This is a genomic window from Lysobacter sp. HA35 (assembly GCF_054061195.1).
Window position 1 is genome coordinate 1,123,177 of record NZ_JBSSDY010000001.1, and the last position, 55,509, is coordinate 1,178,685.

Annotated in this window: 54 protein-coding genes, 4 tRNA genes and 1 pseudogene (2 of these 59 cut by a window edge); 25 read left to right on the forward strand and 34 right to left on the reverse strand. The window is 67.0% G+C overall.

Annotated elements, in window-relative coordinates; translation table 11 throughout:
* Both pheA and serC read right to left on the reverse strand, forming a co-directional pair.
* A pseudogene (pheA, locus tag ACVWZN_RS05515) lies at positions 1-915 on the reverse strand (prephenate dehydratase); its annotated part reaches 153 nt to the left of the window's first position; the annotation flags it as partial.
* Between the two features lie 20 nt (positions 916-935).
* Positions 936-2,021 carry a 3-phosphoserine/phosphohydroxythreonine transaminase gene (gene serC / locus ACVWZN_RS05520; protein ID WP_456952947.1) on the reverse strand — a complete coding sequence of 362 codons (1,086 nt, stop codon included), beginning with the start codon at positions 2,019-2,021 and terminating at the stop codon, positions 936-938.
* 121 nt (positions 2,022-2,142) lie between these two features.
* Here serC and msrP point away from each other — a divergent pair, with 121 nt between their 5' ends.
* Together msrP and ACVWZN_RS05530 are read left to right on the forward strand one after the other, a co-directional pair.
* The gene (gene msrP, locus ACVWZN_RS05525) at positions 2,143-3,114 is read left to right on the forward strand and encodes a protein-methionine-sulfoxide reductase catalytic subunit MsrP (protein ID WP_456952948.1); all 972 of its coding nucleotides are present in this window, start codon (positions 2,143-2,145) and stop codon (positions 3,112-3,114) included.
* Positions 3,115-3,134: 20 nt separating this feature from the next.
* Positions 3,135-3,776, forward strand: coding sequence for a protein-methionine-sulfoxide reductase heme-binding subunit MsrQ (locus tag ACVWZN_RS05530; protein WP_456952949.1), 642 nt, complete (start codon positions 3,135-3,137; stop codon positions 3,774-3,776).
* On the opposite strand, the gene ACVWZN_RS05535 is transcribed toward ACVWZN_RS05530, so the two are convergent.
* Positions 3,745-4,515 (reverse strand): FHA domain-containing protein, encoded by a 771-nt coding sequence (locus ACVWZN_RS05535; protein WP_456952950.1) that lies wholly within the window; start codon positions 4,513-4,515, stop codon positions 3,745-3,747. The two genes, ACVWZN_RS05530 and ACVWZN_RS05535, sit on opposite strands and share 32 nt — an antisense overlap.
* Before the next feature lie 80 nt (positions 4,516-4,595).
* On the opposite strand from ACVWZN_RS05535, the gene ACVWZN_RS05540 reads away from it, so the two are divergent.
* On the forward strand, positions 4,596-4,871 hold the full coding sequence (locus ACVWZN_RS05540; RefSeq protein WP_456952951.1) for a polyhydroxyalkanoic acid system family protein: 276 nt from the start codon (positions 4,596-4,598) through the stop codon (positions 4,869-4,871).
* 63 nt (positions 4,872-4,934) lie between these two features.
* Positions 4,935-5,873, forward strand: coding sequence for a restriction endonuclease (locus ACVWZN_RS05545; protein WP_456952952.1), 939 nt, complete (start codon positions 4,935-4,937; stop codon positions 5,871-5,873).
* An 8-nt stretch (positions 5,874-5,881) separates the two neighbouring features.
* Here the strand turns inward: ACVWZN_RS05545 and fabB are convergent, their stop codons facing one another.
* Positions 5,882-7,096: a beta-ketoacyl-ACP synthase I gene (gene fabB / locus ACVWZN_RS05550; RefSeq protein ID WP_456952953.1), complete on the reverse strand. Its 1,215-nt coding sequence runs from the start codon at positions 7,094-7,096 to the stop codon at positions 5,882-5,884.
* The gene (gene fabA / locus ACVWZN_RS05555; RefSeq protein WP_027082119.1) at positions 7,096-7,611 is read right to left on the reverse strand and encodes a 3-hydroxyacyl-[acyl-carrier-protein] dehydratase FabA; all 516 of its coding nucleotides are present in this window, start codon (positions 7,609-7,611) and stop codon (positions 7,096-7,098) included. Before fabA ends, fabB begins: the two co-directional genes overlap by 1 nt.
* A 181-nt stretch (positions 7,612-7,792) precedes the next feature.
* On the opposite strand from fabA, the gene ACVWZN_RS05560 reads away from it, so the two are divergent.
* From ACVWZN_RS05560 to ACVWZN_RS05570, 3 genes are all read left to right on the forward strand, one after another.
* Positions 7,793-7,867, forward strand: a tRNA-Val gene (locus ACVWZN_RS05560).
* Between the two features lie 281 nt (positions 7,868-8,148).
* Complete coding sequence (locus tag ACVWZN_RS05565) at positions 8,149-9,501, forward strand: sigma-54-dependent transcriptional regulator (protein WP_456952954.1); 1,353 nt, start codon at positions 8,149-8,151, stop codon at positions 9,499-9,501.
* Positions 9,494-9,718, forward strand: a complete 225-nt coding sequence (locus ACVWZN_RS05570; protein ID WP_456952955.1) for a hypothetical protein — start codon at positions 9,494-9,496, stop codon at positions 9,716-9,718. The genes ACVWZN_RS05565 and ACVWZN_RS05570 overlap by 8 nt, the downstream gene beginning before the upstream one ends.
* 57 nt (positions 9,719-9,775) lie before the next feature.
* Here ACVWZN_RS05570 and ACVWZN_RS05575 read toward each other — a convergent pair whose 3' ends face one another.
* Positions 9,776-11,566, reverse strand: a complete 1,791-nt coding sequence (locus tag ACVWZN_RS05575) for a BON domain-containing protein (protein WP_456952956.1) — start codon at positions 11,564-11,566, stop codon at positions 9,776-9,778.
* Between the two features lie 433 nt (positions 11,567-11,999).
* Here ACVWZN_RS05575 and ACVWZN_RS05580 point away from each other — a divergent pair, with 433 nt between their 5' ends.
* On the forward strand, positions 12,000-12,377 hold the full coding sequence (locus ACVWZN_RS05580; RefSeq protein WP_456952957.1) for a hypothetical protein: 378 nt from the start codon (positions 12,000-12,002) through the stop codon (positions 12,375-12,377).
* Between the two features lie 131 nt (positions 12,378-12,508).
* Here the strand turns inward: ACVWZN_RS05580 and ligD are convergent, their stop codons facing one another.
* Together ligD and ku are read right to left on the reverse strand one after the other, a co-directional pair.
* Positions 12,509-15,229 carry a DNA ligase D gene (gene ligD / locus ACVWZN_RS05585; protein ID WP_456952958.1) on the reverse strand — a complete coding sequence of 907 codons (2,721 nt, stop codon included), beginning with the start codon at positions 15,227-15,229 and terminating at the stop codon, positions 12,509-12,511.
* Between the two features lie 3 nt (positions 15,230-15,232).
* The gene (ku, locus tag ACVWZN_RS05590; protein WP_456952959.1) at positions 15,233-16,123 is read right to left on the reverse strand and encodes a non-homologous end joining protein Ku; all 891 of its coding nucleotides are present in this window, start codon (positions 16,121-16,123) and stop codon (positions 15,233-15,235) included.
* A gap of 106 nt (positions 16,124-16,229) precedes the next feature.
* Between ku and ACVWZN_RS05595 the strand changes: the two genes are divergently transcribed.
* On the forward strand, positions 16,230-16,592 hold the full coding sequence (locus tag ACVWZN_RS05595) for an ArsC/Spx/MgsR family protein (RefSeq protein WP_456952960.1): 363 nt from the start codon (positions 16,230-16,232) through the stop codon (positions 16,590-16,592).
* 3 nt (positions 16,593-16,595) lie between these two features.
* Here ACVWZN_RS05595 and ACVWZN_RS05600 read toward each other — a convergent pair whose 3' ends face one another.
* From ACVWZN_RS05600 to ACVWZN_RS05610, 3 genes are all read right to left on the reverse strand, one after another.
* Positions 16,596-18,215 (reverse strand): FMN-binding glutamate synthase family protein, encoded by a 1,620-nt coding sequence (locus ACVWZN_RS05600; protein ID WP_456952961.1) that lies wholly within the window; start codon positions 18,213-18,215, stop codon positions 16,596-16,598.
* A 65-nt stretch (positions 18,216-18,280) separates the two neighbouring features.
* Entirely contained in the window at positions 18,281-18,610 is a 330-nt protein-coding gene (locus tag ACVWZN_RS05605; protein WP_456952962.1) for a hypothetical protein, read from the reverse strand.
* 36 nt (positions 18,611-18,646) lie between these two features.
* Positions 18,647-19,342, reverse strand: coding sequence for an alpha/beta fold hydrolase (locus ACVWZN_RS05610; protein ID WP_456952963.1), 696 nt, complete (start codon positions 19,340-19,342; stop codon positions 18,647-18,649).
* A gap of 310 nt (positions 19,343-19,652) precedes the next feature.
* On the opposite strand from ACVWZN_RS05610, the gene ccoN reads away from it, so the two are divergent.
* Genes ccoN through ACVWZN_RS05660 form a run of 10 tightly spaced genes read left to right on the forward strand, consistent with a single transcriptional unit; the run spans position 19,653 to position 28,429 of the window.
* Positions 19,653-21,128, forward strand: a complete 1,476-nt coding sequence (ccoN, locus tag ACVWZN_RS05615) for a cytochrome-c oxidase, cbb3-type subunit I (RefSeq protein WP_456952964.1) — start codon at positions 19,653-19,655, stop codon at positions 21,126-21,128.
* A gap of 8 nt (positions 21,129-21,136) precedes the next feature.
* Positions 21,137-21,754 carry a cytochrome-c oxidase, cbb3-type subunit II gene (gene ccoO, locus ACVWZN_RS05620; protein ID WP_027082111.1) on the forward strand — a complete coding sequence of 206 codons (618 nt, stop codon included), beginning with the start codon at positions 21,137-21,139 and terminating at the stop codon, positions 21,752-21,754.
* Between the two features lie 3 nt (positions 21,755-21,757).
* A complete protein-coding gene (locus ACVWZN_RS05625; RefSeq protein ID WP_081671952.1) occupies positions 21,758-21,898 on the forward strand; it encodes a cbb3-type cytochrome c oxidase subunit 3 in 141 nt (46 codons plus the stop codon).
* Positions 21,895-22,821, forward strand: a complete 927-nt coding sequence (ccoP, locus tag ACVWZN_RS05630; RefSeq protein ID WP_456952965.1) for a cytochrome-c oxidase, cbb3-type subunit III — start codon at positions 21,895-21,897, stop codon at positions 22,819-22,821. The genes ACVWZN_RS05625 and ccoP overlap by 4 nt, the downstream gene beginning before the upstream one ends.
* 5 nt (positions 22,822-22,826) lie before the next feature.
* A complete protein-coding gene (locus ACVWZN_RS05635; RefSeq protein WP_456952966.1) occupies positions 22,827-23,120 on the forward strand; it encodes a hypothetical protein in 294 nt (97 codons plus the stop codon).
* Positions 23,120-24,664: a 4Fe-4S dicluster domain-containing protein gene (locus tag ACVWZN_RS05640; RefSeq protein WP_456952967.1), complete on the forward strand. Its 1,545-nt coding sequence runs from the start codon at positions 23,120-23,122 to the stop codon at positions 24,662-24,664. The genes ACVWZN_RS05635 and ACVWZN_RS05640 overlap by 1 nt, the downstream gene beginning before the upstream one ends.
* Positions 24,664-25,164, forward strand: coding sequence for a FixH family protein (locus ACVWZN_RS05645; RefSeq protein WP_456952968.1), 501 nt, complete (start codon positions 24,664-24,666; stop codon positions 25,162-25,164). The genes ACVWZN_RS05640 and ACVWZN_RS05645 overlap by 1 nt, the downstream gene beginning before the upstream one ends.
* A 7-nt stretch (positions 25,165-25,171) precedes the next feature.
* A complete protein-coding gene (locus ACVWZN_RS05650; RefSeq protein ID WP_456952969.1) occupies positions 25,172-27,553 on the forward strand; it encodes a heavy metal translocating P-type ATPase in 2,382 nt (793 codons plus the stop codon).
* A complete protein-coding gene (gene ccoS / locus ACVWZN_RS05655; protein ID WP_456952970.1) occupies positions 27,550-27,702 on the forward strand; it encodes a cbb3-type cytochrome oxidase assembly protein CcoS in 153 nt (50 codons plus the stop codon). The genes ACVWZN_RS05650 and ccoS overlap by 4 nt, the downstream gene beginning before the upstream one ends.
* Before the next feature lies 1 nt (position 27,703).
* Positions 27,704-28,429 carry a sulfite exporter TauE/SafE family protein gene (locus ACVWZN_RS05660; protein ID WP_456952971.1) on the forward strand — a complete coding sequence of 242 codons (726 nt, stop codon included), beginning with the start codon at positions 27,704-27,706 and terminating at the stop codon, positions 28,427-28,429.
* Here ACVWZN_RS05660 and ACVWZN_RS05665 read toward each other — a convergent pair whose 3' ends face one another.
* Positions 28,430-29,191 carry a helix-turn-helix domain-containing protein gene (locus ACVWZN_RS05665; protein ID WP_456952972.1) on the reverse strand — a complete coding sequence of 254 codons (762 nt, stop codon included), beginning with the start codon at positions 29,189-29,191 and terminating at the stop codon, positions 28,430-28,432. It abuts the gene before it with no gap.
* Positions 29,192-29,343: 152 nt separating this feature from the next.
* Between ACVWZN_RS05665 and hemN the strand changes: the two genes are divergently transcribed.
* From hemN to ACVWZN_RS05690, 5 genes are all read left to right on the forward strand, one after another.
* Positions 29,344-30,744 (forward strand): oxygen-independent coproporphyrinogen III oxidase, encoded by a 1,401-nt coding sequence (gene hemN, locus ACVWZN_RS05670; RefSeq protein ID WP_456952973.1) that lies wholly within the window; start codon positions 29,344-29,346, stop codon positions 30,742-30,744.
* A gap of 145 nt (positions 30,745-30,889) precedes the next feature.
* Positions 30,890-31,270 carry a hypothetical protein gene (locus ACVWZN_RS05675; protein WP_456952974.1) on the forward strand — a complete coding sequence of 127 codons (381 nt, stop codon included), beginning with the start codon at positions 30,890-30,892 and terminating at the stop codon, positions 31,268-31,270.
* 110 nt (positions 31,271-31,380) lie between these two features.
* Positions 31,381-32,181: a dioxygenase family protein gene (locus ACVWZN_RS05680; RefSeq protein ID WP_456952975.1), complete on the forward strand. Its 801-nt coding sequence runs from the start codon at positions 31,381-31,383 to the stop codon at positions 32,179-32,181.
* A gap of 132 nt (positions 32,182-32,313) precedes the next feature.
* Complete coding sequence (locus ACVWZN_RS05685) at positions 32,314-35,130, forward strand: PAS domain-containing hybrid sensor histidine kinase/response regulator (protein WP_456952976.1); 2,817 nt, start codon at positions 32,314-32,316, stop codon at positions 35,128-35,130.
* Between the two features lie 204 nt (positions 35,131-35,334).
* The gene (locus tag ACVWZN_RS05690) at positions 35,335-36,381 is read left to right on the forward strand and encodes an MBL fold metallo-hydrolase (RefSeq protein WP_456952977.1); all 1,047 of its coding nucleotides are present in this window, start codon (positions 35,335-35,337) and stop codon (positions 36,379-36,381) included.
* A gap of 158 nt (positions 36,382-36,539) precedes the next feature.
* Here the strand turns inward: ACVWZN_RS05690 and ACVWZN_RS05695 are convergent.
* The 21 genes from ACVWZN_RS05695 to ACVWZN_RS05795 form a co-directional block, all read right to left on the reverse strand.
* Positions 36,540-36,623: transfer RNA gene (locus ACVWZN_RS05695), tRNA-Leu, on the reverse strand.
* A 72-nt stretch (positions 36,624-36,695) separates the two neighbouring features.
* Positions 36,696-36,769: transfer RNA gene (locus ACVWZN_RS05700), tRNA-Cys, on the reverse strand.
* A gap of 100 nt (positions 36,770-36,869) precedes the next feature.
* A tRNA-Gly gene (locus ACVWZN_RS05705) sits at positions 36,870-36,945 on the reverse strand.
* A gap of 67 nt (positions 36,946-37,012) precedes the next feature.
* Positions 37,013-37,588 (reverse strand): CDP-diacylglycerol--glycerol-3-phosphate 3-phosphatidyltransferase, encoded by a 576-nt coding sequence (gene pgsA / locus ACVWZN_RS05710; RefSeq protein ID WP_027082099.1) that lies wholly within the window; start codon positions 37,586-37,588, stop codon positions 37,013-37,015.
* Positions 37,589-37,591: 3 nt separating this feature from the next.
* A complete protein-coding gene (gene uvrC, locus ACVWZN_RS05715; protein WP_456952978.1) occupies positions 37,592-39,469 on the reverse strand; it encodes an excinuclease ABC subunit UvrC in 1,878 nt (625 codons plus the stop codon).
* A gap of 134 nt (positions 39,470-39,603) precedes the next feature.
* Positions 39,604-40,371: a 3-deoxy-manno-octulosonate cytidylyltransferase gene (gene kdsB, locus ACVWZN_RS05720; RefSeq protein ID WP_456952979.1), complete on the reverse strand. Its 768-nt coding sequence runs from the start codon at positions 40,369-40,371 to the stop codon at positions 39,604-39,606.
* The gene (lpxK, locus tag ACVWZN_RS05725) at positions 40,368-41,366 is read right to left on the reverse strand and encodes a tetraacyldisaccharide 4'-kinase (RefSeq protein WP_456952980.1); all 999 of its coding nucleotides are present in this window, start codon (positions 41,364-41,366) and stop codon (positions 40,368-40,370) included. Before lpxK ends, kdsB begins: the two co-directional genes overlap by 4 nt.
* Positions 41,366-43,042, reverse strand: coding sequence for a lipid A export permease/ATP-binding protein MsbA (gene msbA / locus ACVWZN_RS05730; protein WP_456954720.1), 1,677 nt, complete (start codon positions 43,040-43,042; stop codon positions 41,366-41,368). Before msbA ends, lpxK begins: the two co-directional genes overlap by 1 nt.
* A gap of 68 nt (positions 43,043-43,110) precedes the next feature.
* Positions 43,111-43,545: an ExbD/TolR family protein gene (locus tag ACVWZN_RS05735; protein WP_027082094.1), complete on the reverse strand. Its 435-nt coding sequence runs from the start codon at positions 43,543-43,545 to the stop codon at positions 43,111-43,113.
* A 1-nt stretch (position 43,546) separates the two neighbouring features.
* Positions 43,547-44,176: a MotA/TolQ/ExbB proton channel family protein gene (locus tag ACVWZN_RS05740; RefSeq protein WP_027082093.1), complete on the reverse strand. Its 630-nt coding sequence runs from the start codon at positions 44,174-44,176 to the stop codon at positions 43,547-43,549.
* Between the two features lie 17 nt (positions 44,177-44,193).
* Positions 44,194-46,524 (reverse strand): DNA internalization-related competence protein ComEC/Rec2, encoded by a 2,331-nt coding sequence (locus ACVWZN_RS05745; RefSeq protein ID WP_456952981.1) that lies wholly within the window; start codon positions 46,522-46,524, stop codon positions 44,194-44,196.
* Between the two features lie 6 nt (positions 46,525-46,530).
* Positions 46,531-47,238, reverse strand: coding sequence for a lipoprotein-releasing ABC transporter ATP-binding protein LolD (lolD, locus tag ACVWZN_RS05750; RefSeq protein ID WP_456952982.1), 708 nt, complete (start codon positions 47,236-47,238; stop codon positions 46,531-46,533).
* Positions 47,231-48,475 carry a lipoprotein-releasing ABC transporter permease subunit gene (locus tag ACVWZN_RS05755; RefSeq protein ID WP_456952983.1) on the reverse strand — a complete coding sequence of 415 codons (1,245 nt, stop codon included), beginning with the start codon at positions 48,473-48,475 and terminating at the stop codon, positions 47,231-47,233. Before ACVWZN_RS05755 ends, lolD begins: the two co-directional genes overlap by 8 nt.
* A 23-nt stretch (positions 48,476-48,498) precedes the next feature.
* A complete protein-coding gene (locus ACVWZN_RS05760; RefSeq protein WP_456952984.1) occupies positions 48,499-48,906 on the reverse strand; it encodes a hypothetical protein in 408 nt (135 codons plus the stop codon).
* Positions 48,896-49,144: an FAD assembly factor SdhE gene (locus tag ACVWZN_RS05765; protein WP_456952985.1), complete on the reverse strand. Its 249-nt coding sequence runs from the start codon at positions 49,142-49,144 to the stop codon at positions 48,896-48,898. The genes ACVWZN_RS05760 and ACVWZN_RS05765 overlap by 11 nt, the downstream gene beginning before the upstream one ends.
* Entirely contained in the window at positions 49,141-49,563 is a 423-nt protein-coding gene (locus tag ACVWZN_RS05770; RefSeq protein WP_456952986.1) for an MAPEG family protein, read from the reverse strand. Before ACVWZN_RS05770 ends, ACVWZN_RS05765 begins: the two co-directional genes overlap by 4 nt.
* Positions 49,564-49,583: 20 nt before the next feature.
* Complete coding sequence (locus ACVWZN_RS05775) at positions 49,584-50,366, reverse strand: succinate dehydrogenase iron-sulfur subunit (RefSeq protein WP_456952987.1); 783 nt, start codon at positions 50,364-50,366, stop codon at positions 49,584-49,586.
* A gap of 41 nt (positions 50,367-50,407) precedes the next feature.
* The gene (sdhA, locus tag ACVWZN_RS05780) at positions 50,408-52,201 is read right to left on the reverse strand and encodes a succinate dehydrogenase flavoprotein subunit (RefSeq protein ID WP_456952988.1); all 1,794 of its coding nucleotides are present in this window, start codon (positions 52,199-52,201) and stop codon (positions 50,408-50,410) included.
* 14 nt (positions 52,202-52,215) lie between these two features.
* Entirely contained in the window at positions 52,216-52,623 is a 408-nt protein-coding gene (sdhD, locus tag ACVWZN_RS05785; protein ID WP_051234779.1) for a succinate dehydrogenase, hydrophobic membrane anchor protein, read from the reverse strand.
* Positions 52,620-53,015 (reverse strand): succinate dehydrogenase, cytochrome b556 subunit, encoded by a 396-nt coding sequence (gene sdhC, locus ACVWZN_RS05790; protein ID WP_456952989.1) that lies wholly within the window; start codon positions 53,013-53,015, stop codon positions 52,620-52,622. The genes sdhD and sdhC overlap by 4 nt, the downstream gene beginning before the upstream one ends.
* A 51-nt stretch (positions 53,016-53,066) precedes the next feature.
* Positions 53,067-53,360, reverse strand: coding sequence for a DUF1674 domain-containing protein (locus ACVWZN_RS05795; RefSeq protein ID WP_456952990.1), 294 nt, complete (start codon positions 53,358-53,360; stop codon positions 53,067-53,069).
* Here ACVWZN_RS05795 and ygfZ point away from each other — a divergent pair.
* On the forward strand, positions 53,270-54,127 hold the full coding sequence (gene ygfZ / locus ACVWZN_RS05800) for a CAF17-like 4Fe-4S cluster assembly/insertion protein YgfZ (protein ID WP_456952991.1): 858 nt from the start codon (positions 53,270-53,272) through the stop codon (positions 54,125-54,127). The genes ACVWZN_RS05795 and ygfZ overlap by 91 nt on opposite strands.
* An 18-nt stretch (positions 54,128-54,145) precedes the next feature.
* Here ygfZ and ACVWZN_RS05805 read toward each other — a convergent pair whose 3' ends face one another.
* Positions 54,146-55,509, reverse strand: the 3' portion of a protein-coding gene (locus ACVWZN_RS05805) for a thiamine pyrophosphate-dependent enzyme (RefSeq protein WP_456952992.1). 910 nt of this gene lie beyond the right edge of the window; 1,364 of the gene's 2,274 nt are visible here — the last part of the coding sequence; its start codon lies off the right edge, out of view; it ends in the stop codon at positions 54,146-54,148.

Below are 55,509 nucleotides of genomic sequence, written 5' to 3' on the forward strand. Positions count from 1 at the left end.
CGATTCGATGCGCGTCATGCTCAGCCCGTTGCGCGCGAACGGTTCAAGCACGCTGTAGAGCGCACCCGGCTGATCCTTGATGAAGACCAGAAGCGACGTGCGGTCGTTGCCCGACGGTGTGAACAGCTCGCGTCCGAGTACGAGGAAGCGCGTGGTGTTGTCGGCGCGGTCCTCGATCGGCCCCTGCACCACCTTCAGGCCATACACCGACGCCGCGCTGATCCCTGCGATCGCCGCTGCGTCGTCCGCGTTGCGCGCGCGACGCGCGGCATCCGCATTGCTCGACGCCGGAATCATTTCCACGCCCGGCAGGTGCGAACGCAGCCACGCGCGGCACTGCGCGAACGACTGCGGATGCGAGTAGACGCGCTCGATGTCCTCGATACGCCCGGTGCGCGACAGCAGGTGCTGATGCACGCGCAGTTCGACTTCACCGCAGATGCGCACGTCGGACGACAGGAACATGTCCAGCGTCGACTGGATCGTGCCCTGCGTGGAGTTCTCGACGGGCACAACACCGAAGTCAGCATTGCCAGCCGCGACCTCCTGGAACACTTCCTCGATGCTGCCGAGCGGCAGCGCACGTACGGAATGCCCGAAGTGTTTCAGCGCCGCCTGCTGCGAGTGCGTACCTTCCGGGCCGAGGTACCCGACTTTCAACGGCTCCTGCTGCGCGAGGCAGGCCGACATGATTTCGCGGAACACGCGCACGAGCACCGCGTTATCGAGCGGGCCTTTATTGCGGTCGACGACGCGGCGCAGCACCTGCGACTCGCGTTCGGGACGGTAGTAGTCGACTGCACGCGCGAGCTCGCCTTTCGCGCGACCCACTTGCGCGGCGAACTGCGCACGCTCGCTGATCAGCGACTGGATGTCACGGTCGATTCCGTCGATGCGTTCGCGCAGTCGCGCCAGTTCTTCCGGTGATCCCGCGCTCATCCGTGTCGCCTCCTGAAGTCGTCCATGAACTCGACCAGCGCAGCGACGCCGGTTTCCGGCATCGCGTTGTAGATCGACGCACGCATGCCGCCCAGCGCGCGATGGCCTTTCAGACCGATCAGCCCGGCTTTCACCGATTCAGCGAGGAACGGCTTGTCGAGCGCTTCGTCGTGCAGGAAGAACGGCACGTTCATGCGCGAACGCGCGTCGGCCGCCACTTCGTTTCGATAGAAGCCGCCGGAGCCGTCGATCGCGTCATACAGCGCCTTCGACTTGCGCGCATTGCGACGCGCGAATTCCTCGACGCCGCCCTCGTTGAGCATCCACTTGAACACCAGCCCCGCGAGATACCAGTTCCATGTCGGCGGCGTGTTGAGCATCGACTCGCCCTTGACGTGCGAGCGGTAGTCGAAGATATCGGCACGCGGCTGGCCGGCGCGGTCAAGCAGGTCGCGGCGGATGATCACGACGGTAACGCCCACGGGGCCGAGGTTCTTCTGCGCACCCGCGTAGATCACGCCGAACTTCGAAACGTCGAGCGGCTCGGACGCGATGTTCGAGCTGAAGTCCGCCACCAGCGGCACCCTGCCGACATCCGGAACGTCGCGGAACTCGACGCCGTGGATGGTCTCGTTCGCGGTGATGTGCACGTAGGCCGCATCGGGCGACAGCTGCCACTCGCCCCGCGGCGGGATGTCGCGGAAATCGCCGGCTTCGCTGGTCGCAGCGACCTGCGCATCGACATACGGCTTGGCCTGCTTGATCGCGGTCTTGCCCCAATGGCCGCTCACGACGTAGTCGGCACGCTGTCCCGGCGTCGCGATGTTGAGCGGCACCAGCGCCTGCGCGGTGGTCGCGCCGCCGGCCAGGAACAGGATCGCGTAGTCGTCGGAGATCGACATCAGCTGCCGCAGGTCCGCCTCGGCCTCCGCCGCCACGCCCATGAACTCGGAACCGCGATGGCTGAGCTCGACGATGGACGCGCCTACGCCACGCCAGTCCAGCAACTCGTCGCGCGCCTGTTCGAGCACGGCTTCCGGGAGGGTGGCGGGACCGGCACTGAAGTTGAAGACGCGCGACATGGGGCACCTGCGATCGGGGTGAAGGCCGAGTATGCCGCAGCGCAGCACGGCGGGCGGCCGCCCCTGCATCTTTTTCATCATGACGCTCGTCTAATCGGTTATCGAACCCGGGAGACGCCCCATGTCCCTGCACGACGCCCTGCGGATCCCCGCTCGCGACATCACCGACGAAGCTGTCTACCGCGACCGACGCCGCGTCGTCGCCGCGCTGGCCGCATCGGGTGCGCTCACGTTGTCCGGCTGTGCGAAGGCCGCCCCACCAGCCGCACCCGCCGCGGCGAAGATCGACCCCGCGCGCATGCGTGCCGGCTTCACCACGAATGAAACGCGCACGACGTACCAGGACGTCACGACCTACAACAACTTCTACGAGTTCGGCACCGGAAAGGCCGATCCCGCGAATGCACCCCGCACGCTGCGCACGCGCCCGTGGACCGTCGCGGTCGGCGGCCAGTGCGCGAAGCCGGGACGCATCGGCATCGATGACCTGCTCAAGGGCCTGAAACCCGAGGAACGCGTCTACCGGCATCGCTGCGTCGAAGGCTGGTCAATGGTGATCCCGTGGCTGGGCGTGCCGCTGGGCAGCGTGCTGAAGCGCTTCGAGCCGACATCGAAGGCGAAGTTCGTCGCGTTCACGACGCTGGCCGATGCGAAGCAGATGCCGGGCCTCTCCTACCCTGCGCTCGACTGGCCGTATCGCGAAGGCCTGCGCATCGACGAAGCCATGAACCCGCTGGCGCTGCTCGCCACCGGCATCTATGGCAAGCCGCTGCTGCAGCAGAACGGCGCGCCGCTGCGGCTCGTACTGCCGTGGAAATACGGCTTCAAGTCGATCAAGTCGATCGTTGCGATCACGTTCGTCGAGCACATGCCGTTTACGAGCTGGAACGATCAGGCGTCCGACGAATACGGCTTCTTCTCCAACGTCAATCCGGCGGTCGACCATCCGCGCTGGAGTCAGAAGACGGAACGCCGCATCGCGGGCACCGGCAGCAAGCTGTTCGCCGACCGCATCCCAACCAAACTGTTCAACGGCTACGCCGAACAGGTGGGATCGATGTACGCGGGCCTCGACCTGAGGAAGTGGTTCTGAGCGCGGCGGTCGCGCGCCCGGTGCGTCGACGCACTGAACCGGGCGTCGTCATCGCGAAGGCGGTCGTGCATGTGCTCGCGCTGCTGCCTGCGGCGTGGCTGGCGTGGCAGATCCGCAACGAGGTGCAGCTCGGCACCGGCGCGTTGGGCGCGGACCCGGTCGCGGCGATCGAGCACTTCCTCGGCCTGTGGGCGATCCGCTTCCTGATGATCACGCTCGCGGTGACGCCGCTTCGCCAGCTCACCGGCAAGGCCGTGCTGCTGCGCTTCCGCCGCATGCTGGGGCTGTACACGTTCTTCTACGCGACGCTGCACTTCGCGGCGTGGATGATTCTCGACCTGCGGCTCGACGCATCGCAGATCGGTGCCGCGATCGCGAAGAAGCCTTTCATCACCGTCGGCTTCGCGGCGTGGCTGCTTCTGGTGCCGCTTGCCGCGACGTCGTTCCAGCGCGCGATGCGTTCGCTAGGTCGACGCTGGGGGCAGCTGCATCGCGCGATCTATGTGATCGCGATTCTCGCAGTGCTGCATTTCTGGTGGCTCGTGAAGTCCGACATCCGCGAGCCGGCGCTGTATGCGGGCATCGCCGCGGTGCTGCTGGGCTGGCGCCTGTGGAAGCGCCTGAAACCGGCTAGCCCGCGCCGTACAGCAGCAACAGGCTGAGCGCGCCGGCGAGAAGCACGGCCGCGACGATCAACCACGGCATGCGTCGCGCGGCACGTCGCAATTGCGGCGGCGCGGGTGCGCGACCGCTCGGGCGACGCTCGCGTTCCGGCTCGACATCCGGCGGACGCGCGGCTTCGACGACGAAGCGATGCTGCCCCGCGATCACGAGCTGATCGCCCGGCAGCAACAGCGCGCTCGACAGCGAATGACCATTGACCCAGACGGGCGCGGCGGTCGTTGACGTCGTTGCACGCACGCCCTTTGCGGTGGCCCGCAAGGTGAGTTCACGCGGGCCGACGGCTTCGTCGTCGACCGGGATATCGCTATCCGCCGCGCGTCCGAGCACGCAGTCGCGATCCAGCGGAAAGCAGCGCCCGTGATGTCGACCGGCGATCGCGCGCAGAACCGCACGCCCTTCCGTGCGCGCCGATGCTGCGACGTCGGCGGACTCCGGGCGTCGTCCGACGAGTACGCATTCGACGCCGGCGAGGAAGATCGAATCACCCGCACGCAGCATCGCCATGCGACGGATCGGTCGACCGTTGACGTAGACGCCGCGCACGCCGTCGCGTACCTGCAGCCAGACGCCGCGCGAATCGACGTAGATATGCGCGACGGGTTCGGTGTCGCCCGCATGCCGTCCGTCGAGCATCGACGACACGATCGGATGCACGCCCGGCTCGAGATCGAGCAGGTCGCGGCCGGGATCGGTCTGTCGAAGTCGGAGGGCTGTCACGCGGCCGGAATCTAGCATGCCGACGCGGCGTTGCCGGCCCCTGCGCCACAATGCCTGCCACCGCACGCACCGGAGGCCGCATGCCCACCATCGATATCCGCCATACGCACAGCCTCGATCCCGCGCAGGCGCGCCAGGCCGTGCAGCACATCGCCGACACGCTCGCGCAGCGCTTCGGCGTCGCCCAGAGCTGGCAGGGCGATTCGCTGATGTTCAAGCGCAGCGGCGTGGACGGCCGCGTGCACCTCGAGCCCGGCGCAGTACGCGTCACCGCCGAGCTGGGCTTCCTGCTGGGTGCGATGAAAGGCACGATCGAAGACGAAATCCGGCGCGTGCTCGCTGAACGCTTCCGCTGATTTCCGCTGCCGGGCGTGTAGCCCGACGGTTATAGTCGCAGCCCCGGAACCGCACCCTCGCCCATGTCTGCAGCCATTGCCCTGATCACCGGAGTCGTGCTCGCCCTGATCGTCGCGGCGGGCTGGATCGGCTGGATCTGGAAGGTCGGGCTGGCCCGCTTCGACGCCGCCGAAGGGCTGGCGATCCTGTCGGGCATGCGCTGGCGCGAGCTGTCGAACCTGGTGGTCGATGCGCTGGGCGGCTCGGGCTTCGAGCGCGAGACCACCGAACAGCAGGCCGCACGCGGCTCGCAGGGCGAAGTGCACATCTATCGCGATGGCCGCCCCTGGATCCTGATCTGCCGACAGGGCGTCAACCATGTCGTGACGCGCGCCGCCGCCGAGGAATTCGCGCGTTCGGTGCGCAACGTCAATGCCGCGGGTGGCGTGATCGTGACGCCGGGTCGCGTCGAGCCGGACGCACGCCTCGTCGCACCGAACATCGAACTCGTCGACGGTACGGAGCTGTGGAGGCTCGTCGGCCCGTTGCTTCCGGGCAGCGTGCATAGCGAGGTGGCGTCGCGTGCCCGTGCACGTGCGTTGCGCTCGACGGGCACCGCGCTCGCGATCTCTGTCGTCGTCGGTTTCGCGCTGGGTTTCGGCCTGAGCCGCGTGGTCGGTGACGACGAAGAGTCGTCGGTCCCTTCCATCGCAACGACGACTGCTCGCACCGCGCCGCACGCGGCGCTCAGCACCGTCCCGACGCCTGTTGCGCCGATGACCGAGGACGAGGAACGCGAAGCCATCGTCGACGAGATCCGGAAGCTACCCGGCGTCGACAAGACACTGTGGTCGACGCGCTCGACGCTGCAGGTCTTCCTCAACGATCCGTCCGTTGCAACGGACGACGTGATCTGCGGCGTCATGAAGCGCCACGAGCTTCTGCGCTCGTCGCGACTGCAGATCCAGAGCCCGGCGGGCAGCGCCCGACCGGTGCGTTTCATGCAGTGCGCGGTCTACTGACTACGCCATCAGCCTTCGAAGCGCGAGAACACCAGGCACGCGTTGGTGCCGCCGAAGCCGAAGCTGTTCGACATCACCGTGCGCAGCTGCGCCGATCGGGTTTCACGCAGGATCGGATAGCCCGCGGCGCGCTCGTCGAGGTTCTCGATGTTGAAAGACGCGGCCATGAAGCCGTCGCGCATCATCAGCAGCGAATAGATCGCCTCGTGCACGCTGGCCGCACCGAGCGAGTGACCGCTCAGCGCCTTCGTCGACGACAGCGGCGGAATCGCATCGCCGAACACTTCGCGCACGGCCTGCAACTCGGTGATGTCGCCGACCGGCGTCGAGGTGCCGTGCGTATTGAGGTAATCGATCGGGCGATCGACGCCCGCCATCGCCATGCGCATGCAGCGCACCGCGCCCTCGCCCGACGGCGCGACCATGTCCACGCCATCCGACGTCACGCCATAACCGATCAGCTCGGCAACGATCGGAGCGCCGCGCGCCTGCGCATGCTCGAGCGACTCGAGCACGAACATGCCGCCGCCGCCCGCAATGACGAAGCCATCGCGATCGGCGTCGTACGGACGCGACGCCCTTTCCGGCGTGTCGTTGAACGAGGTCGACAGCGCACCCATCGCGTCGAATTGTGAGGTCATGCCCCAGTGCAGTTCTTCGCCACCGCCCGCGAGCATGATGTCCTGCATGCCGTGGCGGATCATGTCGGCCGCGACGCCGATGCAGTGCGCGGACGTCGCGCAGGCGGCGGAAATCGAATAGCTCACGCCCTGGATGCCGAAGCCCGTTGCGAGCGCGGCCGACACCGTCGAGCACATCGTGCGCGGCACCATGTAGGGACCGATGCGACGCACGCCCTTGGCCTTGAGCAGGTCGCCGGTTTCGATCTGCCACTGCGCGGAACCGCCACCCGAGCCCGCGATCGCACCCGCACGCGGCGTGCGCAGCGCATCGGGGCCGAGACCCGCGTGCGCGAGCGCGTCCATCGATGCGACGTACGCGTGGCCCGCGGCGTCGCCCATGAAGCGGCGCAGCTTGCGGTCGATGATCGCGTCGAGATCGATCGCGGGGTCGCCTGCGACGCGGGCGCGCATGCCGAGCGTTTCGTATTCGGGGATGTAACGGATGCCGGCGCGTCCTTCGCGCAGCGACTCGGACACCGTGTCGAGCTCGCGCCCGAGGCACGACGTCAGGCCCATGCCGGTAACGACGACGCGATGCATCAGAAGCCCTCCGTCGATCCGAACAGGCCGACGCGCAGATCCTTCGCGACGTAGATCTCGCGGCCGTCGACATACGTGCGGCCGTCGGCGATCACCAGCGCGAGCTTGCCGCGCATCACGCGTCGGATGTCGATCTCGTACGACACGACCTTCGCGTCCGGCAGCACCTGCCCACTGAACTTGACCTCGCCCACGCCGAGTGCGCGACCACGGCCGGGTTCGCCCAGCCACGGCAGGTAGAACCCCGCGAGCTGCCACATGGCGTCGACGCCGAGGCAGCCCGGCATCACCGGGTCGCCGAGGAAATGGCAGCCGAAGAACCAGAGGTCGGGATTGATGTCGAGCTCGGCGCGGATCACGCCCTTGCCGTTGCGACCGCCGGTCTCCGAAATTTCGGTGATGCGGTCGAACATGAGCATCGGTGGCGCGGGCAGCTTGGCGTTGCCGGGGCCGAACATTTCGCCGCGCGCACAGGCCAGCAGCTGGTCGCGATCGAAGGAAGAAGGACGGGTCATCGGTATGGCGCGGGGGAAAGCGGGCGAGTCTAGCGGCTGGCGCGTGATCTTCTCAGTGCGCCGCCGTAGGGTGGGAGGCGGAACGCGATCCGCGCAGCCTGCACGCGACGGCCGCGCGGCAACGTGAAACCGGCGCGAAGGCTTGGCGAGTCCGCGGGCGGCCCTTATACTGCGCGGCCCCGGGCGGTTAGCTCAGCGGTAGAGCATTGCCTTCACACGGCAAGGGTCGCAGGTTCGAACCCTGCACCGCCCACCAGATCGATCACGAAGCCGCCTCCGGGCGGCTTCGTCGTTTGCGGCGTCCGCGTTGGCACGGATGCTGCGAACCGGGCGCGGCGCGAAGCGGCCGTCGTCTGCTTGCACGCGCTGTAACGCTGCTGCAACGCGCTTTCGTCGGTTGGCCGCGTTAGCGCTGCGTTACAGCAGCCGTAACACCGCGAAGAACCTTCTGCACGAACGCGAAATCGTTGCAGCCTCACACGTGACGTTAACCGTTTCGCGTCTAGCCTCCCGCGGACTGGATTCACGGGACCTGTCATGGCCGACGCGCAGCAGCTGCAGCCCTCCGTACTCATCGTCGATGACGATGCCACGTTCGCTTCCGCTGCCGCCGATTTCGCGCGTGCGCATGGCTTCCAGACCTCCATCGCGCATTCGCTCGAGGAATCGCGCCGCGCCATGGGCCGCGGCATGAGCGACCTCACCATGCTCGACGTGACCCTGCCGGACGGGACCGCGTTCGACCTGCTCGCCGAGCTCGACGCTCGCCAGCACAGCCGCATCGCGCTGATGACCGGCGAAACGTCGCTCGAGACCGCCCGCCGCGCCGTTGGGCTGCCGGTGCTCGACTATCTGATCAAGCCACTTTGCCCGCAGCAGTTCGAGTCGCTGCTGAGCCAGGCGTCGGCGCGTGCGCTCGCGCAGATCGCCGGCGCGCGGCCCGACGGCATCATCGGCGAGTGCGAGGCGATCCGTCAGCTCGCAGCCGACCTCGAGCGCGTAGCGCAGACGCGCGTGTCCGTGCTGATCACCGGCGAGAGTGGCACCGGCAAGGAGCTCGTCGCGCGCGCGGTGCACGAGCGCAGCCATCGACGCGGCGCATTCGTCGCGGTCAACTGCGGCGCGATCGCACCCGATCTTCTCGCGAGCCATCTGTTCGGCCACGAGCGCGGCAGCTTCACCGGTGCGCAGCAGCGCCACGTCGGCTACTTCGAGCAGGCGAATCGCGGCACGTTGTTCCTCGACGAAATCACCGAAATGCCGCCCGCGTTGCAGGTCTACCTGCTGCGCGTGCTCGAAACCGGTGAGATCACACGCGTTGGTGGCAGCGAAACGATTCCCGTCGACGTGCGCATCGTCGCGGCGACCAATCGCGACCCGATCCAGAGCATCGAGCAGGGCGTGCTGCGCGAGGATCTCTATTACCGCCTCGCCGACTTCGTGATGGCGCTTCCGCCGTTGCGTGCGCGTGGCGACGACGTGGTGTTGCTCGCGAATGTGTTCGTCGAGCGGCTCAACGCCGAACACGGCCAGGTCAAGCAACTCGCACACGACGCCGAACGCATGCTCATGCGCCATGGTTGGCCGGGCAACATCCGCGAGCTTCGCAGCGTCGTGCAACGCGCCTACCTGCTGAGCGATGGCCCGCTGGTGCGCATTCCGACGCTCGGACGTCGCGCGATTCCACTGCACCAGGACGACAACAGCATCGTCTTCCACGTCGGAATGAGCTATGCGGATGTCGAGCGCGAGATGCTCACCAAGACGCTGGCGAAGGTCGACGGCGACAAGACCGAAGCGGCGCGCATTCTCGGCGTCAGCGTGCGCACCATCCACAACCAGCTTGCGCGACTCGCCGTGTCGGGCGAGACCGCCATGCCGCATGTCTGAGCCGTTTCCGCCGTATCCACCGCCAGCGCCCCATCCCGCCGTGCGCTGGCGACACGACATCTCGAACGAAGTGAATGCACTGACGATGGCGACCGCCGCGGCGCGTCGCATGATCGAGATCGGCGACCTGCACGCGGCGATGCTCAACATGGCGCGCGCCGAGGAATCGGGGCAACGCTGCATCGAACTACTGCAACAGATGCCGTTCCCGGGTTGAGCCGACGCAAAGAAAAAGGCCCGCGAAAGCGGGCCTTTTTCGTCATGCATTACGCACTCAGTGCGGCGAGGAACGCGACGCGCCGCCGTCCTTCTTCTGACCTGACGACGTCGACGCGGTGGAGCCGGACGAACCCGCCGCTCCGGAACCGCCCGTCGCGCTCGAACCACCGGCGTCGCCTTCGGACGAAGATGACTGCGAGCCACTTGCCGACGAACCACTACCGGACTGACCACTCGCCGACTTCGACTGGTCGCTGCTGGATTGCGACGACTGCGAGCCGGACAGCGATGACGAGCCCGAGCTACCGGACAGCGACGACTGCGAGCTGCTCTGCCCACCCTGGATCGCGGCGGACTGGCCGGACGACTGCGAACGACCCTGCGACTGCGACTGCGACTGGGAGCCCGACGTCACGCGAATGCGGTTGTCGATGTCACGCACGCCGGCGCACGACTCGGCGATGTCCTCGATGCGGTGCTTCATCCAGCGCTGGTCGACGTTGCCTTCCAGTACCACTTTGCCGCCTTCCGAACGCACTTCAACGTCCGACACATCGATGTCGTGCGCGTTCGACAGGCGCTCGTTGAGGTCGTCGATGATGCGTTCGTCCGAACGCACGTAGTTCTTCGGGCCGCGGCCGCGCTGCGACTGCTGCTGTCCGCCCTGCGACTGCTGGCCGTAGCCGTACATGCCGCCCTGGCTGCCCTGCGCGAACTGCGACGAGCCCGAGCCCTGGTTGTACTGCGACTGGCTGTCGCCCGAGAACGTGGACTGCGAACGGTTCGAGTAACCACCGTCGCCGTAACCGCGGCTGCCCGAGAACTGCGACTGGCCGGTGCCGTACTGCGACGAACCGAAGCCATTGCCCTGCTGGCCGTAGCCCTGCGAACCCTGTCCGTACTGCTGCGACGAGCCATAGCCCTGCTGCGAACCCTGCGAGCCGTGCTGCGACTGCTGCGAGCCGCCGTAACCGCTGTGCCCGTACTGCTGCGACGAGCCTTGTCCGTACTGCTGCGATCCGCTCGAACCGCCCTGGCCGTACTGCTGCGACGAACCCTGGCCCGACATCTGCGCTGAACCGTAGTCGCCCTGCCCGCGCCAGCTGTTGAAGCTCGACTCGTGCTGCATGTACGGGCTGCTGTAACCGCCGTGGACGCCCGTCTGCGATGCGCCGTAGCCGCCGACGAGATAGTCGCGGTCGCGATTGGCATCGCCACCACCGAAGCCGCCGCCCTGCTGGCCGTAGCTGCTGTTCTGCCCACCGTACTGCTGCGCGTAGCTGCCCTGCGAGCCGTATTCCGAACCCGAGCCGGACCCGTAGCCCTGTCCATACGAACGGCCGCCCGAACCCTGGCTTTCGCCGCCGTACGCGCCGTAGCCCGGCGTGCGGCCGTGCTGCTCACCGAAGCCCTGCGACTGGCGCTGCTGCGACGAACCCTGTGAGCCGTACTGCGACGAGCCGTAGCCCTGCGAGCCCTGCGAACCCTGTCCGTACTGCGACTGCTGCGAGCCGCCGTAACCGCCCTGCCCGTACTGCTGCGACGAGCCGTAGCCCTGCCCCATCGAACCGTGTTGCTGTCCGTACTGCTGGCCCTGTCCGAACTGCTGCGAGCCCTGGCCCTGCGAGCTCTGCTGGCCGTAATCCGATGTGCCGTAATTGCTCTGCCCGTACTGGTTGCCGCGCCCGAACATCTCGCCCTGATTCATCTGGTTCGAGTACGCCGGTTCCCACTGCCCGCTCTCGCGGCCCGCGCCCTGGCGCGACGCCTGCGAGTTCTCGGACTGATAGCCCTGCTGGCTGCCCTGGCGGCCGCTGGACTGTTGACCGTGTTCGTTGTTCTGCATGTCCTGTTTCCTCTCGTTGATCCAGTTTCGACTTGCGCTAAACGCCTCCGCACCGAGTCGCATCACATCGTTCGCGACTTCGCGTATCTGGCGCCCCAACTGTTGATCACGCACTGAGCTGTCCTCCGTGTTCGGATCTCGATCGCGTGGAATTCGCCGCCCGACAGCGACGCACCCAAGAGCGCAAGGTCCATGCCAATTGCAGAGCCTGTAGACGCGTCTTTTTTCACGCGATGTTTCTGCGCATGTTTCGACCGAGGGAATATTTTTCCGCACTCGCTCGCACTGCGCGTTCTGAATCATGCGCGTGCGCTTGCATGCGACGTGCGACGAAAAACATCGCGATCACGCGCGTTTGACGCGGCGCTGTCATACGGTTTGCGAGAGTTCAACGGGGCCGCGAGGCCCTCCCCCTCACGAGCGAGAAACGACCATGAAGAAGACTCTGGCCATCGCCGCCGTCATGCTGATGCTGACGGCTTGCCACAAGGACGCTGACGACCAGTCCGCCAACACGACGGCGGCAGGTTCCGATACGACGGCCACCGCGCCGGCGACCGACACCACCGGCGGCACCATGAGCGGTACCGACACCACGGGCACCGCGACCGGTACGACGGGTACGTCGTCCGATATGTCCGGTACGGGTACCGGTACGGGCACTGGAACCGGCACCGGCATGACCGGCACGGGCACCGACACCACCGGCGCTGGTACGGGCACCGGCACGGGTACGGGCACCGGCACGACAGGTACCGACGCGAACCAGCAGAACAACGGCAGCTCGTCGACCACGCCGCCGACCCCGTAACAGCCACGCAGCAGTCGACCTCGACGGCGGCCCTCGGCCGCCGTTTTTTATTGGGTGTCGTTATTGCGATGTTTGCTTCGAGACGACGATGCAACCGCGCCCGTGACGGAGCGCGATCGCATCGCCTCCGATCACACCGGCAAAGGCTTCGCCCGAGCGATCACATCCCGCGCTTCGTCAGGCAGCTCACGCTTCGCAGCATCGGCCAGCGTGTAGCGCGCCGGACTCTTCGCACGCGACAACTCCGCCCATGTCACCGGCACCGCAACGGGTGCGCCGTCGCGTGCACGCAACGACCAGGCCGCGACACTCGTCGCACCGCGCCCGTTGCGCAACCAGTCGATGAAGATGCGGCCCTTGCGCTTGGCCTTGCTCATGGTCGCGACGTATCGATCGGGCGACTGGCGCTCCATCGCATCGGCGAACGCTTCGCAGAAGCGACGCGCGTCCTCCCAATCCGCCTGCGGCTGCAGCGGCACGACCACATGCACGCCCTTGCCGCCGGACAACTTCGGGTACGACTCGAGCCCGGCGTCAAGAAGGCGATCGCGCACTTCCTTCGCAGCCGCGCGTATCTGCGGCCATTCGATCGACGGATCGGGATCGAGGTCGAACACGATTCGATCCGGCTGTTCGATCGAATCGATGCGCGAACCCCATGGATGCAGCTCGATCGCATTCATCTGCACCAGCGACATCAGGCCTTCGACGCTGTCGACGTAGAAGTAGTCGGCCTTGTCGCCATCGTTTTCGGTGATCGTGAAGGACTTCACCGCGTCGCTGAAACCGTGCTTCACGTGCTTCTGGAAAAAGTGCTGGCCCTTGATGCCATCCGGGCAGCGCACGATCGACAGCAGCCGACCGCCGATGTCCTCGAGCAGCTGCGGCGCCGCGGCGAGGTAGTAGTCCCACACGTCCTGCTTGGTGTAGCCCTGCGCGGGATACACCTCGCGATCGGGACTGCTGAGGTTCGGCAGGTTCGATTTGTCGAGATCGATCTTCGTCGTCGCGCGCTTCGCCGTCTTCCGCGCTGCGGCTTTCTTCGCGACCGTCTTCCTGGCCGCGGGCGTCGCAGCAACCTTCTTCGCCGCGGTCTTCTTCGCCGTAGCGGCCGACCTCGACGTCGCGGGTTTGGTCGTTGGCATGGTCTCGGGCTGCTCCAATGCTTCCGGCGTCGCCGGCTTGTCGTCGCGCAGGCGGTGGAACGATGCCTGTCGCACCAGGCCTTCCTTGCCCCAGCCGCGGAAGAACACTTCGACCACCGTCTTCGGCTTCACCCAGTGGATGCGGCCCTTCGGCAGCGGCACGTGTTTCGGGATCTCGACCACCGGCTCGGCGATCTCGAGCGCCTTCAGGCGCTTGATCAGGTCGAGCAGGAAATCGTTGTTCATGCCCGAACCGACGCGGCCGGCGTACACCAGCGTGCGATCGCGGTACTGGCCGAGCATCAGCGCACCGAGGCCCTGCCGCGAGCCCTTGGGCGGCGTGTAACCCACGACGACGAAGTCCTTGGTCTCCGACGTCTTGACCTTCAGCCACTCGGCCGATCGTGCGTCGACATACGTCGAATTGATGCGCTTGCTGATGATGCCTTCCATGCCGCGTTCGCGCGCCGCCTCGAACACTTCAGGGCCGCGGCCGACGATGTGCGAGCTGTAGAACAGTCGTGGGTCGGCGCCCTTCAACAGTTCCTCAAGCAACGCCTTGCGTTCGATCAGCGGTGCGTCGCGCAGATCCTGTCCGTCGACCGCCAGCAGGTCGAAGATCACGTACCGCATGTTGTTCGCGTCTTTGTCGGACAGCGCCTTCTGCAGCGCGTTGAAGTCGCTGTAACCGTTCTTGTCCACGGCGATAAGTTCGCCGTCGAACACCGCAGTCGTGCCGAACTCTCGTAGCAGTTTCAATAGCTCGGGCGCGCGTTCGTTCCACGGAATCCCGTTGCGCGACCACAACATAGGCGAGCGGCCGCTCTGCCCAATCAACCGGTAGCCGTCCCACTTCCATTCGTGCAACCACTCGTCGCCGGCGGGTGCGTTTTCCGACGACACCGTCAGCATGGGCTGGACGAATTCGCCGAGCGGGAACTTGTTGCCGTCTGCGAGCTTCTTCGCGACGCGCTTGATGCCCGCGAGATCGCGCGTTGCGCTCGCACGCTTGGCAGGTGCTGCGACACTGCGAGCGGCCGTCTTCTTCGCGACGGCGCGCTTCGCCGTGGCACCGCGTGTCGACGCCGACTTCTTCGTAGGCATGGCGCGCTCCGTGTCGAAGCCCTTGCGGGCGCGGATTTCGAGGCCTTCGCGCGTGGACGCGCCGGGCGCATCGGGCGGCGGCGGCGGAAGCTCGCCGATGAGGTCGTCCGCCTCCATGTCGGCGGCGTATTCGTCGGTGCGCTTGAGCAGCATCCACTGCGCGCGCTTGCCCTTCTGGTGCGTGCGGATCAACGTCCAGCGGCCTTTGAGCCGCGTGCCATCCATCGCGAAATCGATGCGCCCCTTGCGCAGCGCCTCATGCAGGTCGCCGTCCGGGGTCCATGTGCCGTGGTCGAAGATGGCCATATGGCCGGCGCCGTATTCGCCTTCGGGGATCAGGCCCTGGAAGTACGAATAGGTCAGCGGATGATCTTCGGTCTCGACGGCGAGGCGCTTCTCGCCGGGGCGGAACGACGGCCCCCGTGGCACCGCCCAGCTGCGCAGGACGCCGTCGATCTCCAACCGGAAATCGTAGTGGCGTGCCCGTGCGTGGTGCAGTTGCACGACGAACGACAGCGGGCCACCACGACGCCGCGGCGCATCGCCCTTGGGCTCCGGCGTACGCGAGAACTCGCGCTTGCGGTTGTATTCCTGCAGGCCCATGCGTCAGGCCCGCTTCTTCGTCGCCCGCTTCTTGGGCTTTGCGGGTGTCTTGGTCGCAGCGCGCGAGATCTTCTTGGTGGCCTTGGTCGCCGAGCTGCCCTTCTTGTCCAAGCTCTTCTTCAGCAGCGACATGAAGTCGACGACGTTGGTCGCCGTCTCCGCATCGTCGTCGTCCTTGTCGTCCTCGATCTCGGTCGTGTGCTTCTGCTTGATGCGTTCCTTGATGACCTGCGACAACTTCTCGCGGAATTCGTCCTTGTAATCAGCCGGCGCGAACTCGTCGGTCATGGACTCCATCAGCATCTCGGCCATTTCCATCTCGCGCGGCGTGACGTGCCAGGCGCGCGCACTGCCGGACGGCAGCTCGTACTCCGACACGTCGACCAGCTCCTGCGGGAAGCGCATCAACATCAGCATCAACGCATCACCCTGGGGCACCAGCATGCAGAGGTATTCGCGCGTGCGGATCACCACGCGCCCGATGCCGACGCGGCCGTTCTTCTTCAGCACTTCGCGCAGCAGCACGTAGCCCTTCTCCGCCTTCTTACCCGGCACGAGGATGTAGGGCTTCTCGATGTAGGACATCGAGATGGACTTGGCATCGACGAACGACTCGATCGCGATCGTTTCGTGGTTCTCGGTCGCCGCGCGTTCGATATCCTCGGGCTTGAGGATGACGTAGTTGTCCTTGGAGAACTCATACGCCTTGACGATCTCCTTCCACGGCACTTCTTCGCCCGTTTCGGCGTTGACGCGCTCGTAGCGGATCGGCGCGTTGTTGCGCGAATCGAGCATGCGGAAGTGGATGTCGGTGCGGCGCTCGCCCGACATCAACTGGATGGGAATGTTGAGCAGGCCGAACGAAATCGAGCCGGTCCAGATGGGCCTCGCCATGGGACGTGTCTCCAGCGGTTTACGGAAACGTCGCGCAGCGGGCGTCCGCATCGAGTGAAGCGGCCGCGCGATAATGGCGTCGGCCGTTAATCGAAGGAAAACGCGAATGTCCGACCGACCCGTGCTGTTCCACAACAAGTCGAGCTGCTCGAAATGCGCGGGCGCGCTGGAACTGCTGCGTGCACGCGGCATCGAGCCGGACGTCGTCGACCTGACGCTACAGCCGCTGGACGCAGCGCAGCTTCGCGAGATTGTCCGCCTGACCGGCGGTGACGTTCGCGCGCTCGTGCGTAGCACCGAAGCGGCCTATGCGGCGGCCGGCCTCGACGAAGGCAGCAGCGACCACGCGCTCATCGCGGCGATGGCCGCGCGTCCCGAACTCATCGAACGGCCGATCCTCCTACGCGGCGACCGCGCAGTCGTCGGCCGTCCGCCCGAGCGCGTACTCGAGCTGTTCGACGAAGGCTGACGGTCAGATCAGCTTGCTGGTCCGCAGCGCGGCCACGCGCGAGGGCGGCGCGAACGAATCGCTGCGCGCGTCCTCCCAGTACTGCTGGAAGACGGCATGCGGCGGCACGCCCTGCAGCAGCGCGCCGGGCTCGAGGAAGTTGTAGATCGCCGCGAGCGAACGCACTTCGGTCGGCGAGATGCGTCGAAGAATGTGCTCGGGACCCAACTCGCCCGGGTGACGCAGACCCGCCGCGCAGATCAGGTCGCGCAGCGCCTTGAGCGTGTTGTCGTGGAAGTGCGCGACGCGCACGGACTTGTCCGCCACGTCCAGCCCTTTCCAGCGCTTCGGGTCCTGCGTGGCCACGCCGGTCGGGCAACGGTCGGTGTGGCAGCTCTGCGACTGGATGCAGCCGATCGCGAACATGTAGCCGCGCGCGGCATTGCACCAGTCGGCGCCCATCGCCATCGTCTTCGCGATGTCGAAGCCGCTGATGACGCGACCGGCTGCACCAATGCGGATGCGGTCGCGCAGGCCCAGGCCGACCAGCGTGTTGTGCACGAGGATCAAGGCCTCGTGCATCGGCACGCCGACGTGGTCGATGAACTCCGCCGGTGCCGCGCCAGTGCCGCCTTCCGCACCGTCGACGACGATGAAATCCGGCACCAGCCCGGTCTCGTGCATGGCCTTGGCGATGCCGAACCACTCCCAGGGGTGGCCGATCGCCAGCTTGAAGCCCGACGGCTTGCCGCCCGACAACGTGCGCAGGCGGTCGACGAATTCGAGCAACCCTTTCGGCGAGTCGAACGTGGAATGGCGCGCCGGCGACACGCAGTCGATGCCCACCGGCACGCCGCGCGTCACCGCGATCTCCGGCGTGACCTTCGCGCCGGGCAGCACGCCGCCGTGGCCGGGCTTGGCACCCTGCGACAGCTTGACCTCGATCATGCGCACCTGCGGGTCGGCCGCGGCGGCGGAGAACTTCTCCTCGCTGAAAGTGCCGTCGTCATTGCGGCAACCGAAGTAGCCGGACGCGACTTCCCAGACGAGATCACCGCCGAACTCGCGGTGATACGGCGAGATCGAGCCTTCGCCGGTGTCGTGATAGAAGCCGCCGAGCTTCGCGCCTTTGTTGAGCGCGCGGATCGCGTTAGCGGATAAGGAGCCGAAACTCATCGCCGAGATGTTGAACACGCTCGCCGAATAGGGCTGCGCACGCCCTTCGCCGATGATGATGCGGAAGTCGTGCTCCATGTATTCCGACGGTTGCAGCGAATGGTTGATCCATTCGTACTGCGTGCCGTAGATGTCCTGCAGCGTGCCGAACGGGCGCGTGTCGAGCACCGACTTGGATCGCTGGTAGGCCAGCGCGCGCTCCTGGCGCGAGAACGGCACCTCGGCGGTATCGGCCTCGATGAAGTACTGGCGCATCTCCGGACCGATCGCTTCCAGCCCGTAGCGGAAGTGCGCCAACAGCGGATAGTTGTGACGCAACGCGCTGCGCGTCTGCAGGATGTCGACCGTGCCGAGTACCGCCAGCGGCAGCAGGATGGCGACGGCGATGACGCCCTCGTGCACGACCGCGAACCAACCGATGGCGAACAACGTCGCCGCCATGACGGCGATGTAGAGCGAGTAGCGCATGCGGCCTCCTGGTTGCGCGGAGCATACCGGGTGGCGGGTGGGCGGCCGTGTTGGCCGGCTCCAGGCTATTCCAGCGACGAGTACCAGCCGGCGTACGGCGTGTTTCGCGCAAGGCGGCGATTGAAGTCCGGGCTGCCGTCGTCCCACCAGACGTCGTCACGCTCACCCAGCGCCACTTTCGCCGCATGCACCTGTTGCCGCGCGAGCTTTTCGGCCGCCCCGTCCCCACTGGCGAGCGCACGCCGCACGTCGCGACGCGCGTCCATCAGCGCATGCGTGAGGCGTTCGCGCTCGTCATCCGTCAGGTTCGGATCGGGACGACGCCACAGCCGTCCCCTCACAACGATGTAGCGGCCGTCCGGCGTGACCGGAACGGGCGAAGCAGGCTGGACCATGGCGACAGCCTGCATGGCCGCGGGTCGTCGGCGCGTTTACTGGATCAGGTCGACCTGCTTGGCCGCGGTGTACCAGAGCAGTCCGTAGTGACCGTAGGTGTAGGTGTAGCTCGCGTTCTCGTTCCAGATCGACGATGAGTGCACGCCATTGACCGTGCAGATGCCGCCATAGCACACGACCTCATCGGCATATGACTTGATCGAGTACATGCGCACACCGAAGCGCTTGCCGTAAAGGCCGTTGAGCATCGGGCTGGACACCGACAGCCCGTAGTAGCCGCACGTCGCAGTGGCGACGTTGTACGGATACGTGCCACACGACCACAGCCCGCGGAATGCGCCCGCGATACCGATGAATGCATCGACGCGCGACGCCAGCCCGTTGCGATAGATCTCGCGCGCCGCGAGCGTCGCGCCCATCGAATGGCCGATCACGTCGATCTTGCCGGTGCACGACGCGGCGGCGGCGTCGACCAGCGCATTGACCACCGGCGTCTCCTCGCTGCCGTCGTGATCGTTGCAGGCCGCGCAGGTCTTGCTGCCCCAGCTCGGGCGGAAGATCTGCGACGACGTATAGCCGCGCGCGATCAGTTCGCTGTACGTCGCGTTGAAGTCCGAGGGCGAACCGGTGTTGCCGTGCACGAGCACGACGGAGTCGCGACACGCGGCCTGCGTGCCGCTGGCGAAGAGAAGCGCGAACGCAACGACGAGCATTCTTCCGGCAAGACGCATGTCCACTCCCGAGGAGCTGCCGGCACCGCGCCGGTTATCCGCTCCGAACTCGACCGTAGCGACGCGCGGCGATGGCGCCTGCTGTACGAAAGGGAATGACGCGGCGCGTCATGACGGGCGGTGCGCCGCCGCCGCGTCCACTTCCAACTCGGACCCAACCCGTCAGGGACTCAGCGGACTCATCCGACCCACGTCCGCTCTACGTCCGTCACACGTCACCCACCGGACTTGATCCCGATCAAGTCCGGCCAGCGGCCGATGCCGAGAATTCGCGCCATGAGTCGCGATTCCCTTCCCGGAAGGCCCCGCCATGGCTGATCCCGCTGCCCTGTCCGCGTCGGCTGCGACGCGCGCAACCCGCCCACCTTCGGCGTCGGGCTACAACGACCGTGTGGTCGTCCAGTTTTCGCTGGCCACCGTGCTGTGGGGCATCGTCGGCATGGCCGTCGGTGCGTTCATCGCCGCGCAGCTGTACTGGCCCGATATCGGCCACGGCATTCCGTGGCTCAGCTACGGTCGCCTGCGTCCGCTGCATACGAACGCGGTGATCTTCGCGTTCGGCGGCTCGGCGCTCATGGCGACCAGCCTGCACGTGGTGCAGCGCACCTGCGGCGTCCGGCTGATTTCCGACAGGCTCGCCGCCTTCGTGTTCTGGGGCTGGCAGATCGTCATCGTGTCGGCGGCAATCACGCTGCCGATGGGACTGACGCAGGGCAAGGAATACGCCGAGCTGGAGTGGCCGATCGACATCCTGATCGCCATTGTGTGGATCGCGTACGGCGTGCTGTTCTTCGGCACGATCACCAAGCGCAAGACGCCTCACATCTACGTCGCGAACTGGTTCTACGGCAGCTTCATCATTGCCGTCGCGCTGCTGCACATCGTCAACAACATCGCGATTCCGGCCGGCGCGTTCAAGTCGTACAGCGTGTACAGCGGCACTGTCGATGCGATGGTGCAGTGGTGGTACGGCCACAACGCGGTGGGCTTCTTCCTGACTGCCGGCTTCCTCGGGATGATGTACTACTTCGTTCCGAAGCAGGCACAGCGCCCGATCTATTCGTATCGACTGTCGATCGTGCACTTCTGGGCGCTGATCGCGGTGTACATGTGGGCCGGCCCGCACCATCTGCAGTACACCGCGCTGCCGGACTGGGCGCAGAGCCTCGGCATGGTGTTCTCGCTGATCCTGCTCGCGCCGTCATGGGGCGGCGCCATCAACGGCATCATGACGTTGTCGGGTGTGTGGCATAAGTTGCGCACGGACCCGATCCTCAAGTTCCTCATCGTCTCGCTCAGTTTCTACATGATGAGCACGTTCGAAGGGCCGATGATGTCGATCAAGACGGTCAACTCGCTCTCGCATTACACCGACTGGACGATCGGCCACGTGCATGCCGGCGCACTCGGCTGGGTGGCGATGATCAGCGTCGGCTCCATCTACGCGATGCTGCCGAAGCTGGTCGGCGCCGAGAAGATGTATTCGACGCGCGCGATCGACACGCACTTCTGGCTGCACACCGTCGGTGTCGTGTTCTACATCGTCGCCATGTGGATCGCCGGCCTGACGCAGGGCCTGATGTGGCGCGCGACCAATCCCGACGGAACGCTCACCTACAGCTTCGTCGAAGCGCTCAACGCGACCTATCCCTACTACCTGATCCGCCTCGGCGGCGGCTTGCTGGTGCTCAGCGGCATGTTCCTGATGGCCTGGAACGTGCTGAAGACGCTGGCGGTCGGCCGTGAGGCTGCCGCCCTGCCACTGCTGCAGCCGGCGAGCGCCTGAGGATTCCCATGAGCAACCATGCACACGAGAAGGTCGAGAAGAACGTCGGCCTGATGGCGATGCTGATCGCGGTGGTCGTGTCGTTCGGCGGACTCGCCGAGATCGTCCCGCTGATGCACCAGGCCGAGGCGATCAAGCCGCTGCCCGGCGTCAAACCCTACCCCGCATTGCAGCTCGCCGGCCGCGACGTCTACATCCGCGAGGGTTGCTACAACTGCCATTCGCAGATGGTGCGTACGCTGCGCTTCGAGACCGAGCGCTACGGCCATTACTCGCTCGCCGGTGAGTCCGTCTACGACCACCCGTTCCAGTGGGGTTCGAAGCGGACGGGTCCGGATCTTGCGCGCGTCGGTGGTCGTTATTCCGACGACTGGCATCGCGTGCACCTCAACAATCCGCGCGACGTCGTCCCCGAATCGAACATGCCGGCGTTCCCGTGGCTCGAGGCGAACAATGTCGACGGCGACGACATCACCGCGCACATGAAAGCGCTGCGCTCGATCGGTGATCCGTACACCGATGCCGACATCGCGAGCGCTGCACAGGCGGTGTCCGGTAAGACCGAAATGGACGCCGTGGTCGCATACCTGCAGGGGTTGGGCAAGAACGCACCGAGGGGAGGCTGAGCCATGGTTGCAGGCATCGTTACCGCCATCCTGCTGGTGCTGTTCATCGGCGGCTGGATATGGGCGTGGCGGCCCGCACGCAAGCGTGAGTTCGACGCTGCCGCGCGTCTGCCGCTGATCGATTTCGAGGAGACTCCGCGATGAGCGCCAGCTGGTCGTGGTACGTGATCGCACTCGTCGCGCTGAACATCGTCGGCTGCGTGTGGCTGCTGTGGTGGACGTCGCGTCGTCGCCCCGGCGACCCCAAGCCGACCGATACCAGCCACATCTGGGATGACGATCTCACCGAGTACAACAAGCCGCTGCCGCGGTGGTGGATCAACCTCTTCTACATCACGATCGTGTTCTCGATCGGCTACGTCTTCTGGTACGGCGGACTTGGCGCGCTGAAGGGTTACAGCGGCTGGTCGTCGCAGCGGGAGCACGAACTGCAGAAGTCATCCGAGGACGCCAAGCTCAACGAGGCGTTCGCGGGCTTTGCCGGCAAGCCGATCGACGTGATCGCACGTGATCCGCACGCGGTGTCGATCGGCCATTCGATCTTCGCCAACACGTGCTCGGGTTGCCACGGCTCGTCCGCGCGCGGCGCGATCGGCTACCCGAATCTCACCGACGACATCTGGCACTGGGGCGGCACGCCCGATCGCGTACTCGAAACCGTCCTCAACGGCCGCGACGGCGTGATGCCGCCTTGGGGCAAGGTGCTGACCGGCATGGGCGGGCCGAACGCGGTCGATTACGTCGCGAGCTACGTGCAGTCGCTGTCGGATCCGAACGGCCTGCAGAACAACTACATGGCCGCGCAAGGCAAGACGCTGTACGACGGCGTCTGCGTTGCCTGCCACGGCCCGAATGGCAAGGGCAACAAGGAGATGGGCGCGCCCGACCTCACCGACGACTACTGGCTCTACGGTGGCGAGCCCGCGCAGATCGTCGCGACGATCACCAACGGCCGCCACGGCGTGATGCCCGCGCATCGCGAGCTGCTGGGTGACACGCGTGCGCGGCTGGTCGCGGCGTACGTGTGGTCGCTCTCGCACCCGCCGGTGCAGGTCGCGGCGAAGTAACGCGCATGAGCATCTCGCCCGCATTCGACCACCCGCCCCGTCCGATGGCGCAGCGCATCGGCGCCATCCTGTGGCCGAGCTTCTTTGCTGCCGGCGTCGCGACGATGGTGTTCTTCGCCTACGTCGACCCGCTCGCGCTACACGACATGACGTTTCCGCAGATGCCGATGACGCGCGAGTTCGGCTACACGCTCGGCTTCTTCACCTTCTGGCTGGCGACGTCCGCGTCGAGCCTGTTCACCTGGATCCTGCTGAGGCCGGCGAGCCGCTTCAACCGCCCGCTGCCCGACGACGTGTGATGAGCCGTTCGATTCCGCTTGAAATGCTCGACGAGCCGTCAGGCCTCTACGTCACCGAACGCAAGGTATATCCGCGCTCGGTGTCCGGGCCGCTGGCGAGACTGCGCGTCATCGCCGTCGCATGGCTGCTCGGCATGTTCTACGTGTTTCCGTGGCTGCGGTGGGATGGCCGGCAGGCAGTGCTGTTCGACCTGCCCGCGCGCAAGTTCCATGTGTTCGCGCTGACCTTCTGGCCGCAGGACTTCCTGTTCCTGGCGCTGCTGCTGATCGTCGCTGCGCTCGCGATGTTCTTCTTCACCGCCCTCGCCGGCCGCCTCTGGTGCGGCTACGCGTGCCCGCAGACGGTGTGGACCGAAACGTTCCTGTGGATGGAGCGCTGGACCGAAGGCGATCGCGCCAAGCGCATGAAGCTCGACGCCGGCCCGTGGACGCGCGAGAAGATCCTGCGCAAGTCCGCCAAGCACATCCTGTGGGCGACGTTCGCGCTGTGGACCGGCTTCACCTTCGTCGGCTTCTTCACCCCGATCACCGATCTCACGGCGCGCCTGCATCCGTTCGCATGGGGCGGCTGGGAAACGTTCTGGGTGCTGTTCTATGCCGTCGCGACATGGGGCAACGCGGGCTTCCTGCGCGAGCAGGTTTGCAAGTACATGTGCCCGTATGCGCGCTTCCAGAGCGCGATGTTCGACCGCAATACGCTGCTGATCGCGTACGACCCGATGCGCGGCGAGCCACGCGGCCCGCGCAGGCGTGGCCTGCCGAGCGCGCTGGAACGCGCACGCGGGCTGCTCGAAAAGGCGCTCGCCTACGACTACGTCTTTCGCGCCGCACAGCATCCGACCGCGGCAGCCGCGGCGACCGGCGCGGGCGGCACGATCACCTTTGCTGGCGCCGGCGTCGTCGCCGAACCTCTGCCAAAGTTCGCGCCTGACGACCTCGGCGATTGCATCGATTGCACGATCTGCGTGCAGGTCTGCCCCACCGGCATCGACATCCGCAACGGCCTGCAATACGAATGCATCGCCTGCGGCGCATGCATCGACGCCTGCAACGACGTGATGGCGAAGGTCGGCTATCCGAAGGGGCTGATCCGCTACACCACGCAGAACGCGATCGACGGGCGCCGCAGCCGCGTCCTGCGCCCACGCGTGTTCGTCTACGGCGCATTGCTGCTCACGCTGAGCCTTGGCTGGGCCTGGGGTGTCACGCATCGCGCGCCGCTCACCGTCGAAGCCATGCGCGATCGCAATGCGCTGTATCGCCCGGTCGCCGACGGCATCGACAACGGCTACACGCTCAAGCTCGCGAACAAGACCGATGCCGCGCAGCTTTATCGCGTTCGCCTCGATGGTGCGCCGACGGGTTTGGAAATCCGCGGTATTCCGGCTGCGATCGCGGTGCCCGCGCAAACCGTCGTACCGGTCGAAGTGATCGTACACGGGCCGCGCGACGCCAAAGGCCGCCGCGGCCTGCGCTTCATCGTCGAGTCGACCGACGGCAGCGTTCGCGACACCGTCGACAGTAGCTTCTTCGGACCCATGTGATGGACGAGCACGAACCCTCGAAGTGGACGAACCCGGTGATGTGGCTGGTGATCGGCCTGCCGCTGGTGTCGATGGTGTTCGGCATCGGGCTGGTGGTCATCGCCAACCGCGATTCGGACGACGCGATCGTCGACAAGGTCGACCGCACCGCGCAGATGCAGGTCGCCGATCTAGGGCCGGATGCGTACGCGCAGCAGCATCGATTGAGCGCCGTGGTGCGCGTCGGCGCCGGTGCCGTGCAGGTCATCCCGGTCAACGGTGATTTCGATCGACGTGCGCCGCTCACGCTGCGCCTGTTGCATCCCGCGCATTCGTCCGGCGACGAAACGATGACGCTGGCGCCGTCGCCCGACGGCTGGCAATTGCCGCACGACGTCGATGCATCGCGCGAATGGAACGTGCGACTCGAGCCGCTCGATGGTCGCTGGCGTATCGGCGGACGCCTGCCGAAGGGCCAAAAGGCCGTGCTGCTCGCTCCCGCACTGACGGGCAACGACTGACGTGGACATGCGCGTCGCCCCGGTCGAACCGACCGCGGCCACCGGCTGCTGGCATTGCGGTGAGCCGCTGCCGGACACGCCCGCCTACGTTCGGCTGGACGACGCCACGCGCGCCTTCTGTTGCGACGGCTGCGCGGCCGCTGCGCAATGGATCCGCGACGCCAACCTCGACGACTACTACCGGCTGCGCAGCGAACGTGCATCGCGCGTCGGCACCGAACCCGCGGACTTCACTGTGTGGGATCGCGACGACGTCGTGGCCGGCCATGTGCGCGAGGTCGACTGCCTGCGCGAAATCACGGTGCTCACCGACGGCATGCGCTGCGCCGCATGCGCATGGCTGATCGATCGCGCGCTGTCGAACGAACCCGGCGTTCGCGACGTTGGCGCCAACGCGGTCACCGGACGTATCCGCCTGACGTGGGACCCGGCGCTTACGGCGCTGTCCGCGCCGCTGCGTCGCCTCGCGCTACTCGGCTATCGGCCCTACCTCGCCGGTGGCATCGTCGACGAAGACGCACGCCGGCGCGCGCGCAACCGCTCGCTGCTGCGCATCGGCCTGGCGGGCCTCGGCGCGATGCAGGCGATGATGTTCGGCGAGGCGCTGTACCTCGACACGTCCGGCACCATGCCGATCGCGACGCGCGACTTCCTGCGCTGGATCACCTTCCTCGTGTCGACGCCGGTCGTGTTCTACGCGGGCTGGCCGTTCCTCGAAGGCGCATGGCGCGAGATCCGTCATCGTCGGCTCGGCATGGACGTGCTGGTCGCGACGTCGACGCTGCTGGCGTACATCGCGAGCGTGGTCGAAACCCTGCGCGGTGGCCCGCACGTCTGGTACGACGCCGCGGTGATGTTCGTCTTCCTGCTGCTCGTCGCACGTACGCTGGAAGAGCGCGCGCGCGCCGCGGCGAACGCACAGGTGGATGCGCTCGCACGCGCATGCCCGGTGCTCGCGACGCGGGAGCTGGCCGACGGCACGCGCGAGACGATTCCGGTGAGCGCGCTGCAGGTCGGCAACGTCGCCTGCATCGCCGCTGGCGAACCCACGCCCGCCGACGGCACGTTGATCGACGCCGACGCGCGCTTCGAGGAAGCGCTGCTCACGGGCGAACCGCACCCGGTCGCACATCGGTCCGGTGACGTGATCTACGCCGGCACGCTGTGTCGCGATCGACCGGCGCGTGTGCTCGTGACGCGCGTCGGCGCGGACACGCGGCTATCCGAACTCACGCGACTGGTGGAACAGGCGCAGGCGCATCGCCCTCGGCTCGCGCACGTGGCCGATCGCATCGCGGGCGTGTTCGTCGTGGCGATGCTCGTCGTCGCGGCTGGGACGTTCGTCGCGTGGCGCATGCACGACCCGTCGCGGGCGCTCGAGGTGACGCTCGCGGTGCTGGCGATCTCCTGCCCGTGCGCGTTGTCGCTGTCGATTCCAGCGGCGCTCGCCGCGGCACATGGCGGCCTCGCGCGCATCGGGCTGCTGGCGACTCGACCCGACGCGCTCGATCGCCTCGCGCGCGCCAACGACATCGTGTTCGACAAGACCGGCACGCTCACCGACGGCGGCGCGCAACGCGTTCGCGTCGAGGCATTCAACGTCGACGAATCGACCGCGCTTCGCATCGCTGCCGCGCTGGAAAGCGGCTCGACGCATCCGCTCGCCGCCGCGTTCGCCGATATCGATACACCCGGCGCGACCGACGTGCGCGTGGTCGCCGCCAATGGCCTTGAAGGCATGGTCGACGGCCGCGCATGGCGCATCGGTCGTGCGGACTTCGCCGCAGGTCGCGCGGACGACGGCGCGCTGTGGCTCGGCGACGGGCATATCGCGATCGCGCGCTTCGAGGTCGACGAATCGCTACGCGACGATGCGTCTTCCGCCATCAACGCATTGCGCGACCAGGGCCTGCGCGTACACCTCGCCAGCGGCGACGCGCGCGAACGCGTGGACGCCGTCGCAGCGCGCCTGTCGATCGACAGTGCACGCGCACGCCAAACGCCGGAAGCCAAGCTCGCCTTCGCACGTGACCTGCAACGCGAAGGCCGCGTCGTCGCGATGGTCGGCGACGGCCTGAACGATGCCCCAGTGCTCGCGGGTGCGGATGTCTCGATCGCGATCGGCACCGGCGCTGCACTCGCGCAGCGTGCCGCGGATTTCGTGCTGACCGGCCGCTCACTGTCGCGCCTCGCGCAGGCCGTCGCACTCGCGCGCCGCACGCGCAGCGTGGTGCGGCAGAACCTCGGCTGGGCGCTCGCCTACAACGTGCTCGCGCTGCCCGCCGCGGTGACCGGGCACGTGGCGCCGTGGCTCGCCGCGCTCGGCATGAGCCTGTCGTCGCTCGCGGTCACGCTCAACGCATTGCGACTCGCCCGGAGGCGCGCATGACCATCCTGCTGCTGCTCATTCCGCTGAGCCTGATGCTGCTGGGCGTCGCGGTCGCTGCGTTCTGCTGGGCGGTGAAGCGCGGCCAGTTCGACGACCTCGACACGCCCGCGATCGACATCCTGCGCGACGAGCCCCCCAAGCCCGACTGACATGGACATCGCCTGGCTCACGCTCGCATCCGCACTGCTGACGGGACTCGTCGGCAGCGGGCATTGCGCAGTGATGTGCGGCGGCATCGCAACAGGATTCCCGGCGATGGCGCCGCGCGCAGGCTGGCGCTACGTCGTCGAACCGAACCTCGGCCGCGTACTCGGCTATGCAATGGCGGGCGCGATCGCCGGCGGGCTCGGCCATGCGATCGTCGGCGTCGCGTCGATGCCGACGCTACGCATCGCACTGCGCGTCGGCACCGGTTTGGTGCTGCTGATCGTTGGCCTGCGCCTGTGGCGCGGCAGCGGATCGACGTCGCCCTATTCCACGCTCGGCAGCGGCGTGTGGCGCCTGCTCAAGCCGCTGCAACGACGACTGCTCCCAGCCACGACGACCGGCCGACGCCTCGCGCTCGGCGCGCTCTGGGGCTGGTTGCCCTGCGGACTCAGCACGCCATTGCTGGCGGCGGCGTGGCTGCAGGCGAGCGCCGTCGGCGGCGCGGCGACAATGGCCGCGTTCGGCCTCGGCACGCTGCCGGTGATGTTGCCGCTGACGTGGTCCGGTCAGCAGCTGGGTCGACGCCTGCTTCGCAGCCGGCTGCGGGAAGTCGCGGGTCTACTCGTTGCAACGGCCGGCGTACTGACGATCACGGCGCCCTGGCTGGTCGCGTCGATGCCGCGACTGCACGGCCCACTCGCTGCGCTGGGCTGCGTTTCCGGCGCCTGATCAGGCGCGCTGGCGTGCGCGCGGATCGACGGGCGCACCTTCGCCGTGCGCGAGGCGTTCGAGTTCCGCGGCGTCGAGGATCTCGACCTTGCGGCCATGCACGGCGATCACGCCGTCCTCCTGCAAACGCGTGAACCCGCGACTCACCGTCTCCAACGCGAGGCCGAGGAAGCGCGCGATGTCCTCGCGGCTCATGGGCAGGCGCACCCGTTCCGTGGGCTCGCCGATCGTGCGCAGGCGCTCGATCAGCCCGTGCAGGAACAGCGCGATGCGTTCGTTCGCCTGGCGCCGCGACAGGATTTCGAGATGGTCCTGATCGCGCCCGACGCTCTGGCCGATGATGCGCATCAACTGGCGATGCAGCGCGGGCACGTGCGATGCGACGTCGCCCAGTTCTTCGAACGGCACTTCGCAGACGTTCGCGAGCGTCAGCGCCACCGCTTCGCAGCGATGGTGGCCGGTACCCAACGCATCCAGCCCGATCAACTCGCCGGGAAGATGGAAGCCCAGAACGCGCTCCTCGCCGTCCTCGCTCACCACCACCGTCTTGAATGCGCCGTCGCGCGCGACGAAGACGGCGCCCATGCGATCACCCTGTCGGAACAGGCGTTCGCCGGCCTCGACCGGGCGCTTGCGACGCACGATCTGTTCGAGTTCTTCCAGACCCTCGCGCCCGATGCCGGCCGGCAGGCACAACTGCTGCAGCGAGCAGTGCGCGCAATCGTGGCGAAGGGTGACGACGTCGATGGCCGGTGCTGCCATGTCGCGGCGATCCGCAATCCAAACAAGTGACAGCTTAGCGGGTGGCCACGACGTCGGGCGTTGCCCTTTGGGGAAACTTCGCATACCCGCTTAGCCGTTCACGGTTGATCCGGATCAAGTCGCCGCGAGCGCGCGTCCCTATCGTCTCCCGCATGGCGATGAACGATGCCCCGATCGACCGCGGCCTGCTCGAGCGCTACAACCGCCCGGGCCCGCGCTACACCTCGTACCCGACCGCACCGCATTTCCGCGAGCATTTCGGTGACGCCGACCTGCGCGCCGCCATCGCCGCCAGCAACGGCGACCCGATTCCGCGGCGGCTGTCGGTCTACGTCCACGTGCCGTTCTGCAGCAACCCGTGCTTCTACTGCGGCTGCAATCGCGTGGTGACGCGCGACAAGGCGCGTGGCGACGCGTACCTCGCGCATCTATACCGCGAGATATCGATGATCGCGCCACAGTTCGACGCCGACCGCGAGCTGATCCAGCTGCACTTCGGCGGCGGCACGCCGAACTTCCTGTCGCCGTCGCAACTGCGCGACTGCGTCGACGCGATCCGTCGCGCCTTCCGTTTCTCGAACTCCGCCGATCGCGACATCTCGATCGAACTCGACCCGCGCTTCGTCACGCCCGACGACATCCGCGAACTCGCACACATCGGCTTCAATCGAGCGAGCCTCGGCGTGCAGGATTTCGACCCCGACGTGCAGCTGGCCGTGAATCGCGCGCAAGGTGTCGACGAGACGCGTGCGGTGGTCGACGCCTGCCGTGCGCACGGCTTCCGCTCGGTCAACATCGACCTGATCTACGGGCTGCCCAAGCAGACGCCCGAGGGTTTCTCGCAGACGCTCGACGATGTGCTCGCGATACGCCCCGATCGGCTCGCGGTCTACAGCTACGCGCACCTGCCGGAGCTGTTCCGCGCACAGCGGCGCATCCACGAATCCGACCTGCCATCGGCCGACGCCAAGCTCTCGCTGCTGATGATGGCGATCCAGCGCCTCACGCTGGGCGGCTACCTCTACATCGGCATGGACCACTTCGCGCTGCCCGACGACGACCTCGCGCGTGCGCAGGCGCGCGGCGGCCTACACCGCAATTTCATGGGCTACACGACGCATGCCGACAGTGATCTGGTCGGCGTCGGCGTGAGTGCGATCAGCCATATCGGCGACGTGTTCAGCCAGAACCCGCGCGACCTGCCGAGCTGGGAAGCCGCGCTCGACGAAGGCCGCCTGCCCGTGTTCCGCGGCCTGCACCTGTCGGAAGACGACCACCTACGCGCCGACCTCATCCAGGCGCTGATGTGCAGCGGCGAAATCCCGACGGATGCGCTTGAGCGTCGCTACGGCATCGACTTCGACGATTACTTCGGCCCTTGCCTCGAACGCCTCGCGCCGCTGGAGTCGGACGGCTTGGTGCGGCGCGACGGCGAGCGCATCGTCGCCACCCAGCGCGGCCGACTCCTGCTGCGCAATATCGCCATGTGCTTCGACGCCTACCTCGACACCAAGGCCGACGTCGTACGACCGAGTTTTTCGCGGTCGATCTGACGTGTCACGACGGCGGCGCAGCTGTCGCACTGCGTCCTGCCATTCGCCGTGGCGTCGAGCGCCGCGTCGGTCGTGCAGCGGCCTTTGACAGCCGCCACTCCACCCCTACTATCTCAACGGCTCGCGACTCGCGCGGAGGAAACACGTGGCGCATGAAATCAGTCGCAGGCCCGGATATCTCGAAATCCGGTACCTCGGGCGCGTCGGCTACCGCGACCGTCTGGATGGCCTGGCCGCGATGTCCGACGCTTACAGCAGGGCGTTGCCGGCCGCGCCCGTGCTCATCAACTTTCTCGATACGAACATCGCCGCGGACGTCGAAAACGAACATCGCGCCGACTACATGGCGACGATGATCACGCACCCGTTCTTCGTTGGCCGGCGGATCGCGATGGTCGGCATCACTTCGGCACAGGCCGAGCCCGCGACGCTCGCGGCCACCGTCGCGAAGCTGGAATTTGCGCGCTTCGAAGATCGCGATGCGGCGGTCGCCTGGTTGACCGGGACAGTCGCGAACGTTCCGTAAACGGAGGTGGCGTAGCCTCCGACTGCCATCGCCGTGTCGACGCGGGCCGAGTCGGCACGAATCGTCCAACGATCAGGCCGATTGCAGGATTTACGCCTACTGGAGCCGCCATGTCCCGCGCCCCTTCCCTGTTTGTTTCCCACGGCTCGCCGATGTTCGCCGTCGAGCCCGGCCTGCTCGGCCCCAATTTGCAACGCATCGGCGCGGGCCTGCCCTCGCTGAGCGCGATCGTCGTCGTGTCTCCGCACTGGCAGACACGTGGCGTGCGCGTCACCGGTGCGCCTGCGCTGGAAACCATCCACGATTTCGGCGGCTTCCCGCCTCAGCTGTACGCGCTGCAGTACCCGGCACATGGCACGCCTGAACTCGCATCGCGCGTCGTACAGATGCTGCAGGCCGCAGGCTTCGACGCCGCGATCGACGCGCGACGCGGGCTCGACCACGGTGCGTGGGTGCCGCTGCGTTACCTCAAGCCGACGGCGGACGTGCCGGTGCTGCAGGTATCGCTGCCGCAGGACATCGACGCGGCCGGGGCATTGAAGCTCGGTGCGGCGCTCGCGCCATTGCGCAACGACGGCGTGCTGGTCGTCGGCTCCGGCAGCCTCACGCACAACCTCTACGAGTTCCGCCAGCACATCGACGACCCGGAATACGCCCAGCAGTTCGCCGACTGGGTGGCGGATGCGGTCACGCGTGGCGATGCCGACGCGCTCGTGCACTACCGCGAACGCGCACCGCATGCCGCCCGTGCGCACCCGACCGAGGAGCACTACCTGCCGCTGCTGGTCGCGATCGGTGCAAGCGACGCCAGCGACCGCCGCGACCTCGTCGAAGGCGGCATGACCTACGGAACGCTGTCCATGGATTCGTTCGGGTTCGGGCTGCCGTCCGAGACCGACGCGCACGCCTGAAAACACCCGACGAGTCACGCGCATCCCACGCGTGACAACAGCCGGCGCCACCCTCGCGTACACGCCGTCGTGACATTCGGCATCACGACCGCTCGGCATAATCCGGCGGGGCTCCACCCGCACGGCCATTCCATGCATCCAGGCTCGAACCTGCGCTTTCTCGACGCGCCCGGCGAAGTCGCGGCATTACTGCGCGCGCACGACTGGAGTCAGTCGCCGCTCGGGCCACCGGAGCAGTGGCCACAGTCGCTGCGCAGCGTCGTCAGCCTGATGCTGCATTCGAAGTTTCCGATGTTCGTCGCGTGGGGGCCGTCGCTGGGCTTCCTCTACAACGATCCGTACGCGGAGATCCTCGGCACCAAGCATCCGGACGCGATCGGCCGCCCGTTCCAGGACATCTGGTCCGAGATCTGGCAGGACATCGGCCCGCTCGCTGAGCGCGCGATGGGCGGCGAAGCCGTCTACATGGAGAACCTGCCGCTGCTCATGCGGCGGCGCGGCTACGACGAGCTGACCTGGTTCACCTTCTCGTATTCGCCGGTTGTCGACGAACAGGGCGACGTCGCCGGCATGTACTGCGCGTGCACGGAGACTACGGCCAGCGTCACCGCCGAGAAGACGCGCGACGCGCAGATGCAGCGCCTTCGTTCGATGTTCCAGCAGGCGCCCGGCCTGTTCGCGGTGACACGTGGCCGGCAGCACGTCTACGAGATCGCGAACCCCGCGTATTTCGAGTTCGTCGGGCGCGACAACATCATTGGCCTGCCCCTGCGCCAAGCGTTGCCGGAACTCGACCAGAAGTTTGTCGATCAGCTCACCGAAGTCTTCGATACCGGCGTGCCCTACATCGGCCGCCGCATTCCGGTCGGGCTGATCCGGCGCGCGAACGGCGAGCTCGAAGAACGCATCGTCGACTTCGTGTTCCAGCCCATCGTCGACGACGTCGGCCGCATCGATGGCATCTTCATCCAGGGCAGCGACATCACCGAACAGGCCGCAGCCGAGCGCGATGCGCAGACCGAGCGCCGTCGTCTGGACGCGGTCATCGAATCGCTGCCGTCCGGCGTAGTCCTTGCCGATCCCAATGGCGCGTTGATGCGCGTCAACGCCGCGAACCGCGAGATCTGGGGTATGCACCCGATGTCATCCGGCATCGAGGAGTACGGCGTGTGGCAAGGCTGGTGGGCGGATGGCTCGGAGCGGCAAGGCCAACCGTTGCAGCCCGAGGACTGGGCGCTCGCCCGCGCACTGCGCGGCGAAGTGGTGCGTGGCGACGTCGTCGAAATCCAGCCGTTCGGCGGCCTGCCACGTCGCACCCTGCTGCTGCAAGCCATGCCGATCCATCTCGAGAACGGCGAACTCAACGGCGCGGTCGTCGCGCAGACCGACATCAGCGACCGCGTGCGCGCCGAGACGGAACTGCGCGCCAGCGAAGCGCGCTTCCGCACCATCACCAACGCGATGCCGCAGATGGTGTGGTCGGCGCTTCCGGACGGCAGCAACGACTACTTCAATCGCCAGTGGTACGAGTACACCGGCACGAACGAGGGCGACACCGACGGCGACAAGTGGACGCGCGTCTTCCATCCCGACGACCAACCGCTTGCGTGGACGCGCTGGAAACACAGCCTCGCCACCGGCGAGGATTTCGAGATCCAGTACCGGCTGCGCCATCACTCGGGCGAATACCGCTGGGTGCTCGGGCGCGCGGTGCCGGTGCGCGACGAGAGCGGCACGATCATCCGCTGGCTCGGCACGTGCACCGACATCCACGAACAACGCCTCGCGCAGAACGCGCTGGAACGCAGCGAGCGTGCGCTGCGCGAAGCCGACCGCCGCAAGGACGAGTTCCTCGCGATGCTTGCGCATGAACTGCGCAACCCGCTCGCGCCGATCAGCACGGCGTCGCAACTGCTGATGCTCACCTCCGACCCGTCGCGCGTGCGCGCCGCCGGCGAAGTGATCACGCGCCAGGTGCGTCACATGACCGAGCTGGTCGACGACCTGCTCGACGTCTCGCGCGTAACGCGCGGCCTCGTCCATCTCGAAATGGAAACGGTGAACCTGAAGGACGTCATCGGCAGCGCGATCGAGCAGGTTCGGCCGCTGATCGACGCGCGACGCCATGCCTTGCGCACGCGGCTTCCGGTCGGCGCGTTGTGGGTACACGGCGACCGTACGCGGCTGACGCAGATCCTCACCAACCTGCTTAATAACGCCGCTAAGTACACGCCCGAAGGCGGCGAACTCAATCTCGATGCGGAAGTTGCCGGCACCGGCGTCACGGTACGCGTGCGCGACAGCGGCCAAGGCATCGACCCCGACCTTCTGCCGCAGATCTTCGAGTTGTTCACGCAGGCCGAGCGCTCGCCGGATCGCACCCAGGGCGGCTTGGGCATCGGGCTCGCGCTCGTGCGAAGCCTGGTATCGCTGCATGGCGGTGTGATCACGGCGGAAAGCGCGGGCCGCAACCAGGGCGCGACCTTCGCTGTCAGCCTGCCGCTGGTCGATGCGCCCGCGTCGGGCCACGTGCAGGACGTCGAACCCACGCATGACTACACGCCGGTGCTCGATGTCGTGGTGGTCGACGACAACGTGGATGCGGCGCAGACGCTGCAGACGCTGCTGCAGGCGCTCGGCCACCGCGTGCGCGTCTTCCACCGTGCGCTCGATGCGCTCGGCGGCATCGTCGACGAACCGCCGGACGTGGCGTTCCTCGACATCGGTCTGCCCGATATCACCGGCTACGACCTCGCGCGACAAATCCGTGCGCGCCTTGGCGATGAAACGGGCGTGCTGGCGGCGCTGTCGGGTTACGGGCAGCCGCAGGATTACGACGCGTCGCGCAACGCCGGTCTCAATTACCACCTTGTGAAGCCGCTGGACAACGTGCGGCTGCTCGAGGTGTTGTCGCAGGTGGGTGCGGAGTCGGCGAGGCGGCGGGTCTAGCGGCGACGTTTCGGTCTTCGATCAGCGGATCGCGTCGGAAGCATCCGCTGCGCCCTGCCCGGTTCCCCGTCGCTGACTCGATTCCGTCTGCAAACGAACGGGCCATTGCGTTCGATCCGTGCGTCCCCACGTCGAAAAGGTCGAGCTTGCCGCGCCGCGCATGAGCGCGACCGCTAAAGCCGCTTACTCGGACGGATGTCCCGTATGTCGAACACCAATCGCATCCCGCCCGCCGCGCAACGCACGGACGGTCGCTTCCGCAATCACGATCCCGAACGACACGCGCCCGCGACCGATCGCAACGTCATGTGGGACTTCTTCTTCAACAAGCCGAAGAACACCGTCCCCGCAGCCCCGATTCCAGTGCAAACGCTGTCCCGCGCCGAGCTCGACGCCACGCCTGATCGAAGCCTGTATCGGCTCGGCCATTCCACGCTGCTGATCAAGCTTCGCGGACGCTGGTGGCTGACCGACCCGGTCTTCGCTAAGCGCGCCTCCCCTGTGCAATGGGCCGGCCCGCGACGCTTCCACGAGCCCCCGATCGCGATCTCCGACCTGCCGCCAATCCACGGCGTGCTGCTGTCGCACGATCACTACGATCATCTCGATCGCGCCGCGGTTCGCAAGCTCGCGAAAGCCGGTGCGCGCTTCTACATGCCGCTCGGCGTCGGTGATCGACTCGCGCGCTGGGGCGTGCCCGCCGCGCAGATCCAGCAGTTCGACTGGTGGCAAGGTGCTGACATCGACGACCTGCGGATCACTGCGACGCCGGCGCAGCACTTCTCCGGGCGCTCGCTGAGCGATCGCAACACCACGCTGTGGTGTTCGTGGGTGATCGAGGACGGCGACTTCCGCCTGTTCTTCAGCGGCGACAGCGGCTACTTCAGCGGCTTCCGCACCATCGGCGAACGCTTCGGCCCGTTCGACGTCACCTGCATGGAGATTGGCGCATACAACGAGAACTGGCCGGGCGTGCACATGCAACCGGAGGAAACCGTGCAGGCACACGAGGATCTGCGCGGCGCGTGGCTGCTGCCCATCCACAACGGCACGTTCGACCTGTCGATGCACGCCTGGTACGAGCCCTTCGAACGCGTCACCGCGCTCGCGCACGCGCGCGGCATCCCACTGACGACGCCTGCTTTCGGCGAGCGCATTCAACTCGACGCCCCGCATCCTGGTGCGCCGTGGTGGCGCACGGTGTCGGACGTGGCTGGAGCGGAACTGCATCCGCTGGAGTCGACGCGCTGATCAGACGCTCATCTGGCGTCGTGCGTTTGCGCCTTCAGTTCGTTCGCGTCGCGTGCCGTCGTTGCGACGTCGGATAACGACGAAAGCACGTCGAAGTGATTGCGCGCCGAAACGACTGCCGATCAACCTCGACGACGATCCGCACACAGCGCGATATCTGGTGCCCGGAGCGGGACTCGAACCCGCACGACATGGTCGGGGGATTTTAAGTCCCCTGCGTCTACCGGTTTCGCCATCCGGGCACGTGCATAGCTTACGACCGTCGCGAGCCTCGCCGGAAAAACAAAACCCCGCATCGCTGCGGGGTTCTGATCTGGAGGCCGAGGTCGGAATTGAACCGGCGTACGCGGATTTGCAGTCCGCTGCATAACCACTCTGCCACCCGGCCGGGAGGCGTCAGGCGCACTATCGAAGCGTGCCCCTGAAAAGACAAGACCCCGCGAGCGGGGTCTGGTCAAACGGTTCCGATGCTCTGGCTCCGATGAATCTGGAGCGGGAAAAGGGACTCGAACCCTCGACCCCGACCTTGGCAAGGTCGTGCTCTACCAACTGAGCTATTCCCGCGGAACAGGCTGCGCATTTTACGGGTGCAGCCGGCCGTGTCAACACCTGAAGCACGACATGAACGCGGTTATGCCGCGCGCGTATGCACGTCCTTGGTCAGCACGGGCCACGCCGCGCGCAGGTACGCCCAACCTGACCACAGTGTGAGAAGCGCCGCAGCGGCGAGCAGCCATTCGCCGATCGAGAAGATCGGCAGGCCGAGGAATTTCGCCTGATACAGGAGGCACTCGAGCGCGACCATCTGCACGATCGTCTTCAGCTTGCCGATCGCCGCGACCTTCACCTTCGCGCGCTGGCCAAGCTCGGCCATCCACTCGCGCAGCGCGGACACCGCAATCTCGCGGCCGATGATCACCGCGGCCCACAGCGCCATCCATTTCGTCGGATGCACCTGCACGATCAGCAGCAACGCGACGGCGACCATCAGCTTGTCCGCCACCGGATCGAGGAACGCGCCGAACGCGGAATACTGGTTGTATGCGCGCGCGATCCAGCCGTCGAGCCAGTCGGTGATCGACGCAATCGCGAACACCGCGGCCGCGGCGAAATTCGTCCACGGATACGGCAGGTAGAACACGACCACGAGCACCGGGATCAGCACGATCCGGATGAGGGTAAGGATGGTCGGAACGGTGATGCGCATGCCCTACTCCGCGCCGTCCGACGGCGCCAGCCCGTGCAGGGTGTCATAGATCCGCTGCGCGAGGGCCTCGTTCACGCCCTCGACGCGCGCGATTTCCTCGACGCCCGCCGCCTTCAGTCCACCCAACCCGCCGAAGTGCTTGAGAAGCGCGGCGCGGCGGCGTGGACCGATACCCGGAATATCCTCCAGACGGCTGGTCGTGCGTGCTTTCTGCCGCTTTCCGCGGTGCCCCGTGATCGCAAAACGGTGCGCTTCGTCACGCACCTGCTGAACGAGTTGCAACGCCGGCGACTGTGCGCCCGGATGAACAGCACGGCCGTCGGGCAGCAGCAGGTCTTCGTCGCCGGGCCGACGCTCCGGACCCTTTGCGACGCCGACGATCTGAACACCGGTGACGCCAAGTTCGTCGAGCACTGCTTTCGCCTGCGCGACCTGCCCCGCGCCACCGTCGATCAGCAAGACGTCCGGCAGTACGGCAGCTGCGGCCTGCGCAGTCGTCTGGATTTCGACGTCGCGCGCTTCCATCGAGCGACGGAAGCGACGATGGATCGCCTGGTGCATCGCGGCGTAGTCATCGCCCGGCGTAATACCAGTGATGTTGTAGCGCCGGTACTGCGAACGCACCGCGCCTTCCGCATCGAATACGACGCAGGACGCGACGGTCGCCTCGCCCATCGTGTGCGAGATGTCGAAGCATTCGATGCGGTGCGGCACGTCGGCCATGCCGAGCAGGTCGCGCAGCGATTCGACACGTGCACGCTGCGCTGCGGCGCTGGTCATCTCCGATGCGAGCGCCATCTGCGCATTGCGACGCGCGATATCGACATAACCGGCGCGTTCGCCGCGTACGCTGCAGCGAATCTGCACCTTGCGTTCGCCGGCCATCGACAGCGCCTGTTCCAGCAGTTCGCGATCGGGGATGTCGCGGTCGATCACGATCTCGCGCGGCGGCGTCTTGTCGACGTAGTGCTGCGACACGAACGCACCGAGCACTTCGTCGCACTGGTCGCTGCCGTTCGTCTTCGGGAAGAACGCGCGCGTGCCGAGGTTGCGACCATCGCGAAATGCCATCAGCACGACGCAGGCGTTGGCGCCCTGCATCGAAATGGCGAGCACGTCGAGATCGGCCGCACGGCCGTCGACGTACTGGCGCGCCTGCAGCGTGCGGATCGACGACACGAGATCTCGCAGGCGCGCAGCTTCCTCGAAATCGAGGTTCGCGCTCGCCTGTTCCATGCCGCGCGCGAGCTCGTTGGTGAGCTCGTCGCTGCGACCTTCCAGCATCATCGACGCACGACGCACGCTCTGCGCGTAGTCGTCATTAGAAATCAGTTGCACGCAGGGCGCGCTGCAACGCCCGATCTGGAACTGCAGGCAGGGCCGCGAGCGATTGCGGAAGACGGTGTCCTCGCAGCTGCGCAGCTTGAACAGCTTGTGCATCAGGTTGAGCGTTTCGCGTACCGCACCGACACTCGCGTACGGCCCAAAGTACTTGCCCTGCAGCGCGCGCGGCCCGCGATGCACGGCGATACGCGGATATTCCTCGCCCGTCAGCAGCACGTACGGATAGCTCTTGTCGTCGCGCAGCAGCACGTTGTATCGCGGCTTCAGCGACTTGATCAGCTCGTTCTCGAGGATCAGCGCTTCCGCTTCGGTTCGCGTCGCGGTCACTTCGATGCGCGCGATCTGCGACACCATCGACGCGATGCGCGGCGACTTCGGCGTGTTGTTGAAGTAGCTCGAGACGCGATTCTTCAGCGCGCTCGCCTTGCCGACATAGAGCACGGCATCGTCCGCCGCGATCATCCGGTACACGCCCGGCGCGGTGCTCAGATGGCGGACGAAGTCCTTGGCGTCGAAGGCGGGAGCGGACGGCTTCATCGTCCTGCGGCCCCTACCCTGCGCGCATTGCGTCGGGTCATGCGGGAAATCGGCATCAGCGCGAGATGGGGCTGATTATCCGGCAGGCAAGCGCAGCGGGTGAGAACGCGGGCCCGCACAGCGAGGTAACGCGTTCAGCCCGCGCGTGACGCAAGGTGGCGTTCCGCGCGCTCGAGGTCGTCCGGCGTGTCGACGCCCGGCGGGAACGGCTCCGGTGTGACCGCGACGGCGATGCGATGCCCGGCCTCCATCACGCGCAGCTGTTCCAGCGATTCGATGGCCTCGAGGCGGCCCGGCGGCATCGATGCGAATGTCTGCAGGAAGCCCGCGCGGTAGGCGTAGATGCCGATATGGCGCAGCCACGGGCCGACCGCGGGCAGTGCGTCGCGGGAGCGTGCGAATGCGTCGCGCGGCCACGGGATTGGCGCACGACTGAAGTAGAGCGCATGGCCGGTGGCGGCGGCGACGACCTTCACCGCGTTCGGATCGAGCAACTGGTCCACGTCGTCCATCACGGCAGCGAGCGTCGCCATCGGTGCGGACGAAGTTTCGAGCAAGCCGGCTACCGATCGAATGCCGGCGACGGGTGCGAAGGGCTCATCGCCCTGCAGGTTCACCACGATCGTGTCGTCGCTCCAGCCGGCGATGCGCGCGCATTCCGCCAGACGATCGGTGCCCGACGCGTGGTCGGCCGATGTCATCGCGACCGAGACGCCCGTCGATGCCAGTGCCTGCGCGATGCGGTCGTCGTCGGTCGCCACCCACACGCCGCGTGCGCCGGCGTCCAACGCGCGACGCGCGACATGCAGCACGAGCGGGTCACCACCGAGCAGACGGAGCGGTTTGCCGGGTAGACGCGAGGCGGCGTAACGCGCGGGAATGGCGACGACGAAATCAGTCATGCGGATGTCCTTCGAAGTCGGTCGACGCGGTCGAGCAGCGCGGTCCAGAACGCTTCGGGAAGCTCGGCCGCGATCGGCACGGCGTAGCTGTCCTCGGGCGCGAACGCTGCGCACTTCACTGCGTCCTTTTCGGTCATCAGCACCGGCAGCGGGCTGTTGAACGCGAGGTCGGCGGCGCGGTACGCGTGATGGTCGGGAAACGCATGCGGGACGACAGCGATGCCGCGGCCCTTGAGCATGTTGAAGAAGCGCGAGGGATCGCCGACGCCCGCGACCGCATGCACGCGCTGGCCGGCGAATGTCGCGAGCGGACGCGCGCGACGTCCGTGCATCGGCGCGGCGTCGTGGATCGCGAGGCGCATTGGCCACTCACCGAATCCGCTGTCGAGCTGTCCGGCGTCGCCGAGGTTGACGACACGGAAGTCGCAGCGGTGCGCGCGCAGCGCGGGCTCACGCAGCGGACCGGCAGGGAGCAAACGTTCATTGCCGTAGCGCCGCGAGCCGTCGATCACTTCGACCTCGATGTCGCGCGCGAGGCGGTAATGCTGCAGACCATCGTCGCAGACCACGATGTCGCAACCGGCTTCCGCAAGCGCTTTTGCAGCGCGAGCGCGATCGCGGTCGACGCGCACCTGTGCGCCCGTGCGTTGTGCGATCAGCAGCGGCTCATCGCCTGACTGATGCGCCGGCGTCGTGTTTTCGATCCATAGCGGCGTCGAGCCCTCGCGCCCGTAACCGCGCGTGGCGACGCCCGGCGTCCAACCGGCATCACGCAGCCTTTCGACCAGTGCGATGGTGAGCGGCGTCTTGCCCGTGCCGCCCGCCGTAATGTTGCCGACGACGATCACCGGAACTCCGGGATGTCGCGATCGCAGGATGCGGCGTGCGTATAGCGACGTGCGCATGCGGGTCACGAAGGCATACAGCGGCTCGATGAAACGCGCCACGAGCGGCACCCGCGTACCGCCGTACCAGTGCCGCGGCGTGGCCGCCATCAGCCGGCCTCGCGGAACTGCATCCGGTGCAGGTGCGCGTACAGGCCGCCATGCGCGAGCAGTTCGGCATGCGTGCCGCGCTCGACGATGCGGCCCTGGTCGAGCACCAGCACCTGGTCGGCGTGTTCGATGGTCGACAGGCGATGCGCGATGACCAGCGTGGTGCGGTCGGGCATCAGGCGTTCGAGCGCGTCCTGCACCAGGCGCTCGGACTCGGTGTCGAGCGCTGCCGTCGCTTCGTCAAGGATGAGGATGGGTGCGTCCTTCAGCATGGCGCGCGCAATCGCGAGGCGCTGGCGCTGGCCGCCGGAGAGACGCCCACCGCGCACGCCAATCGACGTGTCCGCGTTCTGCGGCATGCGATCGATGAACTCCGCCGCGTTCGCGCCTTCGATTGCGGCGCGCAACCGGTCAGGCGTCGTCTCGCCGAGTTCGCCGTACGCGACGTTCGCGGCGACGGAACCGTCGAACAGCATCACCTGCTGCCCGACCAGCGCGATCTGTCGACGCAGGTCGGCGAGGCGGTAGTCACTGACCGGGCGACCGTCGAGCAGGATTTCGCCCGATTCCACGTCGTAGAAGCGCGGGATGAGCTTGATCAGCGTGGACTTGCCGCTGCCGGAACGCCCCACGATCGCGGTGACCGTGCCGGGACGCGCGACGAAGCTGACATCGGACAGCGCGGGCTCCGCCTGTTCGGGATACCGGGCGACGACGCTACGGAACTCGAGTTCGCCACGCGCGCGTTCGATCGGAACCGTGCCGCTGTCGACTTCGTCCGGCATGTCGAGCACGTCGAACAGACGATCGGCGGATGCGACGCCGCGCTGGAGCATGCCCTGCACGTTGGTGAGCTGTTTGATAGCCGGAATGATCGCCATCATCGACATCATCAGCGCGACGAAACCGCCCGCCGTGAGATGACCGGCCGCCGCTTCATGGCCGGCGAGCACGAGCAGCGCGGCCAGACCAATTGCCCCCATCAGCTGCACCATCGCCGACGAGATGCTGCGCGTGGACTCGACCTTCAGCGACAGCTTGAGGTAGCTGTCGGCCTGCGACTGATAACGCGCGGTTTCGACGCCTTGTGCGCCGTAGACCTTCACTTCCTGATGGTTACCCAGCGACTGGTCCGCGAGCTGCAACAGCTGCGCGCCGCTTTCCTGGATGCGGTGGCCGATGCGCCGGTAGCGACGACCGACCTTGTCCATCACCCAGCCCAGCGGTGGCGCGAGCACGAGCACCGCGAGCGTCACCTTCCAGCTCGCCCACAGCATCACCGCAAGCATCGCGATGACCTGGAACGACTGCTGCAGCATCACCTTCATCGCGTCGACGGCCGCGAGCGCGACCTGGTCGCTGTCGGAACCGAGGCGCGTGAGCATCGAAGGCACCGGTTCGCTGTCGAAACGCAGCCCCGGCAGACGCAGGTACTTGGAGAGAACTCGAACGCGCAGGTCGCGCGCGATGCTGCGGCCGGCGCGCGCCATCGCCATGTCGGTGATGTAGCCGGCGATGCCGCGCCCCACGAACAGGCCGACGATGAGCAACGGCAGCGTCCAGTCGAAACTCGCGGCGCGATGGACGAAGTTGCGGTCGATGATCGGCTGCATCAGGCGCGTGAACTGGCCGCCCGCCGCGGCCTCGAGCGCCATTGCGATGAAGCCGACCACCATCAGCGAGCGATACGGCTTGCCGAACTGCTGCAGCCGTTTGTAGGTCGGCCACGCCGACGTGTGTTCGCTCACTTCGACGCCGCCTTCTTCTCGGTCGGGGTCGCGACCGCAAGCAGGATGTGGCGGTAACCGAGCTGGCCGAGTGCTTCCTGCGCGGTGATCACGGCCTGGTACGGGGTGCGCGCGTCGGCGCGAAGCATCACCGGCCGCTCGCGATCGCTGCCGCCGAGTTCGCTGATCGACGCCTTGAGCGATGCGGCGTCGTCGCGAAGCACTTCACGATCGGCGACGAAATAGCGGCCCTGCGCGTTTACCAGCACGACCAGCGGGTCGCGTGCCTGTGCACTTTCGCCGCTCGCCTTCGGCAGCTCGAGCTTCAGCGCGGAGCGGCCTTCGAAGGTCGCGGTGACGACGAAGAAGATGACCAGCGTCAGGATGACGTCGATCAGCGGAACCAGGTTGATCTCCGGTTCGTCGACCGGACGATGACCGCCGATGCGCACGTCAGGCCGCCTGCGGTGCCGGCTGGCTCGTGCGCGACTCGACGACGTCCATCAGCGCAATGGCCTCGTGCTCCATGTCGATGATGTATTCGGCAATGCGGCCACGGAACCAGCGGTGCGCGATCAGCGCCGGGATCGCCACGATCATGCCGGTCGCGGTGCACACCAGCGCCTTGCCGATGCCGCCGGCGAGCTGGTTCACGTCGCCGATGCCGTAGTCGAGGATGCCGAGGAACATCTGGATCATGCCGACGACGGTGCCGAACAGGCCCATCAGCGGGCCGGCCGCGGCGATCGTGCCGAGCGTGTTCAGGTAGCGCTCCATGCGATGCACGAGATGGCGGCCGACGTCCTCGACGCGTTCGCGCATCACTTCGCGCGAGCGGTTGCGCATGTCGAGCACTGCGGCGAGCAGTGCACCCAGCGGCGAGGTCTGCCGCAATGATTCGATATGCGCGGGGTCGAGATTGCCGCGGGCGGCCCAGACGCGCACCTCGTCGCCGAGCTTGGCCGGCATGACCCGGCTGCGACGGAGCGTCCATCCACGTTCGACGATGAGCGCCAGCGCCAGCGCCGACAGCAGCAGCAACGGGATCATCGGCCAGCCGCCGGACTTCACGAGTTCGAGCACGTCGCCTCCGCAGGCGTTCAATCGCGCCGATAGGATAGCCCAGCGTCCGTTCTGCCCCGCCTCGCCGCGTCCCACAAACGGCGATGGAGGTCGCGCTGGCCGGTCGTGACGATCCCTTCCGGTTCAAGACGGAACGTCACCGCGCCGTCTTCGGCCGTGTTCCATGTCCGTGCGCCGGCCGCCTGCCAGCGGTCGACGACGTCGGGTGCGGGATGGTGGAAACGGTTCGCGTGGCCGGTCGAGAACACCGCGTCGCGGGCGCCGGTCGCGCGGATGAAGCCTTCGGCCGACGAGTTGCGGCTGCCGTGATGGGCGACGAACACGACGTCTGCCTGCACCGCAGCGGGGTCTTCGGCCGCCAGACGCGTCTCGACGAGGCTGCTGATGTCCCCGGTAAGCAGCACGCCGCCGCTGCGGCTTTCGATGCGCAACACGCAGCTGGAATCGTTGGCCACGTAAGGCGAGTGCGGCGGCGGGTTGAGGAAGACGAAGCGGACGCCATCCCACGTCCACTCCTGGCCGGCGCTGCAGGGCCGCGAGCCCTCGACGCCGGAGCCGAACGGCGCCAGCAGGTCGGACGCAGGCATCTCGCGACGCACCGCCGCGAGGCCGCCGACATGGTCGAGATCGGCATGGCTGACGACCATCCGGTCCAGCCGCGATACGCCGCGCGCATGCAGTACCGGGATGACAGCGCGCTCGCCGGCGTCGAAACCATCCGGCACTGCGGGGCCCATGTCGTACAGCAGCACGTGCGAATGCGTGCGAACGAGGACCGACAGCCCCTGCCCGACGTCGATCGCGGCGGCTTCGACATCACCGTCGGCTGGTACGTGCCGACCCGGCCACAGCAGCGGCAACCACAGCAGGATCGCCAGCGCCTTGCCCGGCGTGCCGCGTGGCATCAGCCACCAGGCCGCCGCGATCAGCGCGGGGATGATCGCGAACGGCGACGGTTCGGGCACGTACCAGAGCGAGAGCGGCGTCTGCGCGAGGCGGTCGAACAGCGGCCAAGCGAGATCGAACACCCACGCGGCGAGACGCCATGCCAGCGCACCGGCCGCGGGATGCACCGCGTCGAGCGCAACGCCGGCGACCGACAGGGGCGCGACGACCAGGCTCCACAGCGGGACGGCGAGCAGGTTCGCGATCGGCCCGGCCAGCGACGCCTGCCCGAACAGAACGACGGTCAGCGGAAGTAGCCCGATCGTCGCCACCGCCTGAGCCTTCGCTAGTTCGCGAACGGCGGACGCACCGCTGCGCGGCATGCACCACAGCAGCCACGCGACGCCAGCGAAGCTGAGCCAGAATCCGGCCGACAGCACCGAAAGCGGATCGACGAGCAGCATCGCGATAGCCGCGACCGCGAGTACCTGCGTCATGCCGACCGCGCGGCGCGACAGCTGTGCAACGGCCACCACCGCAATCATCAGCAACGTGCGCACGGTCGGCAGCGAGAAGCCTGAGGCTGCGACGTAGCCGACCGCGCCGACAAGACCGGCGATCGCAGCGGCGTGACGCGCGGGCATCCGGCGCCCGAGAGCGGGCATCAACCACCAGAGCAGGCGCATCAACAGCGCGCAGACGCTGCCCACCATGCCGACGTGGAAGCCGCTGATCGCGATGAGGTGCGTCAGGCCGTCCGCACGCAGGGCCGTCCAGTCCGCGTCGGTGAGATCGCGTGTATCACCGAGCGCGAGTGCGCGGACGAAGCGCGAGGAAGGTCGCGCCACTTCTCTCGCGATGCGGTTCGACGTGGCGTCGCGCCATCCCTGCAGGCCGGATGCGGCGCTTAGGCGCCCGCCCGCACGAACGTAGCCCGTCGCCGCAATGCGATCGGCGAATGCATGCATCTCGCCATCCGCGCCACCCGGGTTCCGCAGCCCACGCGGTGCGCGCAGCCGCACCGTGAATCGCCAGCGTTCGCCCGCACGTAGCAGCGGCGCATCACCGTTACGGTCGCCATACCACGACAGGCGCAACGTGCGTCCTGCAACTGCCGGCAATGTCGAGGACTCGACGTCGAACACGAAGGCTTCGCGGCGAGGTTCACGGCGCGGAAGGTCGCTGATTCGACCAGTGATCGATGCTTCCTGCTGAGCGGGTTCCGCTGGCAATTGCACGGCTAGCGCGTGCGCGGCATGTAGGCCTGCGACCGCGAAGCCCAGCACGAACGCGCCGACCCACCGGCGACGCGAGTAGAACCACGTCAGCCCAATCCCAGCCAGCGCGAACACGATCGACAGCACGACGTGCGGGACCGCCGGCAACGACAGGCACGCGCAGACACCCGCAAGGAGTGCGACTGCAGTGATCGGAGTGAGGAGCGGCGTCCTTGCCGCGTTCATGCCGGACTAGACCTCGTCCGGCGCGAGTTCTCGCAATCGACCTTCGTGCAGTTCGAGCACGCGATCGAGTCGGCGCGCCAGGCTGCGGTCGTGCGTCACCAGCACCAGGCTCGTGCGTTGCTCACGATTGAGCGCGAGCATGAGGTCGAACACCGTTGCTGCGGTTTTCTCGTCGAGATTGCCGGTCGGCTCGTCACCGAGCACGCAGCCCGGGCGATTCACCAGCGCGCGCGCGACCGCTGCACGCTGGCGTTCGCCGCCCGATAGCTCGCCCGGCTTGTGAGCCAGTCGATGACCGAGTCCGACCGATTCGAGCAACGCGGTCGCACGCTGTCGTGCATCGGCAGTCGCCGTGCCGCCGAGCATCACCGGCAGCATCACGTTCTCGAGCGCGGTGAATTCGGGCAGCAGGTGGTGGAACTGGTAGATGAAGCCGAGGGCGCCATTGCGCAGGCGCCCGCGTTCGGCATCCGACAACGCGCTCATCTTCTTGCCGTCGACGAAGACCTCGCCCGCCGTCGGCGTATCGAGCCCGCCCAACAGGTGCAGAAGCGTGCTCTTGCCTGCGCCGGATGCGCCGAGGATTGCGACGGTTTCGCCGCGACTCACTTCCAGGTCGAGCCCATCGAACACCGGCGTACGCAACTTGCCTTCGGCGTAGGTCTTGCCGAGCCCCTGCGCGCGGATCACCACATCGGAGCGCACGTCATTCATAGCGCAGCGCCTCCGCCGGCGGCGTGCGCGATGCACGCCAGGCCGGGTAAACCGTCGCAAGAAAGGCCATGACCAGCGCGACGGACGCGATCGTGATCACGTCGCTGGGCTGCATGTCGGTCGGCAGTCCGGTGATGTAGTAGACGTCTTCCGGCAGCAACTGGACGCCGAGCAGGCGTTCGATGCCGTGGAGGATGTGCTCGAGATTGAGCGTCAACGTCACGCCGAAGATGACGCCGGCCAGCGTGCCGATCACGCCGATCAGCGTGCCTTGCACCATGAATACCTGCATGACGCCGCGCGGTGTCAGGCCGAGCGTGCGCATGATCGCGATGTCCGCCTGTTTGTCGGTGACGAGCATCACCTGCGACGACACCAGGTTAAACGCGCCCATCGCGATGATCAGCGACAGCAGGATCGCCATGATGGTCTTCTCCATCTTCAGCGCGCGGAACATGTTCGCGTTCTCGTCGGCCCAGTTGCTGACGCGGTACGGGCCGCCGAGCGAAAGCGCGAGATCGCGGCCGACATTCGCCGCCTGGTCCATGTCGTGCAGGCGGAGTCGCACGCCGGTCACGCCGGCGCCCATGCGTTGCACGCGCTGCAGGTCCTGCATCGACGTGAACGCCATGCCGCGGTCGTATTCGTTGTAGCCGGCTTCGAAGATGCCGCTCACGTGGAAGCGCTTCATCTGCGGCACCGCGCCGATCGGCGTGGTCAGCGCTTCCGACGTGATCATGACGACGTCGTCCCCCACGCCAACGCCCAGCCACAGCGCAAGCTCGCGGCCCAGCACGACGTTGAACGTGCCGGGCTTCAGATCGTCGAGCCGGCCCTGCACCATCTTCGAGCCGAGCACCGATACGTGGCGCTCCTGGTCCGGCAGGATGCCGCGCACGATCGCAGGCTGGTTGCGCGGACCGGACAGCAGCGTCTGCGCTTCGACGTACGGCGCCGCACCCGCAACGCGCTTGTCGGCCAGTGCCTTGTTGACGGCGCGCGGCCAGTCTTCGATCGGCTCGCCGTAACCGCTGACCGTGGCGTGGGCGACCATCTGAAGCATGCGGTCGCGGATTTCGCGCTGGAAGCCGCTCATCACCGCGAGCGTGGTGATCAGCGCGGCGACGCCCAGGGCAATGCCGAGGATCGACGCCAGCGAAATGAAGGAAATGAAGCCGTTTCGGCGTTTGGCGCGCAGGTAGCGCAGGCCGATGGCGACGGGAATGGGCGTGAACATGCTGAGCCTGTTCCGAGGGGCGACTATGGTGCCACTGCCGCTGTCTCCGCGCGGGAAGGCCGCGTGAGGAGCCACAGGCGCAGTTCACGCCGGGTCGCGGCGTCGAAAACGTCGGGCCACGCCACGAAACGCTCGCGTCGGCCGTCGCGCGTCCATGTGAGTGCGCCGATCGGGCCTTGCCAGTCGACCTTGAGCGCGTCGATCGTGCTGTCGTCGAGCTTCGCCGTGCCGTCGCCACGCAGCACCAATTGAGACGTCGCACGGCGACGTTCGCGCAGCGCGAGCGCCAGGCCCCAGAGCACGCAGACCGGTGCCGCAGTCAGCGCAGCCCACCACGGAAGATCGGTCAGCAGCAGCCCTGCACCGCCGACGAAGCCCAGCATCGCGAGCGTGATCGAAAGCGCACGCGACGCGCGCAGTTCAAGGCGCAACGGCGGCGATGCGTTCGACGAGCGTCTGGAGTTCGTCATCGTCGAGGCGTTCGTGTCCGAGGAAGGCGCGCCAGAGCTTATCGTCCTCGACGACGAGCAGCCGTCGGAAAGTTTCCCGTTCCGCGTCGGACGATGTCGCCCAGCGACGGTCGAGCCAGCGCTCGAGCAAGTGGTCGAGTTCGCGCATCCCGCGCCGGCATCGCCAGCGCAGCGCTTTGAGTTCGATGTCCTCGCTCATCGCGAAAACAGGCCGATCGCGAGATACGCCCAGAGCAGCCACAACACGACACCGCCGGCGACGTAGGTCATGAAGCGGTGCATGACCTTGTTGTACGTCACGTGGATGCCGCTGTGCGCGGTGCGCAGCGCGACGAACAGCCACGCCAAGCCGACACTCAGCATGTCCACGCGACCGATACGATCCGCGACGACGAGCGCGAGATAGAACAGCACCGGCAGTTCGAACAGGTTGCGGAAGTTGTCCGCGGCGCGGCTGTCGGTGAGAAGCGCCGACGCCTGCGCCGACGTCGCGACCTTCTGCGGATGGATGCGCTCGCGCTTCATCTGCGCGATGCGCATCGTGTACATGCGGAACCAGACGACGGCCGTAAGCACGACCATCGCCAGGCCCGGCAGGTAGATCGCGCGAACGTCCATGTGTCCGTGCGCGGCTGCGATCAGGCGCGGCGCGCCAGCATCAGCTTCTTGATCTCACCGATCGCGCGCGCCGGGTTGAGCCCCTTCGGGCAGGTCCGCGCGCAGTTCATAATCGTGTGGCAGCGATAGAGCTTGAACGGATCCTCGAGATCGTCGAGGCGCCCGCCCGTGTCTTCATCGCGCGAGTCCACGATCCAGCGATAGGCCTGCAGCAGGATCGCCGGGCCGAGGTAGCGGTCGCCGTTCCACCAGTAGCTCGGACAGCTCGTCGAGCAGCAAGCGCAGAGGATGCATTCGTACAGGCCGTCGAGCTTCCTGCGGTCGTCCGGCGACTGCAGGCGCTCCCGGTCGGAAGGCGTCGGGCTCTGCGTACGCAGCCAGGGCTTGATCGACGCGTACTGCGCGTAGAAGTGCGTTAGGTCGGGGACGAGATCCTTGACCACCGGCATGTGCGGCAGCGGATAGATCGCGACTTCGCCGGCGCGGCAGTCGTCGATCGCCTTGGTGCAGGCGAGCGTGTTGGTGCCGTCGATGTTCATCGCGCACGAGCCGCAGATGCCCTCGCGGCACGAGCGACGGAACGTCAGCGTCGGATCGATCTCGTTCTTGATCTTGATCAGCGCGTCCAGAACCATCGGGCCGCAACTCGCGAGGTCGACCTCGTAGGTGTCGACCGTCGGGTTGCGTCCGTCGTCGGGATTCCAGCGGTAGACCTTGAAGACCCGGGCATTCTTCGCGCCGGCGGCAGCGAAGTGGCGGCCCTTCTGGATCTTCGAGTTCTTCGGGAGGGTGAATTCGGCCATGGTCGGGTCCGTTTCGTCCGCCGTTGCCGGCAGACGCGAGGTCAGTAGACGCGCTTCTTCGGCGGCACCGGAGCGACGTCCTGCGTCAGCGTGTACGAATGCACCGGTCGATAGTCGATGCGGGTATTGCCCGCCTCGTCGATCCAGCACAGCGTGTGCTTCATCCAGTTGTGGTCGTCACGATCCGGGAAGTCCTCGCGGGCATGCGCACCGCGCGACTCCTGTCGGTTCTCGGCCGACACGATCGTCACCAGCGCCTGGTCGAGCAGGTTGGCGAGTTCGAACGTCTCGATGAGGTCGGAGTTCCAGACCAGCGAGCGATCAGTGACGCGGACGTCCGCGAACGATGCGTGGATCTCGCGCATCTTGCGCACGCCGTCCGAGAGCGTTTCGCCAGTGCGGAACACCGCGGCGTCGGCCTGCATCGTGCGCTGCATCTTGTCGCGGATGACCGACGTCGGCGTACCGCCGCTGGCGTGGCGCAGCGCGTCGAGGCGACCGAGCGCCTTGTCGCAGGCATCAGCAGGAAGCGGCGCGTGCGAGGCATCCGGCTTGATCGTTTCGGCGCAGCGGTTCGCGACCGCGCGGCCGAACACCACGAGGTCCAGCAGCGAGTTCGAACCGAGGCGGTTCGCGCCGTGCACCGACACGCAGGCCGCCTCACCAATCGCATACAGGCCCGGCACGACCGCATCCGGATCGCCGCCGCGCAGCTGCACGACTTCGCCGTGGAAGTTGGTCGGAATGCCGCCCATGTTGTAGTGGACGGTCGGAATGACGGGGATCGGCTGCTTCTCGACGTCGACGCCCGCGAAGATGCGCGCGGACTCGGCGATGCCGGGGAGCTTCTCGTGGATGACTTCCGGGCCGAGGTGCGTGAGGTCGAGCAGGATGTGGTCCTTGTGCTCGCCGACGCCGCGGCCTTCGCGGATTTCCATCGTCATTGCGCGGCTGACCATGTCGCGCGGCGCGAGGTCCTTCACGCTCGGTGCGTAGCGCTCCATGAAGCGCTCGCCATTGCTGTTGCGCAGGATGCCGCCCTCGCCTCGCACGCCTTCCGTGATCAGGCAGCCGGCGCCGTAAATGCCGGTCGGGTGGAACTGCACGAATTCCATGTCCTGCATGCCGAGGCCGGCGCGCAGCACCATGCCGCCGCCGTCGCCGGTGCAGGTGTGTGCGGAGGTCGCCGAGAAATACGCGCGGCCGTAACCACCGGTCGCGAGCACGGTGCCGTGCGCGCGGAACAGGTGCAGCGTGCCGGACGCCATGTCCAGCGCGAGCACGCCGCGGCACGTGCCGTCCGCATCCATGATCAGGTCGAGCGCGAAGTACTCGATGAAGAACTGCGCGTCGTGCGCCAGCGACTGCTGGTAGAGCGTGTGCAGGATCGCGTGACCGGTGCGGTCGGCCGCGGCGCAGGTGCGCTGCGCGGGCGGACCTTCGCCGAAACGCGTCGTCATGCCGCCGAACGGGCGCTGGTAGATGCGGCCGTCTTCGGTGCGCGAGAACGGCACGCCGTAGTGCTCGAGCTCCACGATCGCGGGGATCGCCTCGCGGCACATGTATTCGATCGCGTCCTGGTCGCCCAGCCAGTCGCTGCCCTTCACCGTGTCGAAGAAGTGGTAGCGCCAGTCGTCCTCACCCATGTTCGCCAGCGCGGCGGCAACGCCACCCTGCGCGGCGACGGTGTGCGAGCGCGTCGGGAAGACCTTGGTGATGCAGGCGGTCTTCAGGCCCTTCTGGGCGAGGCCGAACGTTGCGCGCAGGCCGGCGCCACCGGCGCCGACGACGACCATGTCGAACTTGTGTTCCTGGATGGGATATGCGGCAGGCATCGAAGGATTCCGGGTCAGGCGCCGAGCATGACGCGCACGACGGCGAGGACGCTCGCAAGGCCCGCGATCCAGCACGCGAACACGATGAGCAGTTGCAGCAGCGAATAGCGGACCGCGGTGTGCACGTAGTCTTCGACGACGACCTGCAGACCAAGGCGCATGTGCCAGAAATTGGCGACGAGGAACGCGATCAGCAGCGTCGCATTGAACGGATGACCGACGCGCGCACGCACCGTCGCGAAGTCCGCGCCGACCAGCGAGATCACCAGGCCGACGGCATAGATGCCGAGAAACACGAGCGCCAGCGCGGTCACGCGCTGCACGAGGAAATGATGCGTGCCGTCCTTTGCCGAGCCGAGGCCGCGCGCGACCTTCAGCGGATGACGCAGCGTCGGCGGGCGGCGTCCTGCATTGGTGCTCATGCGCCACCCCACTTCTGCATGGCGAGCAGCCAGATAATCGCGGTCAGCACGAGGCTGCCGATGATCGCGACCCAGGCGCTCTTGACGAAGGCAGGCACCGACGTGCCGACGCCCATGTCCTGCGAGAGATGGCGCAGGCCGCTGAGCAGGTGGAACGACAGCGCCCACGTCCAGCCGAACATCACGAGGAAGCCCAGGGGCGAACGCGCAGCGTGGGTGAAAGTCGTCCAGCGATCAGCACCCGATGCGAGGGCGACGAGGCCCCATGCCACGAGCAGGCTGCCGAGCGACAGGATCACGCCCGTCGCGCGATGCAGGATCGAGCTGACCATCTGGACCTGCCAGCGATAGACCTGCAGGTGCGGGGACAACGGACGTTCGCGGTACGCCATGCGGGAGGTCTCGTTCTGATGCGGCGCGGCCGCGGGGTCGAGCGGGCGACGCTAGAAATCGATGCAGCGGCCGTCCTTTTCCCAGTCCCCGTAGCGTGTCGGCTCGGGTCCCGGTCGACCGCCCACCTCGCGCGGACGCTCAGGCGCAGGCGTCTCAGGCAACGGCGAGGAGTCTGCGCTCTCCGGCGTGTCCTGCGGGGTCTCGGAGGTCGTGTGGCCTATCATTCCAGCCGAAAATCTTAAGTCCGTACCCCATGTCTGACAACCCGCAGTACGGTTCATCACGTCGTTTCGAGTTGCGCGGCCTGCGCGTTTTGCGGCTTGCAGGCCGCGATGCGCTTGCATTTACGCACGCGCAGTTCATGAACGACGTGATCGCGCTCGCCGACGGGCAATGGCACTGGAACGGCTGGCTCGACCCAAAAGGGCGCGTGCAGGCGCTGTTTGCGCTGATTCGGGTGGACGCGGAGACCGTGTGGCTCGTCACCGCGACCGACGCGGACGCGTTCGCCGACTCGCTACGTCGATTCGTTTTCCGCAGCAAGGTGAAAATCGACCTGGCGCCGATCCACGCGCTTGGTCGACTCGGCGCACCCGTCACAGCGTCGGGAAATACGTCCGGCCGTCTCGCGGATGCGATCGAACTCGACCTCTCGGGCGACGCCGGCGCGCGGACGCTGGTGCTCGCGCCCTCGCCTGCCGACGCCGCGACGCCGGAAGATGAGTCCGCCTGGTGGCAGCTCGACATCGCGCACGGCTGGCCGTCGCTCCCGGGCGTCGCGCTCGATCACTGGACGCCGCAGCAATTGTCGCTGCAGCGCTTCGACGCCTTCAGCGTGAAGAAGGGTTGCTATCCGGGGCAGGAAATCGTCGCGCGCACGCACTTCCTCGGGCGTGCGAAGCGCGGGCTTGTGCGATTGCGCGTTGCGGACGTGGAAGCGCGCGCGCGCGATGCGCTTACCGACGTCGACGGGCGTGACGTGGGCCAGCTCGTCGTCGTTCGCAACGGCGAAGCGCTGGCCGTGGTTCCGCTCGAGCCCGCCGACGCCGACGTTCGCCTACACGGGCAGATCGTAGAGCGACTGCCCCTCGCCAACGGCCTGCAGCGCTGACGCCGCAGGCCGCGTAACTCAGCGCTTGGCGAGCGTGTCCGCCGCCGCGACGATGTCGTCGTCGCCCGGAATGACCAAGAACGCGGCGCCGGCCAGCGGCGTGTAGGTATCGGTACCGACGACACGATGCATCGGCGTCGCGCCCAAGCCGCCTTCCGACAGCGCGGTGATCACGCCCTCGCCCACGCCCGCGCTGCGACGACCTTCGTCGACCACGATGATCCGCTTCGCATTCCTCGCCTGCTCGACGATGTAGGCATCGTTGAGCGGAACCAGCCAGCGCAGGTCGACGACGCGCACCTTCCAGCCGTGCTGCTGCTCGATGCGGCGTGCGGCGCGCAGGCTCATCGGCACGCCGTTGCCGTAGCTGATGATCACGAGGTCATCGCCCTCGCCGTAGACGCGACCTTCGCCCAGCGTCATCGCCTCGCCTGGCGCCGGGTACTGCGTGAGCCACAGGCCATCGCCCGGCTCGTACAGATCCTTCGTCATGTACAGCGCGATCGGCTCGAGGAAGATGCTGACGCGGCCATCGACCTTCGCCAGCGCCATGAGCGTGCGCAGCATCGTTGCGGCATCGTCGCCACGCGACGGACAACCGACGACGAGACCCGGAATGTCACGCAGTGCGGTGATCGAGTTGTCGTTGTGGAAATGCCCGCCGAAGCCGCGCTGGTAGCCGAGGCCGGCCATGCGCACGACCATCGGGTTGCGGTACTGATCGTTGCTGAAGAACTGCAGGCTCGACGCCTCGCCGCGGATCTGGTCGCCCGCGTTGTGGAAATACGCGAGGTACTGGATCTCGGGCACGGGCAGCATGTCCATGTTCGCGAAGCCCTGCGCAAGGCCGAAGATCATCGTCTCGTCGAGCAGCGTGTTGAACACGCGTCGTGGCCCGAACGCCTTGTACAGGCCCTTGGTCACCGTGTAGACGCCGCCTTTCTGCGCGACGTCCTCGCCGAACAGCAGCGTTTCCGGATACTTCGCGAACTGGTCGTGGAGCGCGTTGTTGATCTGGATGGCGAGATGCCGCGGCGGCTGGTTCTCGGGCAGCTTCGCTTCACCACCGAAGACATCGAGACGACGCTGCGCATCGGGCGCGCGTTCGGCCTCCGCCTTCACCGCATCCGGCGTGTACGGCGCGAGCGGCTTGATCACGTCCTCGAGGCGCTCGATTTTCGGCCGGCGATCCGCTTCCTCCGCCGCCGCGAAGCACTTCTTGCGAGTCGCCTCGTACAGCGCGCTCACCTCGTCCTTGGACATCAGGCCGGATTCGATCGCGATCGCGGCAGAGCGCAGGAGCGGATCGGTCGCCTCGACCGCGCACAGTTCCTCGACCGAACGCCATTCGATCTCGAAGTCCGTACCCGCGTGACCCATGA

Excerpts from the sequence above, each read along its gene's own strand:
- ACVWZN_RS05635 (WP_456952966.1), top strand. The coding sequence starts at position 22,827 with ATGAGCATCTCGCCCGCATTCGACCACCCGCCCCGTCCGATGGCGCAG.
- ACVWZN_RS05565 (WP_456952954.1), top strand. The coding sequence starts at position 8,149 with ATGGCCGACGCGCAGCAGCTGCAGCCCTCCGTACTCATCGTCGATGAC.
- ccoN (WP_456952964.1), top strand. The coding sequence starts at position 19,653 with ATGGCTGATCCCGCTGCCCTGTCCGCGTCGGCTGCGACGCGCGCAACC.
- msrP (WP_456952948.1), top strand. The coding sequence starts at position 2,143 with ATGTCCCTGCACGACGCCCTGCGGATCCCCGCTCGCGACATCACCGAC.
- ACVWZN_RS05600 (WP_456952961.1), bottom strand. The coding sequence starts at position 18,215 with ATGCGCTACTCGCTCTACATCGCCGTCATGGCGGCGACGTTGTTCGCC.
- ACVWZN_RS05770 (WP_456952986.1), bottom strand. The coding sequence starts at position 49,563 with ATGGACGTTCGCGCGATCTACCTGCCGGGCCTGGCGATGGTCGTGCTT.
- ACVWZN_RS05660 (WP_456952971.1), top strand. The coding sequence starts at position 27,704 with ATGGACATCGCCTGGCTCACGCTCGCATCCGCACTGCTGACGGGACTC.
- ACVWZN_RS05580 (WP_456952957.1), top strand. The coding sequence starts at position 12,000 with ATGAAGAAGACTCTGGCCATCGCCGCCGTCATGCTGATGCTGACGGCT.
- ACVWZN_RS05755 (WP_456952983.1), bottom strand. The coding sequence starts at position 48,475 with ATGTTCACGCCCATTCCCGTCGCCATCGGCCTGCGCTACCTGCGCGCC.
- ccoP (WP_456952965.1), top strand. The coding sequence starts at position 21,895 with ATGAGCGCCAGCTGGTCGTGGTACGTGATCGCACTCGTCGCGCTGAAC.
- ligD (WP_456952958.1), bottom strand. The coding sequence starts at position 15,229 with ATGGGCCTGCAGGAATACAACCGCAAGCGCGAGTTCTCGCGTACGCCG.
- lolD (WP_456952982.1), bottom strand. The coding sequence starts at position 47,238 with ATGAATGACGTGCGCTCCGATGTGGTGATCCGCGCGCAGGGGCTCGGC.
- hemN (WP_456952973.1), top strand. The coding sequence starts at position 29,344 with ATGGCGATGAACGATGCCCCGATCGACCGCGGCCTGCTCGAGCGCTAC.
- sdhD (WP_051234779.1), bottom strand. The coding sequence starts at position 52,623 with ATGAGCACCAATGCAGGACGCCGCCCGCCGACGCTGCGTCATCCGCTG.
- ygfZ (WP_456952991.1), top strand. The coding sequence starts at position 53,270 with ATGTCTGACAACCCGCAGTACGGTTCATCACGTCGTTTCGAGTTGCGC.
- msbA (WP_456954720.1), bottom strand. The coding sequence starts at position 43,042 with ATGGTGGTCGGCTTCATCGCAATGGCGCTCGAGGCCGCGGCGGGCGGC.
- ACVWZN_RS05795 (WP_456952990.1), bottom strand. The coding sequence starts at position 53,360 with ATGCAAGCGCATCGCGGCCTGCAAGCCGCAAAACGCGCAGGCCGCGCA.
- sdhA (WP_456952988.1), bottom strand. The coding sequence starts at position 52,201 with ATGCCTGCCGCATATCCCATCCAGGAACACAAGTTCGACATGGTCGTC.
- ACVWZN_RS05650 (WP_456952969.1), top strand. The coding sequence starts at position 25,172 with ATGCGCGTCGCCCCGGTCGAACCGACCGCGGCCACCGGCTGCTGGCAT.
- ccoS (WP_456952970.1), top strand. The coding sequence starts at position 27,550 with ATGACCATCCTGCTGCTGCTCATTCCGCTGAGCCTGATGCTGCTGGGC.
- serC (WP_456952947.1), bottom strand. The coding sequence starts at position 2,021 with ATGTCGCGCGTCTTCAACTTCAGTGCCGGTCCCGCCACCCTCCCGGAA.
- fabB (WP_456952953.1), bottom strand. The coding sequence starts at position 7,096 with ATGCATCGCGTCGTCGTTACCGGCATGGGCCTGACGTCGTGCCTCGGG.
- ACVWZN_RS05645 (WP_456952968.1), top strand. The coding sequence starts at position 24,664 with ATGGACGAGCACGAACCCTCGAAGTGGACGAACCCGGTGATGTGGCTG.
- ACVWZN_RS05570 (WP_456952955.1), top strand. The coding sequence starts at position 9,494 with ATGTCTGAGCCGTTTCCGCCGTATCCACCGCCAGCGCCCCATCCCGCC.
- lpxK (WP_456952980.1), bottom strand. The coding sequence starts at position 41,366 with ATGGCGGCCACGCCGCGGCACTGGTACGGCGGTACGCGGGTGCCGCTC.
- ACVWZN_RS05595 (WP_456952960.1), top strand. The coding sequence starts at position 16,230 with ATGTCCGACCGACCCGTGCTGTTCCACAACAAGTCGAGCTGCTCGAAA.
- fabA (WP_027082119.1), bottom strand. The coding sequence starts at position 7,611 with ATGACCCGTCCTTCTTCCTTCGATCGCGACCAGCTGCTGGCCTGTGCG.
- ACVWZN_RS05685 (WP_456952976.1), top strand. The coding sequence starts at position 32,314 with ATGCATCCAGGCTCGAACCTGCGCTTTCTCGACGCGCCCGGCGAAGTC.
- ACVWZN_RS05610 (WP_456952963.1), bottom strand. The coding sequence starts at position 19,342 with ATGCGTCTTGCCGGAAGAATGCTCGTCGTTGCGTTCGCGCTTCTCTTC.
- ACVWZN_RS05745 (WP_456952981.1), bottom strand. The coding sequence starts at position 46,524 with ATGAACGCGGCAAGGACGCCGCTCCTCACTCCGATCACTGCAGTCGCA.
- ACVWZN_RS05765 (WP_456952985.1), bottom strand. The coding sequence starts at position 49,144 with ATGAGCGAGGACATCGAACTCAAAGCGCTGCGCTGGCGATGCCGGCGC.
- ACVWZN_RS05575 (WP_456952956.1), bottom strand. The coding sequence starts at position 11,566 with ATGCAGAACAACGAACACGGTCAACAGTCCAGCGGCCGCCAGGGCAGC.
- ACVWZN_RS05665 (WP_456952972.1), bottom strand. The coding sequence starts at position 29,191 with ATGGCAGCACCGGCCATCGACGTCGTCACCCTTCGCCACGATTGCGCG.
- ACVWZN_RS05690 (WP_456952977.1), top strand. The coding sequence starts at position 35,335 with ATGTCGAACACCAATCGCATCCCGCCCGCCGCGCAACGCACGGACGGT.
- ccoO (WP_027082111.1), top strand. The coding sequence starts at position 21,137 with ATGAGCAACCATGCACACGAGAAGGTCGAGAAGAACGTCGGCCTGATG.
- ACVWZN_RS05605 (WP_456952962.1), bottom strand. The coding sequence starts at position 18,610 with ATGGTCCAGCCTGCTTCGCCCGTTCCGGTCACGCCGGACGGCCGCTAC.
- kdsB (WP_456952979.1), bottom strand. The coding sequence starts at position 40,371 with ATGACTGATTTCGTCGTCGCCATTCCCGCGCGTTACGCCGCCTCGCGT.
- uvrC (WP_456952978.1), bottom strand. The coding sequence starts at position 39,469 with ATGAAGCCGTCCGCTCCCGCCTTCGACGCCAAGGACTTCGTCCGCCAT.
- sdhC (WP_456952989.1), bottom strand. The coding sequence starts at position 53,015 with ATGGCGTACCGCGAACGTCCGTTGTCCCCGCACCTGCAGGTCTATCGC.
- ACVWZN_RS05545 (WP_456952952.1), top strand. The coding sequence starts at position 4,935 with ATGTCTGCAGCCATTGCCCTGATCACCGGAGTCGTGCTCGCCCTGATC.
- ku (WP_456952959.1), bottom strand. The coding sequence starts at position 16,123 with ATGGCGAGGCCCATCTGGACCGGCTCGATTTCGTTCGGCCTGCTCAAC.
- ACVWZN_RS05775 (WP_456952987.1), bottom strand. The coding sequence starts at position 50,366 with ATGGCCGAATTCACCCTCCCGAAGAACTCGAAGATCCAGAAGGGCCGC.
- pgsA (WP_027082099.1), bottom strand. The coding sequence starts at position 37,588 with ATGCGCATCACCGTTCCGACCATCCTTACCCTCATCCGGATCGTGCTG.
- ACVWZN_RS05680 (WP_456952975.1), top strand. The coding sequence starts at position 31,381 with ATGTCCCGCGCCCCTTCCCTGTTTGTTTCCCACGGCTCGCCGATGTTC.
- ACVWZN_RS05640 (WP_456952967.1), top strand. The coding sequence starts at position 23,120 with ATGAGCCGTTCGATTCCGCTTGAAATGCTCGACGAGCCGTCAGGCCTC.
- ACVWZN_RS05540 (WP_456952951.1), top strand. The coding sequence starts at position 4,596 with ATGCCCACCATCGATATCCGCCATACGCACAGCCTCGATCCCGCGCAG.
- ACVWZN_RS05625 (WP_081671952.1), top strand. The coding sequence starts at position 21,758 with ATGGTTGCAGGCATCGTTACCGCCATCCTGCTGGTGCTGTTCATCGGC.